General features: G+C 46.2%; 55 protein-coding genes (1 of these 55 running past the window's edge). 24 read left to right on the top strand and 31 right to left on the bottom strand.

What is annotated here, in order from left to right; genetic code table 11:
- Positions 1-119, bottom strand: the start of a protein-coding gene (locus SD53_RS16350; protein WP_052749432.1) for a type 2 periplasmic-binding domain-containing protein. 784 nt of this gene lie to the left of the window's left edge; the window shows 119 of its 903 coding nt (coding positions 1-119); its start codon is at positions 117-119; its stop codon lies beyond the left edge, outside the window.
- A gap of 172 nt (positions 120-291) precedes the next feature.
- On the opposite strand from SD53_RS16350, the gene SD53_RS16345 reads away from it, so the two are divergent.
- The 3 genes from SD53_RS16345 to SD53_RS16335 all read left to right on the top strand — a co-directional run bounded on the left by SD53_RS16345 (position 292) and on the right by SD53_RS16335 (position 2,737).
- Positions 292-1,227 (top strand): alpha/beta hydrolase, encoded by a 936-nt coding sequence (locus tag SD53_RS16345; protein ID WP_046521268.1) that lies wholly within the window; start codon positions 292-294, stop codon positions 1,225-1,227.
- An 88-nt stretch (positions 1,228-1,315) separates the two neighbouring features.
- Entirely contained in the window at positions 1,316-2,254 is a 939-nt protein-coding gene (locus SD53_RS16340) for an SPFH domain-containing protein (RefSeq protein WP_046521267.1), read from the top strand.
- Between the two features lie 9 nt (positions 2,255-2,263).
- Entirely contained in the window at positions 2,264-2,737 is a 474-nt protein-coding gene (locus SD53_RS16335; protein ID WP_046521266.1) for an NfeD family protein, read from the top strand.
- Between the two features lie 12 nt (positions 2,738-2,749).
- Here the strand turns inward: SD53_RS16335 and SD53_RS16330 are convergent, their stop codons facing one another.
- Both SD53_RS16330 and SD53_RS18725 read right to left on the bottom strand, forming a co-directional pair.
- Positions 2,750-5,179: an EAL domain-containing protein gene (locus tag SD53_RS16330; protein ID WP_162198675.1), complete on the bottom strand. Its 2,430-nt coding sequence runs from the start codon at positions 5,177-5,179 to the stop codon at positions 2,750-2,752.
- Positions 5,172-5,375, bottom strand: coding sequence for a hypothetical protein (locus tag SD53_RS18725; protein WP_162198674.1), 204 nt, complete (start codon positions 5,373-5,375; stop codon positions 5,172-5,174). The genes SD53_RS16330 and SD53_RS18725 overlap by 8 nt, the downstream gene beginning before the upstream one ends.
- Before the next feature lie 322 nt (positions 5,376-5,697).
- Between SD53_RS18725 and SD53_RS16325 the strand changes: the two genes are divergently transcribed.
- Complete coding sequence (locus tag SD53_RS16325) at positions 5,698-6,759, top strand: alpha/beta hydrolase family protein (RefSeq protein WP_046521264.1); 1,062 nt, start codon at positions 5,698-5,700, stop codon at positions 6,757-6,759.
- Positions 6,760-6,765: 6 nt separating this feature from the next.
- On the opposite strand, the gene SD53_RS16320 is transcribed toward SD53_RS16325, so the two are convergent.
- The 3 genes from SD53_RS16320 to SD53_RS16310 form a co-directional block, all read right to left on the bottom strand.
- A complete protein-coding gene (locus SD53_RS16320) occupies positions 6,766-7,482 on the bottom strand; it encodes a cupin domain-containing protein (protein WP_173425707.1) in 717 nt (238 codons plus the stop codon).
- Between the two features lie 25 nt (positions 7,483-7,507).
- Positions 7,508-7,759, bottom strand: coding sequence for a TIGR03643 family protein (locus SD53_RS16315; RefSeq protein WP_229670275.1), 252 nt, complete (start codon positions 7,757-7,759; stop codon positions 7,508-7,510).
- 76 nt (positions 7,760-7,835) lie between these two features.
- Positions 7,836-8,864: a DUF2804 domain-containing protein gene (locus tag SD53_RS16310; protein WP_046521263.1), complete on the bottom strand. Its 1,029-nt coding sequence runs from the start codon at positions 8,862-8,864 to the stop codon at positions 7,836-7,838.
- 187 nt (positions 8,865-9,051) lie between these two features.
- Between SD53_RS16310 and SD53_RS16305 the strand changes: the two genes are divergently transcribed.
- Entirely contained in the window at positions 9,052-9,537 is a 486-nt protein-coding gene (locus SD53_RS16305) for a Panacea domain-containing protein (protein ID WP_046521262.1), read from the top strand.
- Positions 9,528-9,890, top strand: coding sequence for a hypothetical protein (locus SD53_RS16300; protein WP_046521261.1), 363 nt, complete (start codon positions 9,528-9,530; stop codon positions 9,888-9,890). Before SD53_RS16305 ends, SD53_RS16300 begins: the two co-directional genes overlap by 10 nt.
- A 155-nt stretch (positions 9,891-10,045) precedes the next feature.
- Here the strand turns inward: SD53_RS16300 and SD53_RS16295 are convergent, their stop codons facing one another.
- The 5 genes from SD53_RS16295 to yfcC all read right to left on the bottom strand — a co-directional run bounded on the left by SD53_RS16295 (position 10,046) and on the right by yfcC (position 20,208).
- Entirely contained in the window at positions 10,046-11,458 is a 1,413-nt protein-coding gene (locus SD53_RS16295) for an FAD-dependent oxidoreductase (protein WP_046521260.1), read from the bottom strand.
- Positions 11,459-11,469: 11 nt separating this feature from the next.
- On the bottom strand, positions 11,470-15,936 hold the full coding sequence (gene gltB / locus SD53_RS16290) for a glutamate synthase large subunit (RefSeq protein ID WP_046521259.1): 4,467 nt from the start codon (positions 15,934-15,936) through the stop codon (positions 11,470-11,472).
- A gap of 432 nt (positions 15,937-16,368) precedes the next feature.
- On the bottom strand, positions 16,369-17,295 hold the full coding sequence (gene folE2, locus SD53_RS16285; RefSeq protein WP_046521258.1) for a GTP cyclohydrolase FolE2: 927 nt from the start codon (positions 17,293-17,295) through the stop codon (positions 16,369-16,371).
- A 228-nt stretch (positions 17,296-17,523) separates the two neighbouring features.
- Entirely contained in the window at positions 17,524-18,705 is a 1,182-nt protein-coding gene (iadA, locus tag SD53_RS16280; RefSeq protein WP_046521257.1) for a beta-aspartyl-peptidase, read from the bottom strand.
- Between the two features lie 21 nt (positions 18,706-18,726).
- Positions 18,727-20,208: a putative basic amino acid antiporter YfcC gene (gene yfcC / locus SD53_RS16275; protein ID WP_082101900.1), complete on the bottom strand. Its 1,482-nt coding sequence runs from the start codon at positions 20,206-20,208 to the stop codon at positions 18,727-18,729.
- Between the two features lie 434 nt (positions 20,209-20,642).
- Here yfcC and SD53_RS16270 point away from each other — a divergent pair, with 434 nt between their 5' ends.
- A complete protein-coding gene (locus SD53_RS16270; protein ID WP_046521256.1) occupies positions 20,643-22,928 on the top strand; it encodes an ATP-binding protein in 2,286 nt (761 codons plus the stop codon).
- A 61-nt stretch (positions 22,929-22,989) separates the two neighbouring features.
- On the opposite strand, the gene arcA is transcribed toward SD53_RS16270, so the two are convergent.
- The gene (gene arcA / locus SD53_RS16265) at positions 22,990-23,697 is read right to left on the bottom strand and encodes a two-component system response regulator ArcA (RefSeq protein WP_046521255.1); all 708 of its coding nucleotides are present in this window, start codon (positions 23,695-23,697) and stop codon (positions 22,990-22,992) included.
- A 185-nt stretch (positions 23,698-23,882) separates the two neighbouring features.
- Complete coding sequence (locus tag SD53_RS16260; protein WP_241481846.1) at positions 23,883-25,511, bottom strand: ATP-binding protein; 1,629 nt, start codon at positions 25,509-25,511, stop codon at positions 23,883-23,885.
- 252 nt (positions 25,512-25,763) lie between these two features.
- Here SD53_RS16260 and SD53_RS18970 point away from each other — a divergent pair, with 252 nt between their 5' ends.
- On the top strand, positions 25,764-26,162 hold the full coding sequence (locus SD53_RS18970; protein WP_046521254.1) for a DUF3293 domain-containing protein: 399 nt from the start codon (positions 25,764-25,766) through the stop codon (positions 26,160-26,162).
- Between the two features lie 6 nt (positions 26,163-26,168).
- On the opposite strand, the gene SD53_RS16250 is transcribed toward SD53_RS18970, so the two are convergent.
- Genes SD53_RS16250 through trmB form a run of 3 tightly spaced genes read right to left on the bottom strand, consistent with a single transcriptional unit; the run spans position 26,169 to position 28,239 of the window.
- Complete coding sequence (locus SD53_RS16250) at positions 26,169-26,462, bottom strand: hypothetical protein (RefSeq protein WP_046521253.1); 294 nt, start codon at positions 26,460-26,462, stop codon at positions 26,169-26,171.
- A 12-nt stretch (positions 26,463-26,474) separates the two neighbouring features.
- Positions 26,475-27,503 (bottom strand): class I SAM-dependent methyltransferase, encoded by a 1,029-nt coding sequence (locus tag SD53_RS16245; RefSeq protein ID WP_046521252.1) that lies wholly within the window; start codon positions 27,501-27,503, stop codon positions 26,475-26,477.
- Between the two features lies 1 nt (position 27,504).
- On the bottom strand, positions 27,505-28,239 hold the full coding sequence (gene trmB, locus SD53_RS16240) for a tRNA (guanosine(46)-N7)-methyltransferase TrmB (protein ID WP_046521251.1): 735 nt from the start codon (positions 28,237-28,239) through the stop codon (positions 27,505-27,507).
- A 170-nt stretch (positions 28,240-28,409) separates the two neighbouring features.
- Between trmB and mutY the strand changes: the two genes are divergently transcribed.
- The 6 genes from mutY (at position 28,410) to rlmM (ending at position 32,883) form a co-directional block, all read left to right on the top strand.
- The gene (mutY, locus tag SD53_RS16235; protein ID WP_046521250.1) at positions 28,410-29,435 is read left to right on the top strand and encodes an A/G-specific adenine glycosylase; all 1,026 of its coding nucleotides are present in this window, start codon (positions 28,410-28,412) and stop codon (positions 29,433-29,435) included.
- Between the two features lie 62 nt (positions 29,436-29,497).
- The gene (locus SD53_RS16230) at positions 29,498-29,770 is read left to right on the top strand and encodes an oxidative damage protection protein (protein WP_046521249.1); all 273 of its coding nucleotides are present in this window, start codon (positions 29,498-29,500) and stop codon (positions 29,768-29,770) included.
- A gap of 105 nt (positions 29,771-29,875) precedes the next feature.
- Positions 29,876-30,808, top strand: a complete 933-nt coding sequence (locus tag SD53_RS16225; RefSeq protein ID WP_046521248.1) for a transcriptional regulator GcvA — start codon at positions 29,876-29,878, stop codon at positions 30,806-30,808.
- A gap of 3 nt (positions 30,809-30,811) precedes the next feature.
- Complete coding sequence (locus SD53_RS16220; protein WP_046521247.1) at positions 30,812-31,441, top strand: alpha/beta fold hydrolase; 630 nt, start codon at positions 30,812-30,814, stop codon at positions 31,439-31,441.
- Positions 31,419-31,805, top strand: a complete 387-nt coding sequence (locus SD53_RS16215) for a DUF423 domain-containing protein (RefSeq protein WP_046521246.1) — start codon at positions 31,419-31,421, stop codon at positions 31,803-31,805. Before SD53_RS16220 ends, SD53_RS16215 begins: the two co-directional genes overlap by 23 nt.
- A 1-nt stretch (position 31,806) precedes the next feature.
- Positions 31,807-32,883 (top strand): 23S rRNA (cytidine(2498)-2'-O)-methyltransferase RlmM, encoded by a 1,077-nt coding sequence (gene rlmM, locus SD53_RS16210; protein ID WP_241481844.1) that lies wholly within the window; start codon positions 31,807-31,809, stop codon positions 32,881-32,883.
- 56 nt (positions 32,884-32,939) lie between these two features.
- Here the strand turns inward: rlmM and SD53_RS16205 are convergent, their stop codons facing one another.
- The 7 genes from SD53_RS16205 to SD53_RS16175 form a co-directional block, all read right to left on the bottom strand.
- The gene (locus SD53_RS16205; RefSeq protein ID WP_046521245.1) at positions 32,940-33,584 is read right to left on the bottom strand and encodes a glutathione S-transferase family protein; all 645 of its coding nucleotides are present in this window, start codon (positions 33,582-33,584) and stop codon (positions 32,940-32,942) included.
- 212 nt (positions 33,585-33,796) lie between these two features.
- Positions 33,797-34,804, bottom strand: a complete 1,008-nt coding sequence (locus SD53_RS16200; RefSeq protein ID WP_046521244.1) for an isocitrate dehydrogenase — start codon at positions 34,802-34,804, stop codon at positions 33,797-33,799.
- A 146-nt stretch (positions 34,805-34,950) separates the two neighbouring features.
- Complete coding sequence (locus tag SD53_RS16195; protein WP_125060829.1) at positions 34,951-36,663, bottom strand: hypothetical protein; 1,713 nt, start codon at positions 36,661-36,663, stop codon at positions 34,951-34,953.
- Between the two features lie 46 nt (positions 36,664-36,709).
- On the bottom strand, positions 36,710-37,093 hold the full coding sequence (locus tag SD53_RS16190; protein ID WP_046521242.1) for a DUF3192 domain-containing protein: 384 nt from the start codon (positions 37,091-37,093) through the stop codon (positions 36,710-36,712).
- Between the two features lie 8 nt (positions 37,094-37,101).
- On the bottom strand, positions 37,102-37,905 hold the full coding sequence (xni, locus tag SD53_RS16185) for a flap endonuclease Xni (RefSeq protein ID WP_046521241.1): 804 nt from the start codon (positions 37,903-37,905) through the stop codon (positions 37,102-37,104).
- 1 nt (position 37,906) lies between these two features.
- On the bottom strand, positions 37,907-39,262 hold the full coding sequence (gene ppnN / locus SD53_RS16180; RefSeq protein ID WP_046521240.1) for a nucleotide 5'-monophosphate nucleosidase PpnN: 1,356 nt from the start codon (positions 39,260-39,262) through the stop codon (positions 37,907-37,909).
- A gap of 139 nt (positions 39,263-39,401) precedes the next feature.
- Positions 39,402-40,964 (bottom strand): GGDEF domain-containing protein, encoded by a 1,563-nt coding sequence (locus tag SD53_RS16175; RefSeq protein ID WP_046521239.1) that lies wholly within the window; start codon positions 40,962-40,964, stop codon positions 39,402-39,404.
- A gap of 462 nt (positions 40,965-41,426) precedes the next feature.
- Here SD53_RS16175 and SD53_RS16170 point away from each other — a divergent pair, with 462 nt between their 5' ends.
- Positions 41,427-43,157: a M61 family metallopeptidase gene (locus tag SD53_RS16170; protein WP_052749434.1), complete on the top strand. Its 1,731-nt coding sequence runs from the start codon at positions 41,427-41,429 to the stop codon at positions 43,155-43,157.
- Between the two features lie 545 nt (positions 43,158-43,702).
- Entirely contained in the window at positions 43,703-45,796 is a 2,094-nt protein-coding gene (locus tag SD53_RS16165; RefSeq protein WP_082101899.1) for a TonB-dependent receptor, read from the top strand.
- 116 nt (positions 45,797-45,912) lie between these two features.
- Here the strand turns inward: SD53_RS16165 and queF are convergent, their stop codons facing one another.
- Positions 45,913-46,752: an NADPH-dependent 7-cyano-7-deazaguanine reductase QueF gene (gene queF, locus SD53_RS16160; protein WP_046521236.1), complete on the bottom strand. Its 840-nt coding sequence runs from the start codon at positions 46,750-46,752 to the stop codon at positions 45,913-45,915.
- Positions 46,753-46,870: 118 nt separating this feature from the next.
- On the opposite strand from queF, the gene syd reads away from it, so the two are divergent.
- Positions 46,871-47,398, top strand: coding sequence for a SecY-interacting protein (syd, locus tag SD53_RS16155; RefSeq protein ID WP_046521235.1), 528 nt, complete (start codon positions 46,871-46,873; stop codon positions 47,396-47,398).
- Positions 47,399-47,404: 6 nt separating this feature from the next.
- On the opposite strand, the gene SD53_RS16150 is transcribed toward syd, so the two are convergent.
- Entirely contained in the window at positions 47,405-48,181 is a 777-nt protein-coding gene (locus SD53_RS16150; protein ID WP_046521234.1) for a Zn-ribbon-containing protein, read from the bottom strand.
- Positions 48,181-48,462: a hypothetical protein gene (locus SD53_RS16145; RefSeq protein WP_046521233.1), complete on the bottom strand. Its 282-nt coding sequence runs from the start codon at positions 48,460-48,462 to the stop codon at positions 48,181-48,183. The genes SD53_RS16150 and SD53_RS16145 overlap by 1 nt, the downstream gene beginning before the upstream one ends.
- A 170-nt stretch (positions 48,463-48,632) precedes the next feature.
- On the opposite strand from SD53_RS16145, the gene SD53_RS16140 reads away from it, so the two are divergent.
- Entirely contained in the window at positions 48,633-49,001 is a 369-nt protein-coding gene (locus tag SD53_RS16140; protein WP_046521232.1) for a DUF3192 domain-containing protein, read from the top strand.
- A gap of 57 nt (positions 49,002-49,058) precedes the next feature.
- Here SD53_RS16140 and SD53_RS16135 read toward each other — a convergent pair whose 3' ends face one another.
- Complete coding sequence (locus SD53_RS16135; RefSeq protein ID WP_046521231.1) at positions 49,059-49,286, bottom strand: DUF2789 domain-containing protein; 228 nt, start codon at positions 49,284-49,286, stop codon at positions 49,059-49,061.
- 126 nt (positions 49,287-49,412) lie between these two features.
- Between SD53_RS16135 and SD53_RS16130 the strand changes: the two genes are divergently transcribed.
- Both SD53_RS16130 and SD53_RS16125 read left to right on the top strand, forming a co-directional pair.
- A complete protein-coding gene (locus tag SD53_RS16130) occupies positions 49,413-50,072 on the top strand; it encodes a GNAT family N-acetyltransferase (RefSeq protein ID WP_046521230.1) in 660 nt (219 codons plus the stop codon).
- 6 nt (positions 50,073-50,078) lie between these two features.
- Positions 50,079-50,399, top strand: coding sequence for an Mpo1-like protein (locus tag SD53_RS16125; RefSeq protein ID WP_046521229.1), 321 nt, complete (start codon positions 50,079-50,081; stop codon positions 50,397-50,399).
- Here SD53_RS16125 and SD53_RS16120 read toward each other — a convergent pair.
- Positions 50,396-50,746 carry a DUF3301 domain-containing protein gene (locus SD53_RS16120; RefSeq protein ID WP_241481843.1) on the bottom strand — a complete coding sequence of 117 codons (351 nt, stop codon included), beginning with the start codon at positions 50,744-50,746 and terminating at the stop codon, positions 50,396-50,398. The genes SD53_RS16125 and SD53_RS16120 overlap by 4 nt on opposite strands.
- A gap of 60 nt (positions 50,747-50,806) precedes the next feature.
- On the opposite strand from SD53_RS16120, the gene SD53_RS16115 reads away from it, so the two are divergent.
- From SD53_RS16115 to SD53_RS16105, 3 genes are read left to right on the top strand one after another with little or no spacing between them, the layout of a single operon-like run.
- The gene (locus SD53_RS16115; RefSeq protein WP_046521228.1) at positions 50,807-51,148 is read left to right on the top strand and encodes a YqcC family protein; all 342 of its coding nucleotides are present in this window, start codon (positions 50,807-50,809) and stop codon (positions 51,146-51,148) included.
- A complete protein-coding gene (truC, locus tag SD53_RS16110; protein ID WP_046521227.1) occupies positions 51,123-51,938 on the top strand; it encodes a tRNA pseudouridine(65) synthase TruC in 816 nt (271 codons plus the stop codon). The genes SD53_RS16115 and truC overlap by 26 nt, the downstream gene beginning before the upstream one ends.
- Before the next feature lie 26 nt (positions 51,939-51,964).
- Entirely contained in the window at positions 51,965-52,405 is a 441-nt protein-coding gene (locus SD53_RS16105) for a flavodoxin (protein WP_046521226.1), read from the top strand.
- 149 nt (positions 52,406-52,554) lie between these two features.
- Here the strand turns inward: SD53_RS16105 and dapD are convergent, their stop codons facing one another.
- Genes dapD through map form a run of 3 tightly spaced genes read right to left on the bottom strand, consistent with a single transcriptional unit; the run spans position 52,555 to position 56,847 of the window.
- Positions 52,555-53,379: a 2,3,4,5-tetrahydropyridine-2,6-dicarboxylate N-succinyltransferase gene (gene dapD, locus SD53_RS16100; protein ID WP_046521225.1), complete on the bottom strand. Its 825-nt coding sequence runs from the start codon at positions 53,377-53,379 to the stop codon at positions 52,555-52,557.
- Positions 53,380-53,383: 4 nt separating this feature from the next.
- The gene (gene glnD, locus SD53_RS16095; protein WP_046521224.1) at positions 53,384-56,008 is read right to left on the bottom strand and encodes a [protein-PII] uridylyltransferase; all 2,625 of its coding nucleotides are present in this window, start codon (positions 56,006-56,008) and stop codon (positions 53,384-53,386) included.
- A gap of 47 nt (positions 56,009-56,055) precedes the next feature.
- Positions 56,056-56,847, bottom strand: coding sequence for a type I methionyl aminopeptidase (gene map, locus SD53_RS16090; protein ID WP_046521223.1), 792 nt, complete (start codon positions 56,845-56,847; stop codon positions 56,056-56,058).
- A 252-nt stretch (positions 56,848-57,099) separates the two neighbouring features.
- On the opposite strand from map, the gene rpsB reads away from it, so the two are divergent.
- On the top strand, positions 57,100-57,671 hold a 572-nt coding region (gene rpsB, locus SD53_RS16085; RefSeq protein WP_046521222.1), incomplete at its 3' end, for a 30S ribosomal protein S2.

Below are 57,671 nucleotides of genomic sequence, written 5' to 3'. Positions count from 1 at the left end.
ATATCATATTCAGAACGGGGTTTGGGGATCAGCAGTGATTCAGGGCTAGCCGGCTGAGCCGTCGCTGCCATCAGCTTTGCACAGAACAAACCTGCCAGGAGTACAACAGACCACTTCATGTAAGCCCCTCATTCACAGCTTAGACTGCACAATGTACCGCATCAGCAACGAACTGCAAGCCTGTTATGTTTCAATGCCAGTATCCAGCGGCCGCAATCGTATTCAGCCTTGTGTTGCTTTACAGCGCGATAGACTATAAGGCAAAACACAACATGAGATAGTGGTGCAGATATGAAGGGGGCAATCTGGTTGTTTATTCTGGCTGTGCTGGGACAGGCGTTACCTCTGGCCGCAACACCACAAGTCAGCTCCGGCTCTGTGGTGCGGCTAAAAGATTTTAAGTCTGATTATATTGGTCAGCGCACTGTAGATATCTGGCTACCTCAAGGCTACAGCGAGCAAGGCAAACAAAAGTATGCCGTGTTGTATATGCAGGACGGGCAAATGTTGTTTGATGCGAAAAATAGCTGGAACGGTCAGGAATGGCGCGTGGATGAGGTAGCTTCAGCGTTATTAAAGCAAAACCAGTTGATGCCTTTTATTGTGGTAGCTATTCATAATGCCGGAGATAAAAGACACAGTGAGTATTTTCCGCAGCAGCCTTTTGCCAGCCTCACTGCTGAGCAGCAAAAGGCCTTGTATCAGTTGGAGCGCAGTCCGGGGCAAAAACTGTTTGTCACTGCAGTGTATTCCGATCTGTACCTGAGTTTTCTGGTGAAAGAGCTAAAACCTTATATTCAAAGTCATTTTGCCGTGCACCAGAGTAAAGAATACAACCTGTTGATGGGCTCCAGTATGGGCGGCCTGATTTCACTTTATGCTTTGTTGCAGTATCCGGATCAATTTGGTGCTGCTGCCTGTTTGTCGACCCATTGGCCTGGTATTTTTCAGCAGCAGGATAATCCTGTGCCTGAACAGTTTTACGCTTATCTGCGCCAAAAGCTCAGCCCTGACAGCCAAAGCCGTTTGTACTTTGATTATGGCGATCAAACCCTGGATGCCTGGTATCCACCGTTGCAGCACAAGGTGGATCAGCTACTGCAACAGCAAGACTGGCCTGAGGGACAGTGGCAGACCAGGTTTTTCCCCGGCGCAGATCATTCCGAACAGGCCTGGGCAAACAGGTTAGAGCATCCACTGCGGTTTCTGTTGGGAACAGCACAATAGTTGTTAGAAAATGATGTTTAATATTTAATTTTTTTGTAATTAAGTTAAGCTGTCAGGGAAGACAAGTGTTTCGGCTTAAGGATAAGTTATGGTAGATACAAATTTAATTGTCACTGCAGCGCTGGTTCTGGCTGTGCTGATCCTGATTGGCAAAACCGTGGTGATAGTGCCACAAAATATGACCTACATCATCGAGCGCTTGGGTAAATATTACAACACCCAAACCGCCGGTCTGCAATTTATTATTCCTTTTATCGACCGCATCGCTTACCGAGTTTCACTGAAAGAGAGCGCTATCGATATTCCCAGTCAGTCGGCTATTACCAAAGACAATATCAGCCTGACGATAGATGGCGTGTTGTATATTAAGGTGATGGAGCCGTACAAAGCCTCCTATGGCATTGATAACTATGTTTATGCCGTGATCCAACTGGCGCAAACCTCGATGCGTTCTGAAATTGGTAAGCTGGATTTGGACAAAACCTTTGAAGAGCGTGACAGCCTGAACGTCAAAATTATTCACGCCATTAACCAGGCTTCTGCTGCCTGGGGTGTGCAGGTGATGCGTTATGAAATTAAAGACATTAATCCGCCTGCTTCGGTATTAGATGCGATGGAAAAACAGATGCGCGCCGAGCGGGAGAAACGCGCTTCTATTCTGGACTCAGAGGGTAAACGTCAGGCCGCCATCAATATAGCCGAAGGGGATAAACAGGCCACAGTATTAGCGGCTGAAGCAGAGCGTGAACAGCAGGTGCTCAAAGCTGAAGGTGAAGCCCGCTCTATTGAGCTGGTGGCCGAAGCCAAAGCCAAAGCGCTGACCATGATAGGTCAGGCTGCAGCCACTACTGAAGGGCAGGCCGCTGTGTTACTGGATCTGGCAACAGAAGCTATAGCGGCGAAAAAAGCCATAGCCCGTGAGTCGACAGTGGTATTAATGGATAACGATAAGTCCTCGGCTGGTAATACTGTGGCCGAAGCTTTGGGGGTAGTGGCAGCTATTCAAAAGTCAGGAACTTTATCCTAAGGAGATTTGATGGAACTGAATCTGCTCTCTGGTTTATTGTTATTGGCCTTGTTATGCCTGGCCCTGTTGCCTTTCGCTATTCCCGGTGTACTGGAGGTTTTGCTGGCTTTAGCGATAGGAGCTTTTATCAACGCCGCTTTGCTGTGGTTTGGTTGGCTGCCACAACAGGTCAGTTTGGTTCTGCTTAGTTTGGCGATATTCACCGCGTTGTCAGCCGTATTGTTATGGAAACCTTTGCGTAAATTGCAAAAAACCGGTGTGCGTTTGCAGGAAGACAGTGCTATTTCTGACTTTGTCGGGACAGAGTTAATCCTGACCGAAAAAGCCAGTAAAGACAGTGACAGTCATATCCAGTTTTGTGGTCTGGAATGGCGGGTCCGCTTAGATCCTGCAGAGATAGCTAGTAGCATAGAGGCAGGCCAGGCTGTGTTGATAAGCTCGGCCAGTGTCGGATTTTTACTGGTTAAAAGTAAAAGCCTCTAAATGCTTGCAGCGTTAATTTAATCTGAAACCCTGCTGGTCAAAATCAATCAGCCACTGGCTAAACCGGGCAAATGGCATAGGTTTGGCCAGCAAATAGCCCTGAATGGCGTCTGCGCCAAGACGCCTGATGAAGTCCAGCTCTTTTAAGGTTTCAACCCCTTCCACTACGGTATAAAGCTGCAAGGATTTACCGAGCATTACGGCATAACGCAGCACAGTATCGTCATTCAGCCGAACGGCCTGACATAGCAAATCCCGGTCAATTTTCAGCTCTCCCAACGGCAAACCCTGCAAGCGGGCCAAAGAAGATTGCCCTATGCCAAAATCGTCCAGCGAAATACGGATATTGGAACGTTCCAGCAATTTCAGCGCTTGTTCTGAATCTTTGACCAGATCAACAAAAGCGGTTTCAGTCAGCTCCAGTTGCAGTGGCACAGTCGAATAGCTGGTGCTTTTGACCGCTTCGATCACCCGGGAGATTAACGCAGTGTTGCGTAAGTCCAGTGGCGATATATTCATCGACAATCGTAGCGTTGCGCCTGCATCTGTCAGTTGTTTTTGCAACAGCAAGGTTTTATTCAGTACCCACTCGGTCACCTGACTGATCATGCCGGTTTGCTCGGCCAAAGGAATAAAATCTGTTGGGGAGATTTGACCCATTTTGGGGTGATACCAGCGGATCAACAGCTCTGCGGCGTGAATTTTTTGCTGCTTCATATCCAATATCGGCTGCACGTACAGCTCCAGCAGGTCGTCCTGCAGCGCTATATTCAGTTCAGACAATAAATGAATATGTTCAAGGTTTTGCTCCAGATACAAAGGCTCGTAGGGCAGATAAGCTCCGGCTTGATCGGCATGTTCTATAGCTGCTAAGGCTAAATCGAGCGTATCTGATGCTTTGGCACAGTCCGCCGGATAATGTACTGAGCTATACACCGTGCCTAAATCTAGCTGCAAATTATCAACCTTCAGTAAAGCGTCGAGTTGATAACGCAGTTGTTCAAACTGGGAGCGAAAATCTGTTGGTGTGATCAGTACGGCATAGCTGTCCCGCTCTAAGGCAAATAAAGCCGGGTATTGTGCTGCTGTTTGACGCTGTTGTTCACCCCAGCGTTTGAGTAACTTACTGAAACCTGTGATGGTGTGATTGGCTTCTTCGACGCCCAGAGCGCGTTCTATCTGACGAAAGCGCTGATGCACAATCATCACCAGATAAAAATTACTGTCCCGCTGTTGGTCCAATTGCCCGAGGCGGTTGATCAAGGCTGTTTTGTTGGGTAAACCGGAAATATGCTCGGTCAGCGCCTGCTGCAACGCTTTTTGTTGCATCTGCTGAATATGCTGTTGTTGCTGCAGAATTTGCTGCTGAAACGCGATTTTTTTATTTTTTTCCAGATGCAGGTTTTGCAGCATGGCAAAGACAAAAAACAGCGCTGACAAGGCATTGCCTATTTCCATCGCTGAGTTGGTCAACACGACCGCAGGCAGATAACCTTTGCTGCGCAGTATCATCACCGCTATACCTGTCAGCATGGTCAGTAACGCCAAAGCAAAAAAAACTGCATGAGCATGGCGTTTATGCAGCAGCCAGAAACTGGCAAGCAGCATCAGGCTGCCAGTCAGAGCTACGAGTTCTACTCCGGACTTTTTTAGCCAGTACGCACCAAGCCAGGGGCTTGCCAGCATTAACAGCACTGCAAAAGCCGCTATCAGTTGAAACGGCCACCTCAGCCAGACAGGCGTTTCGCTGCCTCTAAAAAATGACAACATAAAACCACAGGCAAACAAGGAACCAAATACAGTGCCGTATTCAATCACCAGATTGTAATCCGGTGATTGTGGCCACACGTAAGCAAACAACAAGCCGTTGATCTCAAGCTGGATCAATACCACGGTGAAAAACATGCCGGAGAAGGCTAAAAAATAACTATGGCGGTAGATCAGATAAAAGCCGGCAGAAAGGGCAATCAGGCATAAAAAAATACCACTGAACAGACTATGGATAAACACAGCCAAATGCTCTTGGTGCTCCATTTCCAGTGTGCTGCTGCGCTGCAGCGGCAGCATATTGGCACCCTGATTACTGACTTTGGCATACAGCCATAAATCTTCTGCACTGGCAGGCAACAGAATGACAAAATTCAGGGTAGGTAAAGGACGCAGATTGTAAAGCTGTTGGTCGCCCAACTGATGACTTTGTAAAACCTGTAGTTGGTTGTCCAGCACATAAAGCTCAAGCTGGTCGAGAAAAGGCGCCAAGACCGATAAAGCAGTTTCTGTGCTGCTTGCACTTAGCCGGGTTTTGTACCAGAAGTCGCTTTGTTGATAGCCCAGGCTGGAGGTTGTGCCAGGTAACAGTTGCCATTGATCGGCGGGCTGAAATAGCAGTTGCTGCAAGGTTGATGTCTGGTCAGTTGCAGGAAAATAGTACAGCTCATTCATGGGTTTTAGCGCCTGCTGTGGGATCAGATGAAACAGCACTAATGCGCCAAGTAATGCAGCACATAGAGTTGAAAAAAATAAAGTTTTGAACAAAGGGTTTTGCCGGAAGGTCATAACAGCTCAGATTAAAGGCATCTGATTTAACCTTAGCTGGCACCTTCTCAGATGCAATGCGGCCACGGATAAAATCTGTCATTTTTTCACCGGGATCAGGTTTTATCCGGAACAGCCAAAGCGGCAGATAGAGCAACAGCAGTGTTCGAATTTATTGAACAGCCTAATCAGTTTTTATTGCTTTTTATTTCACCGGAACCCGGGATAATAGGTATCGAAGTCTTAATTTATTTGTGATTAAAATCAATTAGATAAATGAATTTAATAAAACCGCCAGGTTTTGTCGAACTGAAGGCGCAGAGACTTGCATCACTGCCCGACAAATAGCACCAGAAGCTTGTTCACTTTTGTTGTATGCAAAGTGATGCCAGATCCTGTTGATTTTTAATGAAAGGAATAGCGTTATGCGAACTCGTCTCTTCATCAAAACTGTAGCTGTGGGCAGCCTGATCGGCGTTTTGTTGTTTTCTTTAGGTGGGTGTTCGCAAAAGCAAGGGTTAAATTCTGTAGTCTGGCAGCAGCAACTGAATTTACCTTCAGTACAATATTCGGCAGAAGTGGCTCAGCGCCTGACGTCGAATATTGACGAGATCAGTTTTGATTGGTTTGATGATGCCAGGCAGCGTGTGGTACCGGCTTTGTTGTTTAAACCTGCGCAGCAGCAAAAAGCCAAAGCACTAATAGTGTTTTCTCACGGATTAGGTGGCTCAAAAGAGCGTTACGCTTATCTGGGACAATACTGGGCCAGCCAGGGCTATGCCAGTTTGCATGTGCAGCATGACGGCAGCGACCGTAAAGTGTGGCGCGGCAGCAGATTGTTATTACCCTTTCGTTTGATGGACGCGGCTGATGAAACCGAAGCGTTAGCCAGAGTACAGGATGTGAAGTTTGCCCTGGATACCATCCTGGCTTCAGAGTACGCCGCTGACTTTGATAATCAGAATATCATGGTGGCAGGTCATTCCTATGGCGCCAATACCTCTATGTTGTTAAGTGGTGCTCAGGTCGAGCAAGACGGTAAGTTGGTCAGCCTGAAAGATCCGCGGATAAAAGCAGCTATTTTAATTTCTGCGCCACCTTTTTATAACGATCAGCCATTGGAGCAGGTGTTAGCTGGTGTCACTATTCCGACCTTGCATATCACCACCACAGAGGATGAAATTAAGGTGCCGGGTTATTACTCTGCTCCGGCCGACAGATTCGAGCTGTATTACGCTATGGCCAGCAGCTACAAAGTGCTGGCGGTATTTAGCTCCGGCAGTCATAACATTTTTTCTGGCTGGCGCCGTGATTCGGATCCTGCACCACAACAGCAGGTGATTAAAGCCGCTACTCAGGCATTGTCCAGCGCTTTTATTGAGCAAGTCACCACAGGCGATGGCCGCGCTATGAGCCAGTGGGCACAACAACATCAACCTGTGTTATCGGATTTTATCCGCTCAGATTTAGTGGCGGTACTGAACTGAAAAGCTTTAACCCTTGAGTTGGTCACCTAACAATGCAGCGCCCAGATGCCCAACTTTGACATAAATCAGCGCGCCCTCGCTGCCGGTAAAAGGCTGGTGTTTGCTCCAGCGTGGGCTGCGTAACCAACTGCCTTTAGGGTAACTGCCAAACTCATCCTGAAACACACCTTCGAGTACATAAATTTCTTCACCTCCGGCATGGACATGAGGCTGGAATCTGGTGTTGGGAGCCCAGCGCACCAGGGCTGTGTTGATGCCATCAAACTGATGCAAAGGCAACACCTGTAATCCCGGTACCAAACCGGGTTGCCAGTGCTGCTGTTCTGGCCGGATACAAAGCTGCTCTGTGTCACCTGCACTGAATTGCCAGAGTTTTACCAGCAATAAGCAACCTTCTTTGGAAAAAGGCGCATGCGAAGTACCGGGTGGATTACGTAAGTAACTCCCTGCCGGGTAGTCGCCGTGTTCGTCAGAAAAGGTGCCTTCGAGCACCAGAATTTCTTCACCGCCGCCATGCTGATGACTGGCAAACTGACTGCCGGGTAAATAGCGCACCAGGCTGGTGGCTTTGGCGACTTCAGCACCGATTCGCTCCAGTGGTCTTCTGTGAATATCTTTGGCAGGCGATTCATACCAAAGCGCTTGATCTGGAGTTTGCACTATGCGCTGGTTTAGGTCGGTATTGATTTCGGCGCTCATTTGCGCCCAGGCTAATAAGGTCATGCTGGTGCTGTATCTCTTGTGCTGACTATCTCTTGTATTGAGTCGGGCAATAGCCACGGCTAATGTCGGGCGATCTTAACTTTAAATGCTTGGTTGTGCGGCCCGTGGTGCGTTTGCGCCATAACTCAAAGCTGCTACGTTTTAGCTCTTTACGCATCAACTCAATCAGTTGGTGTTGGTTTAAGCCATATAAATGTTCTATCGCTTCAAAAGGAGTTCTGTCTTCCCAGGCCATTTCAATAATGCGGGATAAGTCTTCAGGAGTATAACGGCTCACATGCTGTCACTTTGTCTGTCGGCTGATGCTGGTTTTACGTCTGTGGCGGCAACACAGACCAATACAAAGGCAGAAATTACCATTTGGCATAATGATCCTCTGCCAGCCCTTTGATCGCTTTCAGGTGTAATCTTGAGCCGTTTTGTAGCACTACAAAGCCGCTATACAGCCCAACATACTGGCGAAAGTTGCTGGCCAAAAGACCAATATTGACCTTTTCCTGACGGCAATATAGAGGCTGAAATTCAAGCTGAACTTCACCGCAAAGGCTACTGACTTGCCAAGGTTTTTTATCATCTTTACGGTCGAAAACAAAACTGGCAGGGCTTAAATGCTGAATGTGGCCGTCGAGCCAGAGCGCATTTTCACAAAGCCCGGTTTCATTCACACCTGCCGCCATATTCAGGCCAAACGCTTTGCCTTCAACCTGTGCATTGATACTAGCCCAGCGCCAACTGGTGTGGCGGCGCATAAAGCCAGCAGAGAAATCATAGCCCGCTAAAGCCTGAGTTAGATCTACGGCTTCAGTCCGAAGTTGAAGTGAACCAGACACCTTTAACGCATTGGACTTTTCAGTATAAGTCCAACCGTTATAGCCTGTGGGGGCACACAAGGCTAAAGGCATCTGCTGGCCTTTTTCTATAGTTAAATTTGCTTTGAGCTGTTTGGTATCAATTTCTAGTTGCCAGTTTGTTGGGTTAGTTTTTATTGCGACTTGATAACCCCCAAAGCTTTGTTTTGCTTCACCTTTGGATGGCGAATCACTCATACGGCAGCCCAAAGCGCCAGGTAATAACGCCCCTTCGCTGACGACTTGCTTTGTATCAAAACGATACAGATAGGCAAAACCTGAATTGGCATATCGAATATCAGCAATAGCCACAGCCAGTAACCAATCAGCGCCTGTGATGCAAATAAACTGAAATTGCTTGTAGTGAAAATAACGGGAAAGCGCACTGGCTTTTTTATCCATCAGGTTGTGATAGACAAAATCCTGCAAATTAAAATCCGGGATTGAGCCATCAAACAAGCCAAAGGCAGGGTTGCCATTGCTTTGTATCAGTTGTGTTGGTGCTTTGGTCAGTAGGGGCTGGTAGCTGTTCATAGCAGTTTGTTGTTGTTTAGGTTAACTCAGCTTACATAATCTGAAGCGAAAATAGGTAGTTACCTTTATTAAAATGTCATCTATCTGGTTGTATTAGCATTTTGCGAGTTAAAGCGACCATACTTTACTGTACATTCAGACAGTGTTGTGTTAGAAATACTAATGTTTATCTAAGGAGGTGTGGGCAATGTACAGTGCAGTTGATGTTGCTGTTGCAATACTCAAAACAGCTCAAGAAAAAGGTTTTACTCTGACACAAATGCAAGTACAAAAACTTGTTTATGTCGCTCATGGTTTGTCTTTGGCGCAACGTGATTTGCCTTTGATTAAAGAGCACATTAACGCGTGGCAGTATGGACCTGTGATCCCAGAGATCTATGCTCGCTTTAAAGCATATGGCAGCTCACAAATCAGAGTTGAAGAGCTACCAGAGTTTAAATCAGGTCAGGATTTAGATTTAGAGACTCAGCGTATTTTAAATGACGTGGTAGATAATTTTGCCAAGTTAAGCGGTGGTCAACTCTCTGAGTTATCACATCGTTCTGGCAGCCCTTGGCACAATGTGTGGTTTGATCGCAAAGGTCAGGTAGTTCGTGGTGCTGTGATCCCTAATGAATTGATCAAGCCACACTATCAGCACATTTTACAAACTGGGGTTGTTGAATGTCTTTAGACCTGAAGCTCCCCGAGCTTGCTGATAATGTTCAAGAGCCTGAGCCAACGGAACAGGATATTGAAGATGTAAAAATGCGGGAAGCTCAGGCTATAGTTGACGCTCAGGTTGCGAAAAATGAAGATGCTTTGGCACTCACTGATTTGAAGAAAAAGCTTTCTGTGCAAGTTATCCGATTGATGTGGCTTTGGTTTATCCTGCTTTGTATAGCCATGACTATTTATTTTCGTGAGCAATTCCGATATAGCAGGGAGATCCCTGCCGAGGTTATTATCGCAATGCTAACCTCAACAACTGTAGTAGTTGGACTGGTTGGGCTTATTCTGAAAGGCTTATTTAAAGTTCAGGAATAGAGCCAAAATCATTGTTTGATAGCTCTCGTCTATAAGACTGCACTTTTTAATTTTTTTCACCGCTTTATGAGTGTCTACAGATACAAAAAGCTTCGGATTTGAATTTAAGAGTGGCGGGGACAAACCCCGCACCCTAAGTTACATTAGATGTAAAATCAAACCTGAAGGTAATCCAATATCCCCTCAGCCGCCTTACGGCCCTGGGCTATAGCTGTAACTACTAAGTCTGAGCCTAATACCATATCGCCACCTGCGAAGATTTTTTGCTGGTTGGTCTGAAGTGGGTAAGTGCTTTTTTCGCTGGCCACGACGCGGCCTTTGTCATCAAGCGCTACACCCATATCTTTTAACCACTGCGGTGGGCTTGGCTGGAAACCAAAAGCGACAATCACAGCGTCTGCTTCTAATACCTGTTCAGAACCTGGCACTGCTTCGGCATTACGACGGCCTTTGGCATCGGCAGCACCCATAGCAGTAGTGACCACTTCAACACCACAGGCATGACCTTCGTTATTTAACTTGATGCCAAGCGGCTGCAGGTTAAACATAAATTCTACACCTTCTTCGCGGGCATTTTGTACTTCTTTGCGGGAACCCGGCATGCTGGCTTCGTCGCGGCGATAGGCTAAGGTGACTTTGCTGGCGCCTTGACGAATCGCGGTACGCACACAGTCCATTGAGGTGTCACCACCGCCTAACACCACTACTTTTTTACCGGCAAGGTTCACGTAAGGGTGTTCGGTTTGCCAGCCCATCAGATGGTTGATATTACCAATCAGATAAGGCAGGGCTTCATACACGCCAGGGGCTTTTTCATTCACCAAACCACCTTGCATTGGGGTATAAGTGCCTAAAGCTAAAAACACCGCGTCATAGCCTTCAAGCAGGCTGTCAAAGCTGACATCCACGCCCACAGTGGTATTTAAGCGGAACTCAATGCCCATAGCAGTGAAGATTTCACGGCGTAATTTCAGTACATCTTTTTCCAGTTTAAAAGGCGGAATACCAAAGGTTAATAAGCCACCAATTTCCGGATAACGGTCAAATACCACAGGGGTAACGCCATTACGGATAAGCACGTCAGCGCAGGCTAAACCAGCCGGGCCTGCGCCTATTACCGCGACTTTTAAGCCGGTTTTAACCACGGCCGATAAGTCCGGCCGCCAGCCCATTTCAAAGGCTTTATCGTTAATGTACTTTTCAATAGAACCAATAGTGACTGCACCAAAACCTTCGTTTAAGGTACAGGCGCCTTCGCATAACCTGTCCTGTGGGCAAACCCGGCCACATACTTCAGGTAAGCTATTAGTTTTATGCGACAATTCAGCCGCTTCAATAATCTTGCCTTCGTTCGCCAGCTTCAGCCACTGCGGAATATAGTTATGCACAGGGCATTTCCATTCGCAGTATGGGTTGCCACAGTCGAGACAACGGTCGGCCTGACCTGAAGCCTGAGTGTCTGTCATCGGCTGATAAATTTCTACGAACTCAATGGTCCGCTCACGGTGTGACTTCTTTGGTGGGTCAACCCGCTTTACGTCGATAAATTGATAAACATTCTGTGCCATTGTTGCCTCCCTTACATCGCCTGAACCCGCAGCTCATCAGAAGAGCGTGCGCGGTGACCAAGCAAGGTATTGACGTCACTTGTTTTGGGTTTAACCAGTTTGAACTTGCTTAAGTAGTTGTTGAAATCCGTCAGGATCCGGTGCGCTTTTTCGCTGCCGGTGGCCTCAACGTGTTGATGCAACAAGCTACGTAAGTGTTCCTGCAGAATTGGTGTGCTGACCTCCAGCGCTTCCACCAGTTCAGGGTTCACCCGCAGGCATAAGTCATCCTGTTCATCTAATAAATAAGCAAAACCACCTGTCATACCAGCACCAAAATTCACGCCGGTCTGACCTAATACCAGTACCACACCACCTGTCATATATTCACAGCAGTTATCGCCTGTGCCTTCTACAACGACAATGGCGCCTGAGTTACGCACGGCAAAACGCTCACCGGCGCGACCTGCTGCGTAAAAACGGCCACCCGTTGCACCATATAAACAAGTGTTGCCAGCAATAGTGGCGTCGTCTTTGGCATAGCTGACACCTTTAGGCGGGAATATAGCGATTTGACCACCTGTCATACCTTTGCCGACATAGTCGTTGGCATCACCTTGCAGGGATAAATGCAAACCACCAGCGTTCCAGACGCCAAAGCTCTGGCCTGCAGTACCTATGCAGTTGACTACTATAGGGTCGGTCGCCATGCCCTGATTGCCATGATGACGGGCAATAAAACCAGATAAAGCCGCACCTACGGAACGGTCGGTATTGCGGATAGGCACAGTTAAGCGGCCACCGGTTTTATGTACCACCATGTCTTTGCAGCGTTTCACCAGTTCCTGATTTAAAGCGCCATCGTCAAACGGGTCGTTATTCTGTACACAGAACAGAGGCTTATCTGATTTCACACCTGAGGCCAATAAAATTGGGCTTAAGTCTAACTTCAGTTGTTTTTGCGTCTCAGCTTCGCGTACAGAGAGTAAATCAGTACGGCCTATTAACTGCTCTAATGATGTAACACCCAGTTCAGCCATTAATTCCCGTACTTCATGCGATAAGAACTTAAAGTAGTTCATCACCATTTCTGGTAAGCCGTTAAAGTGGTCTCGGCGTAAGGTCGCATCCTGAGTCGCCACACCTGTCGCGCAGTTGTTCAGGTGGCAAATCCGTAAGAATTTGCAGCCTAAAGCCACCATAGGGCCGGTACCAAAACCAAAGCTTTCTGCACCTAAAATAGCGGCTTTGACCACGTCTAAACCGGTTTTTAAACCGCCATCGACCTGTAAGCGAACTCTGTCACGTAAACCGTTTTCTACTAAGGCCTGATGTACTTCAGCTAAACCCAACTCCCATGGTGAACCTGCGTATTTCACTGAGGTCAGCGGGCTTGCTCCTGTGCCACCGTCATACCCTGAGACGGTAATTAAATCGGCATACGCTTTAGCCACACCTGTTGCAATAGTACCCACGCCGGGTTCTGACACTAATTTCACGGAGATCAGCGCTTCAGGGTTGACTTGTTTTAAGTCAAAAATTAGCTGCGCCAAATCTTCAATGGAGTAAATATCGTGATGTGGTGGTGGTGATATCAAGGTCACCCCTGGCACCGAATAACGCAGCCGTGCGATTTCAGCCGTGACTTTTTCACCAGGCAACTGACCACCTTCACCCGGCTTAGCACCCTGAGCTACTTTGATCTGAATCACTTCAGCGTTCACCAGATAATGGGGGGTCACACCAAAACGACCTGAAGCCACCTGTTTAATTTTACTGTTTTTCTCAGTACCAAAACGGCGTGGATCTTCACCACCTTCCCCTGAGTTAGAACGGCCACCTAACCTGTTCATCGCTATCGCCAAAGCTTCATGCGCTTCAGGGCTTAACGCACCAATAGACATAGCAGCGCTGTCAAAACGTGGATACAAGGCTTCTACTGGCTGAACCTGGTCAATAGCAACAGGTGTAGCATTGGCCTTGTTTAAGCTGAATAAGTCGCGTAAATGCGCCACAGGGCGCTGATTGACAAAGTCGGAATAGACTTTGTAATCGGCGTATTTGCCGCTGCGCACGGCTTTTTGCAGGCTTTGCACTACATCCGGGTTATAGGCATGGTATTCGCCGTCATGCACATATTTGAGCTGACCACCGTGATTTAGTGGTTTGCGTTTTAACCAGGCGCTGTTGGCGCGGATTTGCACGTCCTGCTGGAAGTCAGCAAAGTCGGCACCCTGAATACGGGAAGGTAAATCAGGGAAACACAGCTTCATCACGTTTTTGTTAATGCCTACTGCCTCAAACAGGTTCGAGCAGCGATAACTGGCGACTGTCGAAATGCCCATTTTTGACATGATTTTGTACAGGCCTTTGTTAATACCTTTACGGTAATTCAGTACGGCCTGACGGGCAGTCAGATTGATGCTGCCTTTTTCCACTAGCTGCTCGATAGTTTCATAGGCGAGGAATGGATAAATACCTGTAGCGCCTAAACCAACCAATACCGCAAAGTGATGTGGGTCACGTGTTGTTGCGGTTTCAATAATAATGTTAGAGTCGCAGCGTAGCTGGTTATCCACTAACGCATGGTGCACTGCACCCACAGCCATAGCGGCCGGGATAGGGATCAGGCCTTGTTCGATACGACGGTCAGTTAAAATCACCAAAACGACTTTTTCTTCACGCACCACACGCACAGCTTCAGCACAAACACGGCGCACTGCAGTTTCCAGATCTTCGTCGCTTGGGTCGAAGTTCAGCGAAATAATATGGTGTTTGTAGTATTTCTCGTCAGCCGCTTTGAGCTGTTTTAAATCGCTGTACATCATCACCGGCGATTCAAACTGAATACGGCGGGCATAACCTGCTGTTTCACTGAACACGTTGTGCTCACGACCTATGCTGGTCGCCAGCGACATCACATGAGCTTCACGTAACGGGTCTATTGGCGGGTTGGTGACCTGCGCAAATAACTGCCGGAAGTAATCGTAGAAAGTCCGGGTTTTTTGCGACAATACCGCCATTGGCGTATCGTCACCCATAGAACCCACTGCTTCCTGACCGTCTTTAGCCAGCACTGAAATCACCTGATCAATTTCTTCATAGCTGTAGTTAAACAGCTTGTGGAACACCATCATCTGATCGTCAGTAAAAACCCTTTTGCCTATTAAGTCAGTTTCAAACTGCTCGTAAGGTACCAAACGTTGTACGTTGCTGGACAACCATTTGCGATAAGGGTGGCGAACCATTAAATCCTGGTCAATTTCTTCTGAGCGCCAGATTTTTCCTGTCTGCGTATCCACAGCCAGCATTTCGCCCGGGCCAACGCGGCCTTTTTCCTGCACTTCATCAGGTGTGTAATCCCAGATGCCAACTTCAGAAGCCAGCGTAATTAATTTGTCTTTAGTAATCACAAAGCGGGCAGGGCGCAAACCGTTGCGGTCTAAGTTACAGGCCACATGCTGACCGTTGGTCATCACTATACCGGCAGGGCCATCCCAGGGCTCCATATGCATGGAGTTAAACTCGTAGAAGGCCTTTAAGTTATCATCCATCACTTTATTGCCTTGCCATGCGGGCGGTACCAGTAACCGCATGGCACGGAATAAGTCCATACCACCGGCCAGCAAAAGCTCCAGCATATTGTCTAACGAGCTGGAATCTGAACCCGACTGACTGACAAAAGGTGCTGCAGTGGCTAAATCTGGCAATAAGGGGGACGAAAACTTGTACTGACGGGCTCTAGCCCATTGTCTGTTGCCGGTAATGGTATTAATTTCGCCGTTATGCGCTAAAAAGCGGAAAGGTTGAGCCAAAGCCCAACGTGGCATGGTATTGGTCGAGAAACGTTGGTGGAACACACAAATGGCGGTTTCCATCCGAACGTCTGCTAAGTCCAGATAAAAACGCGGCAAATCTGCCGGCATCATCAGGCCTTTAAATACGGTCACCAGACAAGAAAAGCTGGGGATATAAAAATCAGCATCATCAGTCAGTTGTTTCTCAATGCGGCGTCGGACCATATAAAGCCTGCGCTCTAAATCATGATCACTCCAGCCTGGCTGAGCGCTGACAAAGGCTTGCTTGATTTGCGGCATAGAAGCGAGCGCAAGATCACCCAGCACGCTGCTGTCGGTGGGCATATCACGCCAGCCGACTAAAGTCAGTGTCTCACGGATAATTTCCTGTTCAATAATAGCGCGTGCCAGTTCGGCTTTGACCGGATCCTGGCTGAAGAAGAAGATGCCCACCCCATACTTTTTGCCCAAAACCCAGCCTTTTTCCTCTGCAATAGCACGGAAAAAACTATCGGGTTTTTGCATTAACAGGCCACAACCATCACCTGTTTTCCCATCCGCAGAAATTCCACCTCTGTGCTGCATACGGTCTAAGCCGCTAATCGCAGTGCGCACAATACGGTGGCTGGCGACGCCTTCTAAATGAGCGATCAGACCAAAGCCACAGTTCTCTCTTGCCTGACTGTGGTGATACAACGCCATGACTCTTCCTCCAACTTGTCCTGAAAATATTCCTGCTCAATTGAGGCCACAGCTTTGTTTATTCTGCTGCACTCTCAATTTGAGTGGGTAAAAATGTTAATTTGTTGAATTATTATTCTTTTATTTGGCGTTTTCATCACTGAAAGAAAACAACAGCTCTTGTTTCAGTCAGTTAGGTGGTCCGCATAGTTGTTTTTATGGCGTTTAGACGTCTATCCATAAATAGACAATTAGATATACCCAGATCAGACGGAAATTGCAAGACCAGTCTGGCGCATTTAGCTGACTATTTTGCCGAGAGTGGTTTTGCAGTGGTTTTGTAATTAAATTACATAAAAGGCGCTTTTTTCTGACTTTGAGCCGGCGGAAATGAAAAAAAAGGCCGCAGATGCGACCTTTTTTCGTAATTTAAACGATATTTTTATGCGGAACTTATGCGTGATAACCGTTCGCAATACCTTTGACTGTGACGGCTACTGCATCGTGGGCATGCAAGGATTCGTAGTGATTGACCCGTAGCCAGAAATCGTCAAATTCAGACAACTGGTTCAGCGCGTGTTTTAAACGACGGGCTGCATCTTCACAAAACATCAGGTTCTGACCGTTTAAGCGGGCAAACTCCTGCTCGTCGGCGCGTTTAACTGCGGCTTGAACCGGAGTTTGCAGCGCATCTTCAATAGCATCAATCAGAGCTATCACAGGGAAGTCTGTCACTTTATGATTGAGCTGTACTTTTATTTCAGCCACAGAGCGCTGGCTGTGTGGTGTAGCCACTATGCCCTGAGTGGTACCTAACCAGTCTTTCACTTGCTCAGCATTGACCTGAGCGTGACCGGCAAATTTAGCGACAAAAGCATCCTGAATTAGCTGGCGGGCTAAAGCTGCGGAGCAAGGGCATGTAGAAGAGTAGGGAACATCGACCTTCATTTCTACACCTAACTTACCTTCTTTGAGCTGACCAGTGATAGTCACAGGGTAAGCTTTCCAGCCCTGTTTTTCAGTGATCAGTGCTTTACGGCGTAAATGCAGTTCGAAATCAAACTTCACAAAGGCATGAGTACTTAATTCTTCATGACTGCTGATAAAGCCATGCAGCAGTTCGCTTAAACTGGCGAAACTTAAGCTGGATTCAATCGATAGCTGATCCAGTAACAGGTAAAGCCGCGACATATGAATGCCTTTCGCTTTTGGATCCTTTAAGTTTACAAAAGCTTCAACTTTGGCGCTGACCTGGCGTGGTGCTTCTCCTGCTACACTCAACATCAGTGGCAGTTCGATATTGCTCATGCCAACCCATTCCAACACACCTTCGGTGGTGGCGGATGAATGGTTAGCTACATCTGGCATAGTGGTCGGCATGAATACTCCAATGTCCGTCAAATGCATAGATCATGTGCAACATGATCCCGCTGAAAATTTGGCGCACTTTATACCATATTTTGCCGCTGGGACCGGTATAAATTCTGTGCACTATAAGCTGATTTTTTTCGAATAGCTTAAACGAAAAAAGCGAATACCCGACTAAATCTGTCGGATATTCGTTTAATTGGGTTAAATCTACTGAAATTCAACTGCCCAAGGCTGTAATTACTTTTCGAATGTCCCTTTTACGATCGCCTGACCAGCTTTGACTAACTGACGGCCTTTGGCGTACACATCACGAATAGTTAAATCGCGTTTATTTATCAGGACTAAGTCGGCATCCAGACCTGCGGCAATACGACCTTTTTGTTTCAACCCCAGCACTGCTGCAGGTGCAGCGGTAATCGCAGTAATGGCAGCCGTGACAGGCACCTGATACTCAAGCACGGCCTGACGGGCAACCTGATACAAGCTTTGTACTTGGCCAACCTCTAGACCAACTAACTCAGAGTTTGAATTGTAAATAGGTAAACTGGCGTTACCATCTGAGCTTAAGGTTAAGTTCATAGCGGGTACTCCTGCAGCTAAAGCCCTGGCTAAAGCCTCAGCGGCTGCTACCTCACCATGCTGGATATCATAAGCTGTGGTACTGGTGGTAAAGTCTATTACCCCACCGGCTTTGGCAAACTCAATACCCGCCTGAAACAGCATTTCATTGCGGTTTATATGGGTAGGGTAGAACTGCGATAATTTAAGTTCTGTGCCTGCGACGGCTTGCCACAGAGGCTGTAACAAGGTTTCACCGCTGCCGACATGAACACTCACCACACCTGCTTTGCCGGATAAAATGCCGCCCACTTTAGCTGCAGCGGCCACTTTACGTATTTCTTCAATGGTCGGCTGAGAGGAGCGGAAGTCACTGATCGCAATCTCGCCCACTCCAATAAATTTATCGATAAGGATCAGATCATCAGTGACAGATCCCATTAAAGTCCGACAGGGGATTTCGTAGGATCCTGTATGGCAGTAGGTCGTTATACCTTCACTGTCCAGCGCATGGGCTTTAGCTAACAGGTTGGTTAAAGTCCGGGTTGTAGCGTCTGTGCCTAATACACCAATAGCTGTTGTAACCCCACCTAAAGTTGCGTCTGTTAATTGCATTTCAGGAGTGCGGCTGGCAAAACCACCTTCACCACCACCGCCAATAAAATGCACCAGTGAGTCAACAAACCCAGGGACTAAATAACAGTCGCTGGCATCTACGACCTCAACAGGTAAGTTTGAATTGCCAATGTTTAAATCTGCACCCAAAGCGGCGATCTGTTGGCCAGCCACCAGCAGATCCATCACCCCTGTGTCTTGTGGGCTTAGAATATGGGCATTTTTAAAAAGTTTGATGCTGCTCATTGATAGTCCTTTTTGTAATTCTTATTGGTAGCCAATGGCAACTGCCACTAAAACTGCGAGACTTGCCAAAGCAAAAAGCCAAAGCTGCAGACGCCAGGCAAATTTTGCCCACAACATCCAGTCAACCCGTACTACACCTAAACAGCCAATTAAAGAAGCCGACGTGGGGACTATGCAGTTGGTTAAACCATCTCCCAGTTGAAAAGCTAAAACTGCAATTTGGCGGGACACGCCAACTAAATCAGCTAAAGGCGCGACTAAAGGCATGGTTAAAGCCGCCTGGCCAGAACCTGAAGTGACAAAGAAGTTAAATACCGATTGGAATATCAACATAAACCAGGCTGAAACGTATGCAGAGAAACCCTCAAAACTGCTGCCTGCATAATGCAGTACAGTATTGAGAACTGAAGGTTCAGTGGCTTTATCACCGCCCAGCAGCAGTACTATGCCTTTGGCCATCCCTACGATCATCGCAGCCGGTAATAACTCGGCTGCACCTTGTTTAAAGGCATCCGCCGATTCATTGATAGTCAGACGCTTACCTGCGACTGCTAAGATGGCTGTAGCTACACCCAAAGCAAAAAACTGCGTGGCAATTTCCGGAATATAGTAACCTCGGGCCACCACCCCCCAAATCACCCAGAGAATACCTGCAACAAAAAGCAGTAAGATAGCTGCATCTAATTTACCAAACTGACTGTTTTGTTGTTCCTGCTGCTGCGCGCGCAGTTTTTGATCAGACTCAAAACTGACGGAAAGCTCTGGATTCTTTTTAATTTTTGCAGCGTAACGCATGGTGAAGATAATGCCGAATAAGGTGAACAACAGCCAAAGTACGATACGGTAATCGGCTCCGGACATCAGAGGTAAACCGGCAATACCCTGGGCTATAGCCACACTAAAAGGGTTCATCCAGGAGGTAGCAAAACCAATTTGGGTGGCGATGTAAGTCACCAATACTGTGGTAATAGCGTCGTAGCCTAAAGCTAACATCAAGGGTAATAAAACGATGCAAAAAGCAATAGCTTCTTCGCCCATGCCAAACACAGCACCACCTAGAGAAAACAGCAGAAACATCAGTGGGATAAATAAAAAGTCTATGTCTTTGGTTTTGGCAATTAACGCCAGAATGCCGTTATTAACAGCGCCGGTTTTCATAATGATGCCAAAAGCACCACCAGTCAGCAGAATAAAGGCGATAACACCAATAGCGGCGCCCATTTTGTCGCCGGACACCATGCCTTCAAAGGCATAGTTTAAAAAGCCCACCTGACCGCCTTCACCAAACAAAGGCACAGCTTTGTTTTGTTCTGCAGCTAACTGGAAGCTGTTTGGATCAATACGTGCTTTCACTGTTTCGCCTGCCGCATTGACCGTTTCCGGCAGCATCTGAAAAGAACCGGCTGGAATAAGGTGTGATGCAATAGCTGCCGCAACCATCACAAAAAACAGTATGACAAAAGCATCCGGCATGCTGACCGGTTTTTTAGTTGTAACTTGCATGAAAATGTACCTGTTGAGTTGAGCTAACAGCGCCGACCGCTAAAAACAGCTGAGTGGTAACATCAGTTTATAAGCAAAAGACGGCATGAATAACCAGAACCAGTCATAAACTGGCGGTTTGGCTACTCGTTAAACCACTCCGAAAGGTAGTAAGGCGAGTAGTAATATGTAGTCAGCGACAAGGCATTCTTCAGCATATTACAGGCTAAGTTTGAAAAGCTAAGGGTGTTTAGAATTAACCCGTTCGCATACTGCTGTCAATCAAAGTTGCACAAGATAACGTTTCTCTGGTTGAAAAATGAGCGTTGCGATGACTTTTCTGGTGATTTCAGTCACCTGCTTACGAAAATTTACAGGACAAGCGCTGAGTTGATCTGGCAGACTTGCTGTTCTGAATTTACTGTTTTGCGCTCAGTTCCATTAGCAGGCATTTAATGCAACAAAACGTTCATCCTATAGTCAGACGTCTGGCCGGATTTTTAAAGCAGTGGGGCTGGTTACAGTGTTTTTGTCTGTGTTTTATCTTATTGCAGGCTTTAACAGGGGTTATTACCGGCTTATACAGCCTGCTGCTGCACGATATGGTGTTGTGGTCTATGGTTTTAGGCGCTTTGTTGTTTTCGGCCTCTGCCACACCAGCTTTTTTATTAACCGGTTTTTATTTAGTCCGCCATCTGGATGAAGCCCTGTTTTACTTGCAGGATTCGATACGGCAGGAAAAGCTGCTGAATCAGAATATGCAGGAAACCATTCGCCAACTGAACTTTGAAATTGAAGAGCGGAAAAAAGCCTTTCAGGCCAAACGCCGTGCTGTGGATGAATTAAGGCGTGAAATTACCGAACGGCGTAAAACTCAGCAGGAACTGGAAGAGCAAAGTTTATTAATTCGCTCTATAGTCGACAGTTCACCCGATTTGTTCTATTACCGCGACGAGACCGGCCGTTTTGTAAGCTGCAACAAAATGTTTGAAGTTATTATGGGGAAGTCTGCAAAAGAGCTGATAGGCCATTATCCGGCTGAGCTTTATGATGCGGAATCCACGCCTATCGCTATTCTGACCGATCAGGAAATCTCAGCCAGCCGGGCTGAATTGACTCTGGATGTCGATTACCAGACGCCCGATGGCCGCATGTTATGGTTTGAAATGCGCAAAGTGCCGTTTTTTGATAAACAAGGCCGTTATATTGGCTTGTTGGGGTTCGGCCGGGATATTACCTCAAGGAAACTGGCTGAGCAGGCGTTGGAAAAAGCCTATCAGGATAAAGGCAAATTTATTGCCACTTTAAGCCATGAACTACGCACTCCATTAAATGGCATAGTAGGTTTAACCCGCCGTTTGCTGGAGAGCCCGTTATCTGCCGAGCAGCGTAGTTGGAGTAATACCATTTTTAGCAGCGCCGAGACCTTGGGTAATATTTTTAACGATATTATCGACCTGGATAAAATAGACCGACAGGATTTAGATATTGTTTATCAGTCCGTGCAACTCTGCGAATTTGTCCACGATATCTGTAATTTTGCCCACTTAATTTGTCAGCAAAAAGGCTTAAGTTTTATTGAGCCTGAGGCTGTGCCAAATCAGTTGTATGTCCGGTTAGATCCAACCCGGGTCAGGCAGGTGTTATGGAACCTGATCAATAATGCGGTGAAATTCACCGCCCGTGGCTCAGTGCAGCTTGCGGTCTGTCTGAATACCGATGATCCGGCCGAACTTTGTTTTAGTGTAACGGACACTGGCATAGGTATTGTCGAGTCTGAACAGCGGCGTATCTTTGATATGTACTACAAATCCAGTGATGGCAGGCGTTTAAGCATAGTGGGCTCTGGTATTGGGTTGTCGGTATCACGGGCTTTAGTGGAGGCTATGTCTGGCCAAATCCGACTGGAGAGCACAGTAGGCAAAGGCAGTACTTTTATCGTTTCTTTGCCCGCAGAACTTACATCGGCACCTGTTGCTGTGCCACAGGCGCAATATCCGGCTTTGACCATCTTGTTAGTGGAGGATGTGCCGCTAAACGCTGAAATAGCCACGAATTTGCTGGAGCAAAGAGGGCATCAGGTGATTTTGGCCGAGACAGGTGAAGACGCTCTGGCTTTGCTGGAAACTGAAGATGACATCGATCTGGTGCTGTTGGATATGCAGCTACCCGATATGTCGGGTGATCAGGTGGCTCGTTTTATTCGGGCCGAACCTTCGTTAGCCAGGTTACCCGTCGTGGTGTTAAGTGCCAATGTGCGTAAAGCCGAACAACAATTAAGTGATGTCAGGGTAGACGGTGCTCTCGCCAAACCTATTAATACCACTAAGTTGGATCAGATTTTACATCAGTTATTTGGCGCTCCTGCGCCAAGAGAAATCACAGCAGAAAAAGCTCAGGATCAGCAAATCCTGGATCAGCAAACTCTGGATGACTATCTGCAGTCTTTGGGTAAAACCACCATGTTACGCAGTGTGCAGTTGTTTGTGCAGTTGCTGCCGGGTTATATCAATAGGATGATGGAAACCGCGGTGCAGCAGGACGTGAATGAATTTCAGGAGGCCGCACACAAACTCAAAGGCGCAGCAGCTTCGGTTGGGTTGTTATGGGTGCAACATCAGGCAAAGTTAATGGAACAGGCAACTGAACTACAGGGCATGGAAAAGCAACTGATCAACTTCCATATAACCATAGAGCGGCATTTAGCCGCTCTGGAAGAATACATCGAAGCCTGGGTTTGACCTGTCAGACATTCTCTTGGAATTAGCCAGGGGCGGAGATAAACTCCACCCCTCTGGGGGGTTATTTTTCTAACTTACCTACGAAGCGGTAACCTTCACCGTGGATGGTGCTGATCAGCTCCGGGCTTTCCACGTCAGATTCAAAATGCTTACGGATGCGGCGGATAGTTACATCCACAGTTCTGTCATTTGCTCTGAGTTCGCGGCCTGTCATATGACGGATCAGTTGTTCCCGGGTGAAAATTTTACCAGGGCTGTCCAGCATTAAGCGTAAGGCACGGTACTCACCTTTTGGTAAACGGCGTGATACACCTTCTGGCGAGGTCAGGTTGCGGCTATTTTCATCCAATACCCAACCATTAAATTTCACCACACTTTTGTGCTCTTCCACTACAGGTTGAGATACAGTGCGATTTAACAGGTTGCGGGCACGAATAGTCAGTTCACGCGGGTTAAAAGGTTTGGTTAGGTAATCGTCTGCGCCAATTTCCAGACCTAAAATGCGATCGACTTCACTGTCACGTCCGGTCAGAAAAATCAGACCCACGTTTTCTTTCTGGCGTAATTCACGGGCCAGGATCAGGCCGTTTTTACCAGGCAGATTGATATCCATAACAATCAAATTGACTTTGTGTTCAGCCAGTTTCTGGTTCATTTCTTCGCCATTCACTGCTTCAACTACATCATAGCCTTCGCCTTCGAACAGGCTGACCAGATTCAGTCGTGTTACTTCTTCATCTTCAACAATCAGAATAACAGGGGTCTGCATTATGCTTGAACCTTATGTGAACGTAATTAAGTGTTTGATTTGTATATTTTTAGAATGAGAGTGACCCATGGTCATTGTCTGCACAATTATATAGACGGCGGATTTTGTTAACAAGTGCATTTGTTAACAATTAGATTGCTCTAATTCAAGCTGTTGAAAAGTATACTTTTGTTAAAGCTTTTATCTCACTTAGGGATCACTGGAAAATCTATTTGAATATCGATCCCCTGATCCAGCGCACTTTCCAACTGTATTTTACCGTTTAATGCTTGTGTCACTAAGTTGTAGACCAAATGCATACCCAGACCACTGCCGCCTTCTCCCCTTTTGGTAGTGACAAAGGGGTCAAAAATGCGTTTTTTAATATTCTCAGGTACACCAGAGCCGTTATCCTGATAGTGCAAATAACAACGGCTGTTGGCCAGAGTAACGCTAATGGTGACAGTGCCTTGTTCTTTATGCTCAAAAGCATGTATCAGACTATTCATAATCAGGTTGATCAGTATTTGGCTGATAGGGCCTGGTTTACTCTCCAGCTCAAGCGCTTCGTCACAATTGATGATCACCTGATGTTGGGTTTTTTTCAGGTTAGGACGCAGTGATAACAGCACTTCGTTCAGCAGTTGGTACATATTAAAGTACCTTCTGTTGTCGTTAGACTGATCCACCGCTACCTGTTTAAAACTGCGGATAAGGTTCGCTGCTCTTTCCAGATTTCGGTAAATAATGCCGAGATTTTCCGCACTGTCACTGAGGAATTTGGCCAGTTGACTTGAAGTTAACTTCTTATCATCAAAGGCTTTTTGTATTTCTGCCAGCTTATCCTGCATTAAGGTTGATGCAGTCACGCCAAGGCCTATAGGTGTATTTACCTCATGAGCCACGCCAGCCACCATCTGGCCTAAACTGGCCATTTTTTCAGTTTCGACAATTTGATTCTGATACTGATGCAAGGTGGATAAAGTGTTTAATAAATCCTGATTTGAGGTTTTCAGCGCTTGTGTTCTGTCGTTGATTTTTTGTTCCAAATCCTGGTTTAACTGCCGAATTTCACTTTCGGCACTGCGCAGTTTGGTGATTTGCTGCTCGGTTCTGTCGAGCATAGTGTTCACAGCTCTGCCTAAGTTATGGAACTCAGTGATTTCCATCGCAGGCACCCGAATTTGATAGTCTTTTTCTTTTGATACTTTTTGAACCAAAGTCAGCAGGCTATAAAGTGGCTGAGTAAAGCGTCGCTGTAGCTTGTTGGCGATAAAAAAGGCACCTAATAACGAACACAGCGCAATCAGAATATCGTACAACACTCTGTTTTGTACATAACGGCTCAGCTCTTCAAGGCTGGCACGCAGATAGACATAACCTATTAATTTCCCATTCGATTCTATTTTTTGTGTCAGCTCCATTACGCCATCTCCTATGGTGGCATTCTGGTATTGTTCTACTTTATTAAACTGAGTAGGGTAGGGACCAACGTCTCGTCTGTTGTAGCTGGCAAAAAAGCTGAGCTCGTTATTTTCCTGCAGCTTGTAAATATGAATATTGTGTAAGCGTGATTCTGCGGCAAAAGAAGCAAGACGTCTGTCCTCAACTTCCGAATCATCTGCTTCAATCGAACCTACAGCGTTAAAGGCAATAATAGCGGCATAAGAGTGTAATTGTTCTGACAGGTTTTTCTTTTCAGCTTTGATATCCTGCAAAGTGGCAATGGTCAGCGATATACAGAGGGTAATACTGCATATCAGCATGACAACCCAGATCAGTGCGCTTTTGATTGAACTCGCTTTTAACGCTGGACCCATCAATACTTCCGCCATCGGTCAATCTGTTATCGAAGCTATAATATTGAAGTTACACGCATTTGCAAACTTTCACCAGTAAGGCCACTGACAAAAAAATAAAACAGGCCCTCAGCCAAAGTCATTGATGTTACAACAAGGCCACAACTGCATGACACCCCAGGCAGATATTGTGCTATCAGACGGAGGTGAGCCAGCGCAGCCAACAAGGTTGCAGCTTCAAGTACGAAGGGTTTATAGTGAGCACACTTGTGGCGATGAGGACAAACCATGGACTTATGGGATAACTACAAAACGAGTGTTTTTTTGTGCCATCAACCTTTAGGTGACCAAATAAACTTTGCAATCATCAGTGCCCAAAACCCTTGTGGCCACGTTCAGACTCCCTCCAGAAACTTACTCCTTGATACCCATTTCGCCAGAACCCTCGATAGTCTTCATGTGCCTTACCGCGAGATAGTCGGTTGCTCCCCTGATCTGAGATTTCAGGAAAAAAGCTGGGCTGTGCTTTGTGATAAGCCCCGGGCGATAAAGCTGGCTATTATGTTTGAACAAAACGCGATTTATTGGGTGGAACAAGGCAAGTTGTATTTGGTGCCTGCGCTGTTGCAACAAGATGAGGAGTATTTAGGGGAGTTTCATCCGCGTCAGATTGTGCTGGGCCAATAAGCAGAGTTAGTCTCTTAATACCTGCAATATAGGCTCGATTTTTTGGCCTAAAGCATATTCCAGCTTCAGGCGTTTCAGCTTTTGTTTGTGGGCTTCATCTTCATCAGTGGGTACTGTTAAAAACTCTTTAAAATCAGCCACGCAGATACATAACATAGCGGGTTTTGCCATATTTTCCAACTGACCTAAACGGTAGATCTGATGAGGACAGGCCTGAGTTCTTTCCGGCGACTGAATACAGTCAGCCAACACCGCAGTGCTGAAGCTTAATCCAGCCAGAGCAAGCATAACCAGTCTCATCAACAGATCCTTTTATTTAGCGCTTTTTTTACAATAATAAACCACAAAACCATCACGACGGCCAAGCTCTTTTACCTGACCAAAAATTTCAGTCAGTTGAGCCACATAAGGTAAATGTACGTTCGCTACTAAAGTTAATGTGCCGCCTGGTTTTAACTCAGTAAAAGCATCACGGAAAAACTGCTCGCTGATTTGATAATCGGTTTTTAAGCCTGTATGAAAAGGTGGATTACTGACGATATGATCATAAGCTGCGCTGCGCGAAGGAATACCGTCTGCGACTATTACTTCCCCCGGTAGCTTGTTAGCCTTCAAGGTAGCAGCGGTAGAGCTGACCGCTAAAGTACTGATATCAGAGGCAGTTAATTTAATTTCCGGATGTTTTTTTACTAAAAAAGCCCCGATAAAACCTGCACCACAAGCAAAATCCAGTACTTTACCTTGCTGAATATGGCCTAAATGCTCCAGCAATAAGTGAGTGCCCAAATCCAGTTTGCCGTGGTTAAACACACCGGGTAAGGAGCAGATATTTAGCTGAATCCCAGCTTTTTCGATACTAAACTGATGAAAGTCTGCGGTTTTGAGCTCACTTTGTAGCAGGCCATCCAGTTCAAACCACAAACAATGTTTGGCGTTGTCGTGCTTAAAGGCTTTTAAACCGAGTTTTTCAGCCTGATTACCTAAGCTTTTAATGCCACCTTTATTGTCACCGACCAGATAAACTTCAGTTTTATCATGCAGTACAGTTTTAATCTGGGCTAAAGAGCTTTGTAGCTGGTCTTTGCTTTTAGGGTAAAACAGCACCACTTTATCGACCTTTAAATCAGCCGGTAGCGCATCACCTAAATAACATGGGCTTTTGCATTGCTGTTGCCAGTTCGTAGCAACAGCAATGTTTGAGGTTAAACAAAACAGCTCCAGCTCTGGCGCTTGTTGTTTTAACTCAGCAGCCAGACGGTCGGCCATAGGTTCTACCAGCAGCACTTTGCCTGATAAAAAATCAATATTACGCAGCAGTAGCTGACTGGTATTGTCGAGCATCTTAGTTCACCTTCTTAAACATCAGATCCCAAACGCCATGGCCTAAATTAACACCACGGTTTTCAAATTTAGTCAGAGGTCTATGGTCAGGGCGTGGCACATAGTCGTTGGTTTCTGACAGGTTGCTATAGCCCTCAGCCACTTTCATCACGTCCAGCATATGCTCTGCGTAGTTTTCCCAGTCGGTGGCCATATGAAATACACCACCAATTTTTAACTTGCGACGCAATAACTGAGCAAACTCAGGCTGTACTATACGTCTTTTATGGTGACGTTTTTTATGCCATGGGTCGGGGAAAAATAACTGCACTGTGCTTAAACTATTGTCGGCGATAGAGTCGTTTAAAATTTCGATGGCATCGTGCTCAAACACCCGCAGGTTTTTTACACCTTCAGTTTCGGCTTCACCTAAACAAGCGCCAACACCAGGTTTATGTACTTCGATGCCAATAAAGTCTTTTTCCGGCGCAGCTTTGGCCATTTGCACCAAAGACTTGCCCATACCAAAACCAATTTCCAGCACTAAGTCAGCTTCGCGGCCAAATACGGCTTTCATATCATAAGGTGTAGTCTGGTATTCAAGGCCCATAGTAGGCCAGAATAAATCTAAACTGCGCTGCTGGCCTTTGGTCAGACGACCTTCCCTTAAAACAAAGCTACGAATACGGCGCAGGTATTTGTTTTCCTGAAGCTCTTCGTTTTGAGGCTCTGTGTTTGGTTGTTCCGGGTGGGTCATCTTGGTCTCCAAAAAATGTGATGCAGCCTGTTGTTATACTGCTGCGAATGCGGCGCGTATTATCCTTGTTCTGCTGCTAATGCTCAACCGCTAATCTTGATTCAACAACAATGAGAAAAAATGCTAGGCTAAGCGCCGTTTTGAACACTTAACCCTGAGTATTTAACGCTGTGCTAACTTCTGAGTATTTAACCTGTCCTGAATTATTTGCCGATACCGTAGTCGACTGGCAACAAACCGCTGGTCGTAATACCTTGCCATGGCAACAAGATCCAAGCCCTTACCGGGTGATGGTCAGCGAATTGATGCTGCAGCAAACTCAGGTCACCACAGTGATCCCCTATTTTCAGCGCTGGATGCAAAAGCTGCCTGATATTCATGCTTTAGCAGCGGCCGATACCGATACTGTGATGGCGTTGTGGCAGGGCTTAGGGTATTACGCCAGAGCGCGCAATTTGCACAAGGCCGCCAAATACATAGTGCATGAGTTGGGCGAGTTTCCATTTGAATTAAATGACTTATTAACCATTCCCGGCATTGGTCGTTACACGGCTGGGGCTATCCGCTCTTTTGCTTATGATGCGTATGGCCCTATAGTGGACGGTAACGTCCGGCGTTTATTCTGTCGTTTATTTGGTATTGAAGGTGTACCAACCAGTTCTGCTGTAGATAAAAAACTCTGGGCTTTGGCCGATTTATTAACACCAAAACAAAACAACAGACGTTTTGCCCAGGCCTTGCTGGATTTAGGCGCTACGGTGTGCAAACCCAAACAAGCGGATTGTTTAAGTTGCCCGCTTAAAACTCAGTGTCTGGCTTTTAATACTGGCCGTGTCGCTGAGTTACCTACTGCTAAACCTAAAAAAACTACACCAACCAAAGCAGGACATTTTTTGTGGATAGAGCAAGGTGACAAGCTATTGCTACAAAAAAGACCGGATTCTGGTATCTGGGCTGATTTATGGTCCTTGCCACAAGTGGATGAAAACGAACAAATACTGCAGCAAGCCGAGCTGCAAGGCCAGTTCCAGCATGTATTTTCACATTACAAATTAGAGGCTTCAATCTGGCATCCGCTCTCTGGGGTGGCAGAGCCTGCAGGCAGCAGTTGGTATAACAAACAGCAACTGATGGAAATTGGTTTACCTGCACCTATTCGTAGCTGGATTGAAAAAAACTGGCTGAATAAAAACTAACAGGCGGTGTTGAAGTCGTTTACAATATCGGCCTTTTTCAAAGCTAAGTGTTGAGGTGAAGCATGTCCCGTCAGGTATTTTGTGTGTATTTGCAAAAAGAAGCAGCAGGTTTAGATTTTCAGCTGTACCCGGGTGAGCTTGGCAAAAAAATCTTCGACAATATCAGCAAAGAAGCCTGGGCCTTATGGCAGGCCAAACAAATTATGCTGATCAACGAAAAAAAGCTGAACATGATGAATCTGGAACACCGCAAATTGCTGGAAGAACAGATGCAGCAATTTTTATTCGAGGGTAAAGAGGTTCAAATCGAAGGTTACGTTCCTAAAACTAATTAAATCTCCGTGCCCAAGTGAACTGTAGCTGGTACAGTTCACCGTCTTTCTTTATAATTCGCATTAGAAAAATTAATTCAATAACTGTCCTTCCTGAGGTTGCAGACTATGGCTCGGCGCTTACCCCCCCTTAATGCGTTAAAGGCTTTTGAAACTGCAGCCCGCCATCTTAGTTTTACTAAAGCGGCTGAAGAGATGTTTGTCACTCAGGCGGCTATCAGTCATCAGATCAAAGCCCTGGAAGATCATTTAGGCTTAAAGCTGTTTATGCGGAAAAACCGCTCTTTGCTGTTAACTGAAGAAGGCCAGAGTTTCTTTTTAGATATTAAAGAGATTTTTCTGCAACTACATGAAGCGACTGAAAAGTTATTAGCCCGGGGTGCCAAAGGCTCGTTGACTGTCAGTTTGCAGCCAAGTTTTGCGATTCAGTGGCTGGTGCCACGTTTAAGTTTATTCAGTGAAGAGCACTCCGATATAGACGTGCGGATCAAAGCGGTTGACTCAGATGAAGGCTCGTTAACAGATGATGTGGACGTGGCAATTTATTATGGCCGCGGCAACTGGCGTAACTTGCATGCTGACAAACTGCATACCGAATATCTGTTACCTGTGTGTTCGCCTTTGTTGTTAAACGGCAGCAAGCCATTAAAAGATGTAACAGATTTACGCCATCACACTTTATTGCATGATGGTTCACGCCAGGCCTGGAAAGATTGGTTTGTCAGTCAGGGGTTTAAAAACTTTAACGTCAATCAGGGACCGATTTTTTCGCATACAGCTATGGTGCTACAGGCCGCTATTCATGGCCAGGGCGTGGCTTTGGCCCATAACGTGATGGCAAGACCCGATATTAACTCGGGCCGCTTAATAGTACCGTTTCACCATGTATTGCTGAGTAAGGACTCGCATTATCTGGTGTGCCGGGAAAACCAGACTGAGCTTGGCAAGATTGTCGCCTTCCGGCAGTGGATGGCCAAACAGGTCGAGCTGGATCAGCAGGATTTTGCTGAGCAACATTTTAATAATGCGACACCGGATTAACTGATGCCAGAGCAACTAGTTTTGTGCGAAAAGCCTGTTGCCAGACTGCTGCTCTGTCATGGAGCAGGAGCCTCCGTGCGGTCAGATTTTTGTCTGCAGTTGGCCGCAGAGCTCGCAACTCAGGGGATTGAAGTCTGGGGTTTTAACTTTGCCTATATGCAAAGGACTTTAGCTGGCAGCAGGCAGTTACCGCCGAAGATGCCGCTGTTAGTGGCTGAACTTGTTGAACAAATAAGGCAAATGGCCACAGATCTGCCTTTGTTTATTGCAGGTAAGTCTATGGGCGGCCGGGTAGCTACTCTGCTTGCAGCATCAGAGCTGCTGCTTGCGCAAGTAAAAGGCGTGATAGCTTTTGGTTATCCTTTTCATCCGCCAAAAAAGGATAGTTGGCGAACAGAGCATTTTGCCGATTTAAAAAGGCCTGTTTTAGTGTTGCAAGGAGAGCGTGATCCTTTTGGTAACAGAGATGAACTCTTTGATAAAAGCTGGCCTTTTATCGATTTAAACTGGCTAGAAAATGGCGATCATGATTTTGTGCCGCTGAAAAAATCAGGCTTAACCCAACAACAGCTTATCAAACAAGCCGCTTTGATAAGCCGGAGTTTTATTGATGCACGTATTCTGGAAAATTAACGCAAGCCTGGCTGCCTTTTATGGCGCTGTGACTGTAGGTTCGGCTGCTGCTTTAATGCATTTATGGCGTGACACTATAGCGACAGAGCAACTGGCAGTGCTTTTGAGCGCCGGTTTTATTTTAGCTTTTCACGCTGTGGCTTTATTAGCCTTATCGGCTTTTGACAAGCTGCAACAACAAAGCCCATGGTTAAGCCGTATTGTCGCCCTTGCCATGCAACTTGGACTTTGGTTGTTTGTTTATACTCTGGTTGCTAGTGTTTTTAAGCTGCCTTTACATTTTTCAGCGCTGGCACCTTTGGGTGGGCAGTTGCTAATTTTAAGCTGGTTGGCCTTGGCTATCAGCCCTTGGATCAGGAAATAACATGAAGATGCCCCAACTTTTGCTGTATTGCCGTTCAGGTTTTGAAAAAGAATGTGCCGGCGAAATTCAGGACAAAGCAGCTCAGCAAGAGGTATTTGGTTTTTGTAAACTGACCAAAGACGCCGCTTTTGTCATTTTTGAAGCGTATGACTCTGATGCCTTAGCCGCTTTTTATCGTGACTATGACTTTAGTAACTTAATTTTTGCCCGCCAGTGGTTTTTGCTGGTCGATGACTTGCTGCAATTAAACCCGGCCGATCGAATCAGTACTGTGGTTGAATCTGCTTTGGCTGCTGAGCTCTCCGCTTTTGGTGAAGTGCGGGTGGAATACCCTGAAACCAACGACGGCAAAACATTATCGACTTTGGCGCGCAAACTGACAGTACCTTTGCGCCAGTCGTTACGCAAAGCCGGTGTTTTGCTGCAAAAAGAAAACTCCCGCGCTGCAGTACTGCATTTATTTATGCTCTCTGGCAGCAGTGCGTATTTAGGCATTTCGTACCCTGAGAATAACAGCCCGCTGGAAAACGGCATTATGCGGCTGAAGTTTCCGGCCGATGCGCCAAGTCGCAGCACCTTAAAACTGGAAGAGGCTTTTATTCAGTTTATTCCAAAAGACGAATGGGATACTCGGTTGGCTTCGGGCATGAGAGCAGTGGATTTAGGCGCTTGTCCGGGCGGCTGGACCTATCAGTTGGTAAAACGCAGCATGATGGTCACTGCCATCGACAACGGTATGATGGCGCAGTCTTTAATGGATACAGGCCAGGTAAAACATTTTCAGGTGGATGGTTTTAAATTTAAACCTGAGAAAAAGAACGTGCACTGGCTGGTTTGCGACATGATTGAAAAACCACAGCGTGTTGGCCAGTTGGTTTGCGACTGGCTGATCAACGAATGGTGTCAGGAAAGTATTTTTAACCTGAAATTACCTATGAAAAAACGCTACGAAACAGTGGTTGAAGTGCTGGAGATGATGCAGCAAAAACTGGACGAAGCGGGACTGGATGTCGAGTTCCAGGCCAAACACTTGTACCACGACCGCGAGGAAGTGACAGTGCATGTGCGAAAGTTTTAATACAGCTTTTTTGCAACAGCAATAAAGAAAGAAGGCAGGGATTATCCCTGCCTTTGTCATACATAAGGCTTCACTAAGCCATCATAATCCATCACTTTTTGCACTGCAGGGCGGGCTAATACCTTTTGTACCCAGAGGGCTATAGAAGGGTAATCGCGGGCTTTTTTATCGTCAAAATGCCGGGTCCAGCGGCATAACATCATGGCGTAAATATCGATGAGCGAAAATTCTTCGCCTAAAAACCATGGACTGCAGTGGCTGGCTAAATGTTTGTCCATTTGTTCCAGCAGGCCCTGAGCTTTTTGCTGGGCGTGGCGTTTTAAATCTGCGGCGTTTTGCTCGCCAGTCACCCAACGCTCCGGATAAAAATACACCACTAAAGTGCTTTGTAAGGTAGCGGAGAACCAAATCAGCCATTTGTAGGCTTCGGCTCTTTTTAACGTGCCGGGAGCTGGGAATAAATTCTTTTCCGGATGGCTGTCGACCAAATGCAGACAAATAGCTGCAGTTTCAAAAACAACCTGACCGCGGTCGATTAAGGTTGGAATAGTGCCGTTAGGATTCAGCGCCAGATATTCAGCTTTTTTATGTGAGCCTGTGGCTGTGTCTGTAAGTACCAGCTCATAGGGCACGGCAAGTTCTTCCAGCAAAATATGCGGCGCCATACTGGCAGTGCTGGGTGAATAGTACAACTGATACATTGATATAACTCCTTAGGAAAAATCCTCTCGGAGCATAGTAGTGTGAAGCGCAGATGATGGCAAAAAAGCTTAGAGCTTGATTCAGACTATACCCAAAGTAATTGGAGTTGTAGCGAGGCGACAAGCCAGCTAGACCCCGGGAGCATAGTTACCTATGTGACTGGGGCTAGCTGGTACAGTCAACGAAGCTACGGCTTCAAGAACGAAGGGTATTACAGACGTTCCAGCATGGCAGCAGTAAAGTCTGTGGTGCCATGGCTGCCACCTAAGTCGCGGGTGGTGCGGTCGCCTGATGCAATTACATCAGTTAAAGCAGCCAGAATTTTTTCTGCTTTATCTTTCATGCCCAAATATTCCAGCATTTGGACTGACGCTAAAATCACTGAACTTGGGTTGGCCAGGTTTTTGCCTGCAATGTCTGGCGCGCTGCCGTGCACTGCTTCAAAAATAGCGCAGTCTTTGCCGATATTGGCGCCTGGCGCCATGCCTAAACCACCGACTAAACCGGCACACAGGTCAGATAAAATATCGCCGAACAGGTTGGTGGTCACAATCACATCAAACTGTTGTGGATTCATCACCAGTTGCATACAGGCGTTATCAACGATCATCTCGCTGGCCTGAATATCCGGGTAACGTAATGCTACTTCACGGGCTGTTTTTAAGAACAGGCCAGAGGTGGATTTCAGAATATTGGCTTTGTGCACAATAGTGACTTTTTTGCGCTTCTCGCGACGGGCCAATTCAAAGGCGAACTCAACAATACGTTCAGAACCTTCACGGGTTACTACGCTCATGGCTTCTGCCAACTCGCCTTCGTTTTTCACGATCTGGCCAGCACCTGAATACATACCTTCAGTATTTTCACGTACTGTAATGATGTCGATATTTTCGTAGCGGGCTTTAGTGCCTTTAAACGAAATCACCGGACGCACGTTTGAGTACAGGTTGAATTTTTTCCGTAAGGTCACGTTAATTGAAGTAAAACCTTCGCCTACAGGTGTAGTTAACGGGCCTTTTAAGGTGATTTTGTTGCGGGCAATGGCGTCCAGTGTGGTTTGTGGCAGCAACTCACCGGTAGTTTCTAACGCTGTTAAACCTGCTTCAACGTATTCATAGTTGAAGTTACAGCCTACTTTATCCAGAACCTGAATAGCGGCTTCTACTATGCTTGGACCTATGCCATCACCTTTGATGACTGTAATAGTTTGTGAACTCATAACGTTCCTTAAGTAACTGATTCTTATCGTGACTGGTTGTAATAAACACAAAGCTGCTGCTGGTTTATTTTTCTTATTGCTGCTGTTGTGTCAGAGCTTGCTGAAATTCGGCGAAAATATACCAGTTTTGGTGCTTATTTTCCAGTTTACGCCGACATCTGCGACAAATCTGTTGGTTCTTGCGGCATAATTGCAGGAAATGGAGAAATAAAACTACAACTGGCCATAAGTTGGCTGACGGGCTGAGTTTGTTCAACCAGCAACGCCTGCCAATCTGTGACTGAATAATCTGGTGCTGCCAGTGCAGTTTCGGTGAATTTATAACTGTGAGTCAGTCTGTCCCTCTCATCACTGTCTGAGAATATCGAAACTGTCAGATCAAAAGCAAAAGCCAGCACAAAAGCCATGGCATGGGAATGGCCTGAAGTGGGTAAAGCTCTGTAATGCAGGCAGGCATCCTGCCAGCTTTGGTTACACTGTAAATGTTTCAGCGTTTTTACCGCCAGTTGTTGATAATGCTCACTTTGCCATAACTGCTGCTTTAGCCACTGGCTGAGTTGGCAGTTATTTTGGTTTGGATGCACCAGGGCTAAAAAACGTAAATCTGTCTGCTGCCACAAAGGCCAGCACAAACACCAGGCCAGCAGCTCTGCCTGTTGTTGCGCTAACGCATAAAATTTTATGGGTTGGGTCAACAGATACAAGGCTTTGGCCAGGACGCGCCTGAACTCCAGCAGCCAGCCATGTAAAGGTTGATGTTGTCTGTGACAATGTTGTTCCAGCCAGGCTTGTTTTAACAAAGGCAATAGCTGTTCCTGGCCCAGCATCGCGATAGCATGGTGGGTAGAGTGAATTTTTTGTTGTTGCCTGCTTTGAGCGGATGCCTTTTCCCTGAGCTGTTGTATCAGCCATGGATGTTGTTCTATCAATTCTGTTTGTTGACTGACTTTGGCTGCAAGACTTAGCTGATGCAACCAGCTTAACGCTGGTAGTTCTGTGGTTTGTGGCCATTGCGGTAAAAGTCTGTTGTCCTGTTGCCAGCCATCAAGCCAGTTGTCCTGATGGTACTGTCGTGGATTTAATAACTGCCAGTCTGTTGCAGCCAGGAGTTGTGGCGGCAACAATTGCTTCGTGCTCTTGTTGTAATGCTGTACTAATAATTGACTCTGCTGTGAACTATGAATTTCGCAAAGCAGCAGTGCCAGATTAGCCTCAGAGTCACGGATAAAGCGTCCTGTACTATAGCTGCTACTGTTTAGGCAGGATAAAGCCCGCCAAAACTCCAGCTCTGTGGCAGTGGCCTGAGGGAGTAGTTGCACAGATATTTTTTCCAGCGCAATCAATTTGCCGGCGCCGGGTAACATCAGCCTGGTGACTTGCCAACAAAAACTGATTAACTGACTGAAGTAGGGGCTTTGCCAGGTGGCTAACCCTCTATTTTTGCCATAACACTGTCGTAACAGATGCAATACTCCGGCTTTTTCCGCTAGCTCTTTGTGGTGCTTTATCGCAATCAAAGCCGGGAATTTGAGCTGTTGTTGCTCTAAAGCGCTGAGCTGTTCTGCCTTCGCCGACTTCTCCAACAAGGCTGTTACAGCCAATGTCTGCAACAAACAGCATTTGAGCAGTTGCAACACTAAATCTTCAGGCCAACGACCCGCCATCGCAATTGCTGTTAACAGGGCGGCCTGTTTGATAAAGACTTTGCTGGCAACCAGGCCAGTGCTTGGGCTAAGAGAGAGTTGGGATATCAGCAAAAAAGGAGTAGTAAGTGCCAGTTGTGCTGTGTGCTGGCAGATCCTTTGCAGCGATTCCAGTTGCTGTAGTGCTGATAACTGCTGTGTCTTTGTGTAAAACACATCACAGTCCTGATAAAGCGCTGTCAAAGATCCCAAAGTTACCATCTCAGTCCAGTTGGTTGTATTGCTCTACCGCAGTTTCACCTATAGCTATCAGTTGCTGATTTTTAAATAAAATAGCTGTGCATTCGTCGCGAGTGGTAATGCCGTCGGTTTTGGTTCTGTGGGTGCGGTAGTACAGCACCTGATAAATCTGCTGCTGTTGGTTTTTGGCTTCCGTAATATCTGGTCCACCCAGATAGTCGATCACCTGATCTCTGGTGATGGTTTTAGTCAAATCCAGTTTATAAATATATTTGGTGTTAAAAGCTTCTCTGTCCTGCCAGTTCATCTGATCAGGATCATCCTTATAAAACAGCAATGTAATGCAGGTTAAGCCGACATACAGTAGCAGTCCTGCCAGTAAGAAGGCTATGGTTTTTACTTTCATCGTCTGCCTCAACATGCTGTAAAACGTACCTGCTGTAAATTAAGCCCCAACTGTAAATCAGTTTTCAGACTTAAGATCTGCATAAACAACTGCAGTTGTGCACGGGACGCCATAATTTTCTGTTTCAGTTTGGCCGGACAATCCGGATGGGCCAGAGCTGTTTTAATATCTGGCCCCAGTTTTAACAGTTCTGCAGCCGTTTTCGGCCCTACACCTGTCAGACCACTAATGTTATTCGTTTTATCACCGACCAGGCTCCAATATCGGACTAACTGCTGTGGTAATACGCCAAACTTCTGCAGTACCGTCTCCGCGCTGTGCTGTTGGCGGTTGAAATGATCATACACAGCAACTCCGTCGGCTAACAAAGGTAAATAGCCTTTGTCTGTCGACACTATGGTCACTTGCTGCTGATGTTGACGCATGGTCATCGCCAGACTTGCAATCACATCATCGGCCTCCTGATCGGCAATTTGAAAGCTTTGGATGCCGATATCAGATAGTTTTTGTTTTAGCACTGGCAGGGCTATTTGCAGATGTTCCGGCATCGGCAGTCGATCCGCTTTGTAGGCCGGGTAGAGTTTGGTGCGCCAGTTCAGGTGCGTTGCTTCAAACACTGCCAGTGCATGGCTGGGTTTAAATTGCCGGGTGAGTTTCAAAGCAATTTGTTGGAGCTGCTCCGCTGTATTGTGCAGCAGTTGCTGGCCTGTTGCCTCACTGTAGGGCGCAGGGGAGTTGTGAAAAGGTCTTTCCTGGGCAGCGTATAAACGACGGACTAAGTTTAGTCCGTCGATTAATAACAAATGAGCCATATCAGTTTAGTATTTGGTAACAAGGCTCATAGGTCGAACCCGGTAACTTCATCCTGCCCTGAGCAACAAAAGCCTGCAATAACTTGTCCATCAGACTCATCAAGGCTGGTTCGCCTGACAGCTTGAAGGGGCCATGTTGTTTGATAGCCCGGATGCCTTCGTCTTTTACATTACCAGCCACAATACCGGAAAAAGCACGACGTAAGTGCGCTGCCAATTTGGCTTTATCCTGTTCCAGATGCAGATCCAAAGACGCCATATTCTGGTGCGTTGGCGCAAAAGGATGTTGGAAGTCCGGGTCTATATGCAAGGTCCAGTTAAAGTGATAAGCGTCACCACAGCTCTTGCGGTATTGCCGTACTTCTGCACAACCTTGTTTCAGACGACGAGCGACTCCGGCTGGGTCATCGATAATAATCTCAATCAAATCCAGCGCTTCCCGCCCCAGCGTTTGCTCAATAAAACTGGCCAGTTCAGCAAAATAAGCCGCACTTTGTTGTGGCCCCGTCAGGATCACCGGTAGTTTCTGATCTTTGTTTTTCTCATGCAGCATAATGCCGAGTAAATACAGCAGCTCTTCCGCTGTGCCTGCTCCACCAGGGAAAATAATAATGCCATGAGCGACACGGATAAAAGCTTCCAGCCGTTTTTCAATATCAGGCAGAATTACCAGCTCATTGACTATAGGGTTTGGTGGTTCTGCCGCAATAATACTTGGTTCTGTTAAACCTAAATAACGGCCTTTGGTATTACGTTGTTTGGCATGACCTATAGTGGCACCTTTCATTGGGCCTTTCATCGCGCCCGGGCCACAACCTGTGCAGATATCCAGCCCACGTAAACCTAACTGATAACCTACTTCTTTGGTGTATTTATATTCAGTTTCGTTGATCGAGTGACCACCCCAACAGACGATCATATTGGGCTCTACGGCTGAATCTATCACCCTGGCGTTACGCAAAATATCGTAGACAGTATGAGTAATATGATCGCTGTTTTGTAAGTCTAATCTGTTGGCATGGGTTAACTGGGTGTGGAAAAACAGGATATCGCGCAATACAGCAAATAAATGCTCATGAATACCACGGATAATCTGCCCATCAACAAAAGCACTTTCCGGTGGATTAAACAGCTCAATTTTAATACCACGTTCACGCGCCAACAAATTCACATCAAAATCTTTAAACTGATCATAAATTTCACTGGAGCTGTCGGTGTGGCTGCCTACGTTTAAGACAGCAAGGCAACAATTGCGAAATAAAGTAAAAGCGTCAGAGCTGGTATTATTTTTCAGGCGGTCAACTTCAAGTTGAGATAGAAGCGCCATAGCGCCGACTGGATTCAGTTGTACATGCATAGATTACTTCCTTATGACCCGGCCTGGGCCGATGCTTAACCTGAATTAGGCTCAATGAGTGATGAGTACTCTACATTTAACTCATTCAATCAGACAGATAAAGCAATTTATTCGAGCAGCGCTCGAGAGCTTAGGCTATTCAGCTTTTCAGAACGACCAAATCTCTGCCGGCGCGTTTAGCTTCATATAAAGCTTCGTCGGCACGGTCAAAAGCTGCTCTGTTTGTGTCCGAGCTCTTGAATTCTGTTGCACCAAAAGAAATTGAAATGGGAACGTTTTTATCTTTGAATTTAAACGGGATTTTTTTGATCCTCTCTCTTAAGTTATTCAAAGGTTGCTTAAGTTCAGATAACTGTGTTTCCGGGAACAAAATAACAAACTCTTCACCGCCGTAACGGGCGATAAAGTCGGTCTCGCGCAGGCTTTGTTTTAATGCCTGAGCTATTACTTTTAAGGTTTTATCCCCAGCGCTGTGGCCGTAGTTGTCATTAATCTGTTTAAAGTGGTCGACATCAGCCAGCGCTATTGCCAAAGGTTTACCATAACGTTGAGAGCGGCGAATTTCCAGCTCAAAGCGCTCGTCAAAGGCCGCTCTGTTCGGCAGCTCTGTTAAAGCATCCTGCAAGCTTCTGAATTTCTGCTCTGCCAGACGTTTTTTAAATTGCGCAGCTTCTTGCTCCAGATCGGCCAGACGGGATTCCATATGGCGTAGGGTCGTCAGCATCAGTTCACGTTCATCTTTTTCTAACTGTTCTTTATCGCGCAAAGAACAGGTGATGGCGCTGAGTTTGGTTGAGACTAACGATTGCAACTGTTCCAGCGAGGTTGCCGCCTTGGTATCCGCTGTTAAGTTTGTGATCTGTTGCTCAATCTGCTGATTTAACAGCAGCATTTTTTCTTTGATGTTGTTTGAGGTATTTAATGAGGAAACAACAGCTTGCTGCACCCCGGTCAGGGCTTCATTCAGCTTCAGCAGAAAATGCTGTGCTGACTGACGTTCATCTGTCACCGAGGCGATAATAATTTCAATGGTGCGTAAACAGGACTCCAGTAAAGCTTCAATACTGACATCAGACAATAAAGTTAAACGGATTTTTTCTATATCCTGGCCATATTTACCTTCAAAAGCCAGTTCGCTCAGAAGGTTAGTCAGTTCAACAGAGATCTGCTTACAAATCGCCTGATATTTGTTTTCCTCTGTGGTATTGCCCTGTTCTGCTTGCTCACTTTGCTGTTTAGTGGCTAATGCAGCCTGGTATAACTCGGTCAGGTGAGTCAGATGAGGTAAAAATGCCTGTACTGTGGCAGAGGGTTCTTCTACTTTACTGAGCAAGTCGCGCAGATCACGTCTTAACTGGTCTGGTAAACCCCGTTGTTTTTGCAGTAATTTACCTGCATCAGTCAAGGTGCTTTGAGCTTTCTTCAGATCAGAGAGCTGACGGGATTCCAGTGTTTTTAGGGTTTCAACGGCACTTTCGACCAAAGGCAGGATTTTCTCCAAATCAGTGCCTTTGGCAAATTCCTGACGCAAACGGGCCAGCTTGTTGTCCAAATCAATGTCTATACCTTTACAGGCCAGAGAGAGCCTGGAGACAAATTGAGACAGGATTTTAAACTGACTTTCGTAGGTATCTTCCAACTGTTTCCGCGCTTTGACCGCGTTTGCCAGCTGCTGTTTTACATCACTTTGCTGTTCAGCCACCAGAATTGTTCCCCAGCTAAAACCCGTTCGGTTTGGCCTAAGTATATCTGTAATAATGATAAAAGCGACAGCATAATCTGGTACGAAATGAAAAAAGCGGACTAAACAGTCCGCTTTAGATCAGCAATTATGTAGGGTATTTTTTTGTGGTTACTTTTTGGTTAAGTAGTAAGGTAACCAGCTTTGTTCTTCAGCAGAGGTCAGATAGTTCATCTTTGTTCACTTAAGGTCTGAAGTTAATAAGATTGTCCCTGTCAGGACGATGGACATTAGAACAGAATTTAGCCTGAAAGTAAAAGTTAAAATGTAATAGTACAGGTGTGGTTACATTGTTTTGATCGCTTTTATTTAGCTTTTTGCAGAGGTTTATTAGCTATTTTATTGAATTTATGATTATTTTTGCTTTTTGAGTTTGGAGGTTATGGCGTGAGATTTCTGAAAGTTTTTTTTACTTTGATCATAATGAGCTGGTCTGCATTCAGTAGTGCAGAAGTAAATTACCATATTCGTATTACTGAGCCACAGCATCACCTGGCGCAGGTTCGGGCTGAATTTGATGCCACAGAGGCTGCACCTCTGACGTTAATGTTACCCGCCTGGCGCAGTGGTAAATATCAAATTCTGGATTTAGCCAAAGCGGTAACAGGCTTTAGTGCTGTGGATCAACAAGGCAACGCGGTGCCCTGGCAGAAGACTGAAAAAAGTAGCTGGACTTTGGAGCCAACAACTAAAGGCAAAGTTGTGGTGCACTATACTGTCTACGCCAACGAGCTGGCTGATCGCACCCGCCATATTGATGAAACCCATGCCTATATCAACGCCAGTGCGTTTTTGCTGTTTAGCCATCAGCAGAAGTCGCAGGCGGTAACAGTGCAATTAGAAGTGCCGCAGGGCTGGCGCTCGTTTTCTGGTATGGCAAAAGGCGATAACGAACATCAATTTGTTGCGGCAAATTATGATGTGTTGGCGGATTCTCCCATCGAGACTGGTATTAATCAGCATTTAACCTTTAGCGCCGATGGCCGTGATTATGATCTGGTGATTTGGGGCGAAGGCAATTACAACGCCAGCCAGATGCAAAAAGACTTGGAAAAGCTGGTGCAGCACACGGACGCTATCTGGCAAGGTTATCCGTATCAGCGTTATCTGTTTATCGTGCATGCCACTGACGGTGCCCGTGGTGCCACTGAGCATTTAAATTCAACCGTGATCCAAAGAGACAGATTTACCTTTGGCAAGCGTGAGGATTATCTAGCCTTTTTAAGCACGGCCTCTCACGAGCTGGTGCACACCTGGAACGTGAAAGCTTATCGTCCTGCTGAATTAGTGCCTTATGACTACCTGAACCCGAATTACAGCAAGTTGTTATGGATATCGGAAGGGTCCACCAGTTATTTCCAGAATCAGCTATTGCTGCGTGCTGGTTTGATGACCAAAGCAGAGTTTTATGCAGACCTTGCAAAGCGGCTGGATAAGTTTGTGCATACACCGGGCCGTTTAGTGCAATCAGTGTCAGAAAGTAGTTTTGATAGCTGGATCAGTTTAGGTGGCGATCATGGCACTAATTTTGGGGTGAATATTTACTCTGAGGGCTACATTGCCAGTTGGCTGCTGGACGAGCTGATTTTAAGGCAGTCAGGCCGCAAAGCCAGCTATCGTGAACTGCATAATCAGCTCTACCAACGCTTTGGTAAAACTACAGCTTTTACCGCCAAAGATGTGATAGCCATAGCGTCAGAACTGACTGGCGAAGACCAAAACCTGTGGTGGCAACAACTGATAGAAAAACCACTGAATTTTGATATCGACAGGCTTTTGGCCAGTTTCGGTTTGCAGTGGCAACAAGCAAAAGAACGTGAAATTTTTTCTGGCATAACAGCCGAAAACAAATCAGGTTTTGCTCTGGTTAACAAGGTAGAACGTGACAGCCCGGCCTGGAAGGCTGGTTTTACTTCTGAAGATTTGATTGTCGCGGTCAATGGCTTACAACTTAAAGCTGATGTAGCTGAGCGCTTGAAAGATTTTAAAGCAGGCGACAAGGTACAGATCAGTTACTTCCGTCAGGGCCGTTTACAACATCAGCCATTGGTATTGGCGGATCAAGCCAAAGGTGTTGGTCAAGTGGTGCCTGTGATCAAACCAAGCCGACAGCAAAAAGCCATGCATCAGGCCTGGTTGGGGATTGAACTCTAGCTATTGTTAGGGAGCAGTTAGTACCTTTGAGAGCAGGCTTTCGCTCTGATGCCCTGAGAAAACTTTATCGGGGCACTCACACTCTATTGGATCTCTATCTCCATCAGAAAACGTCTTATCATCAGTTTATTTAACTTCAGTTATCCCTCGAGCTTACTAACGAAGAGGAAAACAAGGGATCTTCACTGATACTTCCGTCTTGCATTTCAAATCTAAACTAAAAAGTTTAATTTGATAAATTGTTGATTATAAAAGAGTCAGTAGAGAGCCAAAAAGTTCTAGCCAGTGGCAAATTCATGCTGCCTTGCCCGTTATAAAAAGTGATTTAGAACTAACCTGATAAATATCTGAGTTCAGGCTGACTTTACAGCCCTGACATCCCCTCGGTTGACTACAAAAGGTGTAGTTTCTGACCAATAATGCAACATCAATAGATCACTCATCACTTCACTATGATCGTTTCTCAGACACTGCCGTATAATTTTGCGTTTTAAATGCGAACTATTGGTGTTAATATCTCGAAAGTATTATTTGGAGTTGTGTCGATGAGAATAAATGTTCGTTTAACAAAGATCGCGGCGTCCATCGCATTAATGACGACTGCCTCAACTGTTTTGGCTGATGATGTCCGAATTGAACATATTGAAGTAAAAGGTGAAAAGCTTAATTACAAAGTTCAGGCAACAACAACCGCGACTAAAACAAACACGCTGTTGCGTGATATTCCTCAGTCCATTACTGTCCTGACAGAACAACAGATTGCAGATCAAAGTATGCAAAGCATGGCTGATGTCGTTCGGTACGTTCCCGGAGTACAAATGTCGCAGGGGGAAGGACATCGCGATGCGCCTATCTTCCGTGGAAATATCTCGACTGCAGATTTTTTTGTGAACGGTGTCCGTGACGATGTTCAGTATCTGCGAGATTTATACAATGCAGAACGAATCGAGGTTCTCAAAGGACCTTCTGGGATGATTTTCGGTCGTGGCGGTGCTGGTGGTTTAATCAACAGAGTGAGTAAGCAGGCAAATTGGTTGGCTACCGGTGGGCTTGATTTGTCGTATTCTGCTCAGCAACAAGGCCGTGTAGCCGCTGACTACAATCATGCAGTAAATGAAGAGCTGGCTGTACGTTTGACGGGCGTGTATGAAGATTCAGATAGTTTCCGTGATTATTTTTATGCGAAGCGAAGTGGTCTTAATCCTACATTAACTTACAAGCTGACCGAGCAAACAAGTCTTGCACTGAGTTATGAATATTTTGATGATGAGCGACTGACCGATCGTGGTTTGCCATCTGATCCACGCACTAATAAACCACTTGATACCAGACGTAGTTTATATATAGGTAGTCCACAAAATAGTATTTCTACAGTAACAGTAGATGCGTTTTCAGCGACCTTAAGCCATGAGTTTGATAATGGTGCCACGCTGATCAACCAGACGCGTTACGCTGACTATGATAAGTACTACGATAATGTGTTCGCTGGGGTCTACAATCCCGAGACAGAGCTTGTATCTATCTCGTCTTATAGCAGTGCTACAGCGCGTGAAAACTTAATTAATCAGACGGATTTAACATTTGAAATTAACACTGCTGGTATTAATCACAAGCTGTTGACTGGCATTGAATATAGCAAGCAGGATACTGATAACAAACGTTTAACGGGTTATTTCTCAGATCTGGGTGTGGATATCAGCAGCACTTTGGTTCCACTCAGTAATCCGGTTTATAACGGCGCTATAACGTATCGTGCTGCAGGGAGTGATGCAGACAACTATGGCGAAGCGGTAGCAAAAGCAGTTTATCTGCAAGACCAAATGGAATTGTCTGAGCAGTGGATTGCTGTAATGGGCGTTCGTTATGATCAGTTTTCAGTTGATCTCTACAATAACAGAACGAACGTTGAGTTATCCAGCGATGATGATCTGTTATCTCCACGTGCAGGACTGATTTATAAACCTGTTACTGACATCTCAGTTTACGTTAACTACAGCAAATCCTACGTACCACGCGCAGGAGAACAATTAGCCGGGTTGTCAGTAACTACGGCAGCTCTGGAGCCTGAAGCCTTTGTTAATCGTGAGCTAGGTTTGAAATGGGACCTCAGTGATCATTTAGCTTTAACTACTGCAGTTTACAAGCTTGAGCGGACCAATGTTGCAGTCACAGATCCATCCGATCCTACAGCTCTCTTATTGGTGGACGGCCAGAATGTGAAAGGAGCTGAGTTTGAGCTCAACGGCCAGTTCATGACAGGTTGGGACTACATATTCGGCTATGCGCATCAGGATAGCGAAATAGAAGCTCCGGCTACGAGTCGCGGTAAGGTCTTGGCGCAGGTCCCACGCAACAAAGTATCCATATGGAATAAATATCAGTTTAATGAAATGTGGGGAGTAGGTCTTGGTTTCGTCGCACAATCTGATAGTTATATCGCAACTGACAATCTAGTAACCTTGCCAGGCTTTGGTCGTGTTGATGCAGCTATCTTTATTAATCCTGCTGACAAACTTCGGCTACAACTGAATGTCGAGAACCTAACGGACAAGCGTTACGCCGCATCGGCACATAATAACAACAATATTATGCCAGGTAGTCCAGTAAATGCTCGTCTGAGTATGAGTTATAAGTTCTGATCTATTTGATCTGACTTGCCAGATATAGCTGTTTTGTAAAGATAAAAAGGGTTAAACCGATATGAGGTGTTTAACCCTTTTACTTTTTGGCTTCATTTCATCTGGCTGAGTTTAGTTTACTGCCTGGTTAATCGTACATTAGGCTGATCACAAGGTTCGCTGCTGCGCAGTGGATTGATATCCAGGCCACCTCTTCGGGTGTAGCGGGCGTAAACCATTAAAAACTCAGGTTGGCACAGCTTCCACACATCCAGATAAATTCGCTCTACACACTGTTCATGAAATTCATTATGGCTTCTGAAGCTAATCAGGTATTTCAGTAAAGAGGCATGATCAATCGCCTTGCCTTTGTAATGAATGTACAGACTGGCCCAGTCGGGTTGGGAGGTGATTAAGCAGTTGGACTTGAGTAAATGTGAGTGCAGCTTTTCCTCTACCAAAGCCCCTGATGGGTTTAACTGCAGCAGCTCTGGTTTGTAGTCGTAGTGCTCCACTTCAATATCCAGATCATCAATACAACGGCCCGGCAACCAGGTGGGCTGAAAAGCCGTCAGCTCATTGACGTTGTGCAAAGTGACTTGCACAGGACCACCGGCACACGCTGATAAATCGGCTTTCATAGTACGGTACAACTGGCTGATATCAGCAAATTTACTTTGGTTTAAGCTGTTTAAGTACAGCTTAAATGACTTGGATTCAATCAGGTTGGGCGTATCAAAAGGCACTACAAATGTGGCCAACGCTACCATAGGTTTACCCTTAGGCGTCAGCCATGACAGCTCATAGCCATGCCAGGTGTCCTGACCAACAAAAGGTAATTCAGCGCCCAAACCTATAGCCTGACGGCCTAAGGTGCGCGGCACGGCTTGTAATAATTCAGGACTGTAGTGATCAATATAAGCGGTTACCTGGCCAAGTGTCAGGCCAGACAATTGCTCTGTCTGTATTTTTGTCATAGAGCCTTCTTACGGGAAGCTGGAGCTATAATGATTGCCGCTTGTTACACCAACAGCTTTGGATTACAAGGGCAATCAAGTTAGAATGGCGGCAATTTTAGCACAGAAGCGAACTACCATGCCGGGTCAATTTCATCAGCAATTTACACACTTTGTCGCGTCCTATTACGAAAAAAATCCAAAACTGATCAGTTGGGCAGATCCTGAACAGGATTCTCCTTGCCAGTATGGTGTAGTGGTCGATGGCGAAGTGCATTGGCGTCCGGTCCAAGCTGAGCCAGCGCTGGATTTATCCGCTACTCAGCAAGCGCTGGAGCTGAAGTTCCCGGCTGAGCTTGTTAGCTTTTACACCAGCTATTTTGGTGGCGGTTTAAAGGTCAGGCACCAAAGAGGAGAGCTGGAACTACTGATGAGCTGGCATCAGGCGGACTTTGAGCGGCTGCAGCAAAACATTATTGCGCATATATTGATGAAAAGACGGTTAAAACAGCGCGAAACTGTGTTTATTGCCGCCACGGATCATGATGATTATTTAATTTCAGTGTTAGTGGCGACAGGTGAGGTTTACTTAGAAAAAGTCGGAATGGAGGTAAAGGATTTACTGGCACCAGATTTAGCCACTTTTTTAACTCAGCTAAGTTTTTAACGTCACTCAACTTTGACAGTCAAAGGCGATATTCGACAGGAGTTGACAGGGCTGACAGCAAAAATCAAACAAGCCGTGCCAGCTTGTTGTTAATTTCCAGTCAGAGCCACAGCCAGGACATTTTTTCTTCGCGTCCGAAGCGCAATCTTTGCTGCTGCCACTGTACAGATAATAATAAACTGGTTTATTTAACTCTTTAGCCAAAGCTCTGGCTTGTTGATAACCTTGTTGATTTAACGCGCTGTAAAAACCCTGCACACTTTGTTCAGCACTTTTCAACAGTACTCTGCTTTCCTGCATCTGTATTTCATCCAATGCCTGATACTGCAACTGCCAGCGCACCAAAGATTCAAAATCTTCGCCGTTGGTTCTGCCTACTTTATACAAAGGCACCGGAGCAAAGTGCTCAGCACAGTACAACACGGAGTTCGTGGCAGAAAAACTACAAAATAAAATCAAAGCAGTATGAGCAGGGCAGGGATCGGTATGGTTTGACATTAAATCATCACCCAAAATACTGAGTTTTGGGTAACTTAACCCTACGTGTTGCAATTGCTCTAAGGCTTGAAGGCCTGCACTGCTATGGGATTTTTTTTCCAGTGCGTCAGGCTGTGCTAACACCACCCGGCTGAAAAAGCTGTCTTTGGCCTGATAAGTAGGGAACTCGCGACCTAAAATTTGCCCCTGAAAAATCAGCTTCTCCAAATAATAGCGAATGCCTTTTTCCGCCGCGCTAAAGCTGGTATCGGCAATAATTTTAAACTCCAGCTCTGCAACTAACATCAGATCCCCAGTTTTTTGATGATCAGATCAAGTTTGGCTTCAATCCGAGCCAAATCAGCTTTGATATCCGCAGGCAACTCGTTTTCTGCCGGCATTTGTGCGTCTGCGGCTGAGTCTGACTTTACCGCTGCGCCATTGCGCCAGGCCTGATAAGCCTGCAATAACGCCGGACTCATAGTCGCAGTGCCTAACCGGGCTTTGACCAAAGCCAGGCTAGGCTCCTTGCCCTCTTGTTGCAGCTGCGCAGCGACTTTTGCGATTTGTTGACTGAGTGATTCCATGGGATTCTCAAGTTTCACTAAAATTTAGCGAAATTTACCATTTATGTGATTGGTGTCACTAGTGTGATTTTATAAGTTATTGTTATTTATAGGTTTTAAAAGTTGGCTTGCGTTTTGCTTTTGATAGTCAACCAGTTAAAACGAATAAGTTAAAAATGAAAGGAACAACAATGAATTATGTAAAGGTATTAACAGTAGCGGCTGCGATGATGGCGTTATCTGGTTGTGTGGTGGCGATAGGTGACAATGACGAGCATGACAGCAGCAACAATTCGTCATGGAAAAAAACGCAAAAACTAAACAATCAGGTGATCAGTCAGTTAAATCTTGGCGACGAATTAGCCTCGGTGCGTGGTCAACTGGGTACTCCGGATTTCAGTGAATCGTTCCGAGACGAAGGCAATGAAACTGTAGTGCTGTTCTACCGTACTCATCATGAACACAGTGACGGCGAAACCAGCAAAGATGAATGCACCCCACTGGTTTTTAAAAATGGCGTCTTAACAGGCTGGGGCGACAAAGCCTATCGCCAACTGTAACAATCCCCGGACCAGGGAAGCACCGCCTCTGGTGGTGCTTCCCTTTATGGTTGCCGTTTATCTCAACATCAGATTTAACTGATCAATCACTTCGCTCCAGTCGGCATCCTGTTTTAAATTTTCGGTCAAAAAGCTGGCCTGAGCATCGGTCCAGAATGAGGCCTGAGCTAATGACAAATCTGCCGGAATTTTGTGGCTGGCAACGAAGGCCTTAATAGCCGAAGGGCTATTATCCAAGCCCAACTGGGCAAATAGAGTGGCCATATCATGTGTGGTCCTATCCATTTTAAGCTCCTCTGATCATTGCAAGTTTGATTAAAGTGTAGTCGCCCTACCGCCCTGCTGCATTGGCAATCTGCTGCCCTGCTGCTATGTTGATACTCAAACTACAAGACAGAACAGGAACTTACCATGCCGAATCAGCCCGCTCTTGATTTGAATCAGCTTAAAGCACAGTTATTAACTCCTGATGAACTGAGATTGGCTGCATCCTTGTTATACCAGTCTTATCATGATGATCCGGTATTTATGGATATTTTTCAGGCCGATAAAGCAGATTATGAACAACGGTTAAGAGCGGCAATACGAGAAGAACTGAATGTGTTCTGGCAGGAAGAGCAGCCTGTAATAGGTATTTTTATTGAGCAGCAACTGCTGGGAGTGGCTTGTGTTACAGAACCTGGGTCTAAGCTGAGTGGGGACAGATTCTGGCATTGGCGCCTGAAAATGCTGCTGACTGCAGGTTATGTCTCTACCAAACAATTATTGGAAAAAGAGCAACGTATTCATGCCGCCATGCCGGTACAGCATTATCATATGCTAGCTTTTATCGCTGTTGCGCCACAGTACCAACATCTGGGCTTAGGACATTATTTAATGCATGCTGTCGATTCGATTGTAGAGCAAAATCCGTCTTCTTTGGGCATAGGGGTTTTTGTCACGCTGGAAAAAAACAAAGCTTTTTTTAGTGCCGATCATTATCAGCAGGTCACAGAGTTGAATTTTAGCAAGGTCAAAGGTACGTTAATGTTCCGAGCAAGACAAAGCAGTCCGTTAACCCTGGTGGAGTAAACATAGATGTCCGGTTTTCGTAGTTTTTCCGAGTTTTATCCTTATTATTTATCAGAACATAAAGACCCCGTTTGCCGCCGCCTGCATTACATAGGATCGACTTTAGTGCTGGCGATTCTGGCCACGCTGGCGGTAACAGGTTTATGGGGCTATTGGTGGCTGATGCTAGTGGCAGGTTATGGTTTTGCCTGGGTAGGGCACTTTAAATTTGAACATAACAAACCTGCCACCTTTAAATATCCGTTTTATAGTCTGGCGGCAGATTGGGTGATGTATAAAGATTTTCTGACCGGGCAGTTGGAGCGGAAACTACAAAAACTACCTTAAATCCGATAAGGCGGTAACTGAAAGCTTAAATAACGCAAGCCGGATAAACGCAGTTCGGCCTGATAACGGCTTTCACCATCACCACTAAAATCGACCTGATAGCTGGTAAACCAGCGCCATCTGTTGTCCAGTTTCGAAAACTGATGCTTGCCTCTGGCGCATTCCAGAAACTGCAATTGCTGCTGTTTACATAAATGTTTGGCCAGCTTAATCGCGGTTTCATCCTGCTTACGCTGCAATAAAAACGCATAAACAAATGCCATACCTAACAGTAATAACCAGACAAAATCCATGACTTCTCCTTTGTTTTGAATACGCATAATGGCGATGCAGTGCTGTTTTTGCAAGGCAGCCCTGGCTCCTGCTGTGATAAAATCTAGCCAAGGCAGAGCAGGAACCGAATAAGCATGTATCTACAGGTCGCAGATTTACTGGATCAGATTGAGCGCGAATTAAAAATGGCAAACCTCTGGGCTGTGATTGCACCAAGTGAAGCGGCGATGCAAAGCACAGCGCCTTTTTTTTATGACACTATGCCACTGGAGCACTGGCTACAGTTTGTATTTTTGCCAAGAATGCGGGCTTTAGTGGAAGGGCGCTTGCCATTGCCTCAGCAAATCGCCGTGTGCCCGATAGCGGAAGAGGCTTTTAAGCATTTAGGAAGTCAGACGTTGTTGCTGATTAATCGTATTGCGGATTTGGATGAGTTATTAAGTGGTCGACGTGAGCAAAGTGTTGAACGCGCCTGAATTAACTGAGGTGCCGGTGCTGCAGATTTTGTATCAGGACGAGTTTCTGGTGGCTATAGATAAACCTGCTGGTATGTTGGTGCATCGCTCTTTTTTAGACCGGCACGAAACTGTGTTTGTGATGCAAACCCTGCGTAATCAGATTGGCCAGCATGTGTTTCCGGTGCATCGGCTCGACAGGCCAACCTCTGGTGTGTTGTTATTTGCTTTATCCGCTGATGTTGCCCGTCTGCTGACTGAACAGTTAACAGAGCAACACTGGCGTAAATTTTATCTGGCGGTGTGTCGTGGTTTTGTTAAACACTCCGGTATTTTGGATTATCCGCTGAAAGAGCAACTGGATAAAATTGCTGACAAACAGGCAAGTCAGGACAAAGACAAGCAGGAAGCGATAACAGCCCTATGGCCTTTAGCCCAGGTTGAATTGCCTATAGCTATAGGCAAATATCCGGTGGCCCGTTATTCGTTGGTGGCTTTGCAACCTTTAACAGGGCGCAAGCACCAGTTGCGCCGGCATTTATCGCATTTACGCCACCCTATAGTGGGCGATACGACGCATGGCGAGGGGAAGCATAACCGCTTGTTTGCTGAGCATTTTAACAGCCACAGGTTATTGTTAATCGCCAAACGACTGGAGTTTACGCACCCGGTCACTGGTGCCAGTGTAGTGATCGAAGCACCGATGGGTGAAGTAAAAGAATTATTTAAAGCATTCAATTGGCCTACAGAAGAGCGCTGGTACAGTAATTTTTTCCAGCGCTCAGACTTAGCAGGCCTGCCTTCTTTATAAAGCGATAGTTTTAACGCAGGAGTTGTATGAAAAAAGTATCTATTCTGGTTGGCACTGTCTATGGCGGCGCGCAGTTTGTTGCCGAAGAAGCAGAGAAAATTTTACAGCGCAAAGGTTATCTGACTCAGCTTAATCTGGAGCCTAAATTGAACGACGTATTAGCTTTTGCGCCGGACATCTGGCTGGTAATCACCTCCACGACAGGTCAGGGCGATATTCCGGATAATTTGTTGCCATTTTTTATTGATGTCAAAGACAGATTCCCGCTGTTAACAGGCAAAAAATACGCCGTGATTTCGCTTGGCGACAGCGGTTATGGCGATACCTTTTGTGGTGCCGGTAAACAGTTCGCAGAATTATTGGCGGAATTACAAGGCACAGCCATGGCACCGACTTTAGAGATAGATGCAGGCGAAACCCTGCAGCCGGAAGATTTAGCCTTGCCGTGGATAGAACAGCAGTTTTAATCAGTTCATTTGGTGTCGGGCTATGTAAATCCTAAGTAATTGGAGTTGCAACGAGGCGACAAGCGATCGAGACCCCAGGAGCATAGCGTACTATGCGACTGGGGCGAGAACGTGAAGTCAACAAAGCTGCAGCTTCAAGTACGACGGATTTAGTCGATGCTACGCAGCAGAGCGTTAATCCCTACTTTCGCGCGGGTCTGAGCATCCACCTTTTTGACGATAATAGCGGCGTACAGGCTATGAGTCCCATCTTTCGATGGGATTGAACCTGGCACTACGACAGCTCCTGCCGGTACACGGCCATAAGTAATTTCACCGGTTTCACGATCGTAAATACGGGTCGACTGGCTGATATACACACCCATAGAAAGCACTGCGCCTTCTTCGATGATTACACCTTCCACGACTTCAGAGCGGGCACCGATAAAGCAGTTGTCTTCAATAATGGTTGGGTTGGCCTGCAGTGGCTCTAATACACCACCAATGCCTACACCACCAGATAAATGCACGTTTTTACCAATCTGAGCACAGGAGCCCACAGTGGCCCAGGTATCCACCATAGTGCCTTCACCAACATGGGCGCCGATATTGACGTAGGAGGGCATCAGCACCACGTTTTTATCGATAAAACTGCCTTTACGCACTGCGGCAGGAGGCACCACACGCACGCCTTCGGCAACAAAACGTTCATGCGTGTAGTCGGCAAATTTCATTGGTACTTTATCGAAAAAGCGGTTTTCAGCGCCATCCATCACCTGATTGTCATTGATCCGAAACGACAATAACACCGCTTTTTTCAGCCATTGGTGAGTGACCCATTCGCCTGCGATTTTTTCCGCAACCCGGGCTTTGCCGCTGTCCAAAAGTTCAATAGCTGCAGTCACTGCAGCTTTAACTTCAGCAGTTACCGTAGATGGAGTAATGGATGCACGTTGTTCAAACGCGGCTTCGATAACGGTTTTTAAATCTGACAAAACTTTATCCCTCTGTCACATGAGTTAATTGTTCGACAAGAACACGGCGCAGTTGTGCTTGTTGATCGGCATCCAGCGCCTGATCCTGTCTCGTTGAAATCATAAAAAAGTCTTCGGCTTTTTCGCCTATGGTGGTAATTTTGGCGGCGTGAATACTAATCTCACATTGCTGGAATACAGAGCCTATATCAGCCAATAAACCCGGCATATCCAAAGCGGTGATTTCCACCATAGTGCGGTGTTTATTAGCCCCCGGAATAAACACTACTTTGGGCGCTATATTAAAGGGCCGCATCTGGCGGGATAAACGTTGCTTAGCCCTCGATAAATCCGGTTTGCCGCTAATGTAAGTTTCCAGCGCCCGTTTCAGGCTTTGTAAACGCGAAGGCGAGGTAACGGGTTCACCGTTTTGTTCCAGCACCACAAAGGTGTCCATCGCATAACCGTCTTTATTAGTCATGATCTGGGCATCAAAAATATTGACTTTTTTGCTGTCCAGTGCGGCCACTAAATGGGCAAATAAGTTGTCCTGATCCGGTGTATAAACAAATACTTGAGTACTGCCACGAAATGGTGTTTTATCCACCAGCACCAAAGGCTCCAGCGGATCTTTGTGGCGCAAAATATGCTCACAGTGCCAGACAATTTGTTTCGGGTTGTAGCGGGCGAAATAGTCTGCTTTGATCCGGCTCCAGAGCTGCAGTACTTCTTGTTCGGTAAATCCTTGTTTTTGCAACAGCTTCATGGCTTCAGCCTGGTTTTCACGAATGAGATCGCGTAAATCCATTGGTTTTTCCAGGCCACGGCGGAAGGCTTTTTGGGTGCCTAAATACAGTTCACGTAATAACGAGCCTTTCCAGTCATTCCACAAGTTGTCATTGGTAGCACGAATATCGGCCAGCGTCAGACAATACAAATAGTTAAGCCGGGTCTCGTCCCGCACTTTTTCAGCAAATTCAGCAATCACCGCCGGGTCGTGAATATCACGGCGCTGCGCTGTCACCGACATTAACAAATGGCTTTCCACTAACCAGGCCAGCAATTTGCTGTCAAAGTCGCTGAGCTTATGCAGCTTGCCAAATTCACGTGCATCCAAAGAGCCCAGCTCTGAGTGATCACCACCCCGACCTTTGGCGATGTCATGAAAAATACCGGCCAGATAGAGAATCTCTGGTTTTTCCATACGTTTGACTATGTCAGTGCAAAGCGGAAACTCGTTTTCAAAGCCTGCCTGTGAGTAGCGGTATAAATTTTTCAGCACGCGGTGGGTGTGTTCATCCACTGTGTAAGCATGAAATAAGTCAAACTGCATCTGACCGACAATATTGCGCCAGGCTGGCAGATAAGCGGCCAGAATACCGTGGCGGTGCATCAGCGTAATGGCTCTGTCCATACCACGCGGATGCCGCATAATGCTCATAAATAGCTGGCGGCAGGCTTCATAATCCTGCAAATCCCCCATCAGACGCCGCCGCACTAAGCGCAGTAAACGTATGGTATCTGAATGAATGCCTGTGATATTGGAGTTATTGGCGATATGCCAGAACAAGCGCAGGATATTTTCACGCCGGGCAAACACTGCATTGTCGGTCGCGCGGATTAAATGGCCGGTCAGCTCAAAAAAGTCATCCAGCTTTTGCTGTTTCAGTTTGCTTTGGCTATTAAGAATACTGCCGTCAAAATGCTGCAGCAGCATATCATTGAGCTCAGCGACCCGTTGCACCGTCTGGAAAAACCGTTTCATCATCCGTTCAACAGAGGCTTTACCATCATCACCAAAACCTAAACGTTTGGCGACAGCCGGCTGGTAGTCAAACAAGATACGGTTTTCGTTGCGGCCTGATTCAATATGCAGGGCAAAACGCATTTGCCATAAATAAGCTTCACACTCCATCAGTTCCTGGTATTCATCTTCCGTCAGGTACTGATAAGCCACCAGCTCACGCATGGTTCTGGTATTAAAGTGCTTTTTCGCCACCCAGCCTATGGTCTGGATATCCCGCAGACCACCGGGATTGGCTTTTAAATTCGGTTCCAGGTTGTAGGCTGTACCGTGGTACTGGGCATGACGCTGCTGCTGTTCGTCACGTTTGGCCTGAAAAAACGCCTGAGAAGTCCAAAAGTTATCTCTACAGACCTGGGCCTGTAACTCGTCAAACAGCTCTTTACTGCCGGTCAGCAGGCGCATTTCCATTAGGTTGGTGGCAATGGTGATGTCTTCTTTGCCTAAAGTGACAGATTCTTTCACACTACGCACACTGTGGCCGACTTCTAATCGTAAGTCCCACAGCAGGGTAATAAACTGGCTGATTTGTTCTTTTTGCTGGGCGTCGAGTTTGCTGTCGGTTAATAACAATAAATCGATATCTGAGCAGGGGTGTAATTCACCCCGGCCATAACCCCCTACGGCTATCAGACTGATCTTTTTGTGTTTATGCAGATCAAAATGCTGCCATAAAGACACCAGCACCTCGTCGATAAAACGGGCACGGGCTTTGACCAGGCTGGCGATGGTTTGATGCTCAAACGCCTGTTTTAGCCAGTCGTTAAACTCGGCAAAATGTTTTTTGTAACTGTCCAGAGTACATAAACCGGGTAAAGACTTATTAAACGCCAGCGCCATGTTCATTTGCTTTACCTCAGTGTTTAAGCGGCCACCTTCCGTCTGGTTTCGACTCAGTCGGCCGTGACTATCCGTTCTATCGTGTCGTCAGAGCGTAGCGTTAAAATTTCGCAGCCTGTATCGGTGACGACAATAGTATGTTCAAACTGCGCTGATAAACTACGATCTTTAGTCACAACCGTCCAGCCGTCTTTTAACAATTTACTATGACGTTCACCGGCGTTGATCATCGGCTCTATCGTTAAACACATACCGGTTTTTAAGGTATCACCTGTACCAGGGCGGCCATAATGCAACACCTGTGGGTCTTCATGAAAAACTTCGCCTATGCCATGACCGCAGTATTCACGTACGACGGAGTAGCTGTGTTGCTCAGCATGTTGCTGGATCACAAAACCAATATCGCCTAGACGGGCGCCGTTTTTCACTTTACGGATGCCTTTATACAGACATTCCTGAGTCACCCGAATTAAGCGTTCAGCCATGATGCTCGGTTTGCCAATCACAAACATTTTTGAGGTGTCGCCGTGGTAACCATCTTTAATCACTGTGATGTCGATATTAATAATGTCGCCGTCTTTGAGTTTTTTCTCCGGTGAAGGAATACCGTGACAAATCACCTGATTGACGGAAGTACAAATCGATTTTGGAAAACCGTGGTAATTCAGCGGGGCAGGGATAGCCTGCTGGACATTGACAATATAGTTATGGCATATGGTGTTCAGCTCTTCGGTGGTGACACCGGCTTTGACGTATGGCTCAATCATCTCTAATACTTCGGCGGCCAGTTTGCCTGCCACACGCATTTTTTCGATCTGATCTGCTGTTTTAATAATCGCGGCCATGCCATCTCTCTCTTGCTGTGAATAGCTGTAAAAATACACATTTCATTGTGTTTCAAGGGTGCTTATGGTATAAAGCGCGCCGCGATTTGGCAAATCAGATTCTGTCAAAAACGCAAAACGCAGATTAAAACTGCAATTAACTAAACAACACACATACATCGACACATAAGCCGGGGTGCTGCAACTCATTGAGTTTCAGTCGGTTTTATGGGGTGTATGGAGGCCCAACCCCATTACTAAGGAATATTTATAATGGCAAAAGTTTCTATGCGCGATATGCTCCAGGCGGGCGTACATTTCGGTCACCAAACACGTTACTGGAACCCAAAAATGAAGCCATTCATTTTCGGCGCTCGTAACCGTGTTCACATCATCAACCTGGAACAAACTGTTCCAATGATGAACGATGCTCTGGCTTTCATTCAGTCTGTTGCTGCTAAAAAAGGCAAAATCCTGTTTGTTGGTACTAAGCGCGCTGCCTCTGAAGCGATCAAAGAAGCTGCTTTGCAAGTTGACCAGTACTATGTAAACCACCGCTGGTTGGGTGGCATGCTGACGAACTGGAAAACTGTTCGCCAGTCTATCAAGCGTTTAAAAGACCTGGAATCTCAGAGCCAGGACGGTACTTTCGACAAGCTGACCAAAAAAGAAGCTTTAGACCGTACCCGTGAAATGGACAAGCTGGAAAAAAGCTTAGGCGGTATCAAAGACATGGGCGGCTTGCCTGATGTTCTGTTTGTGATCGATGCCGACCACGAACACATTGCAATTAAAGAAGCCAACAACCTGGGTATCCCAGTAGTATCTATCGTTGATACGAACTC

It is taken from the genome of Rheinheimera mesophila, from assembly GCF_000986865.1.
Taxonomy (GTDB): Bacteria; Pseudomonadota; Gammaproteobacteria; order Enterobacterales; family Alteromonadaceae; genus Pararheinheimera; species Pararheinheimera mesophila.
Note: the sequence above shows the minus strand (reverse complement) of the source record. Positions and strands in the feature narration are given on the sequence as shown.

Excerpts from the sequence above, each read along its gene's own strand:
- SD53_RS16345 (WP_046521268.1), top strand. The coding sequence starts at position 292 with ATGAAGGGGGCAATCTGGTTGTTTATTCTGGCTGTGCTGGGACAGGCG.
- SD53_RS16340 (WP_046521267.1), top strand. The coding sequence starts at position 1,316 with ATGGTAGATACAAATTTAATTGTCACTGCAGCGCTGGTTCTGGCTGTG.
- SD53_RS16335 (WP_046521266.1), top strand. The coding sequence starts at position 2,264 with ATGGAACTGAATCTGCTCTCTGGTTTATTGTTATTGGCCTTGTTATGC.
- SD53_RS16330 (WP_162198675.1), bottom strand. The coding sequence starts at position 5,179 with ATGAATGAGCTGTACTATTTTCCTGCAACTGACCAGACATCAACCTTG.
- SD53_RS18725 (WP_162198674.1), bottom strand. The coding sequence starts at position 5,375 with ATGACAGATTTTATCCGTGGCCGCATTGCATCTGAGAAGGTGCCAGCT.
- SD53_RS16325 (WP_046521264.1), top strand. The coding sequence starts at position 5,698 with ATGCGAACTCGTCTCTTCATCAAAACTGTAGCTGTGGGCAGCCTGATC.
- SD53_RS16320 (WP_173425707.1), bottom strand. The coding sequence starts at position 7,482 with ATGACCTTATTAGCCTGGGCGCAAATGAGCGCCGAAATCAATACCGAC.
- SD53_RS16310 (WP_046521263.1), bottom strand. The coding sequence starts at position 8,864 with ATGAACAGCTACCAGCCCCTACTGACCAAAGCACCAACACAACTGATA.
- SD53_RS16305 (WP_046521262.1), top strand. The coding sequence starts at position 9,052 with ATGTACAGTGCAGTTGATGTTGCTGTTGCAATACTCAAAACAGCTCAA.
- SD53_RS16300 (WP_046521261.1), top strand. The coding sequence starts at position 9,528 with ATGTCTTTAGACCTGAAGCTCCCCGAGCTTGCTGATAATGTTCAAGAG.
- SD53_RS16295 (WP_046521260.1), bottom strand. The coding sequence starts at position 11,458 with ATGGCACAGAATGTTTATCAATTTATCGACGTAAAGCGGGTTGACCCA.
- gltB (WP_046521259.1), bottom strand. The coding sequence starts at position 15,936 with ATGGCGTTGTATCACCACAGTCAGGCAAGAGAGAACTGTGGCTTTGGT.
- folE2 (WP_046521258.1), bottom strand. The coding sequence starts at position 17,295 with ATGCCGACCACTATGCCAGATGTAGCTAACCATTCATCCGCCACCACC.
- iadA (WP_046521257.1), bottom strand. The coding sequence starts at position 18,705 with ATGAGCAGCATCAAACTTTTTAAAAATGCCCATATTCTAAGCCCACAA.
- yfcC (WP_082101900.1), bottom strand. The coding sequence starts at position 20,208 with ATGCAAGTTACAACTAAAAAACCGGTCAGCATGCCGGATGCTTTTGTC.
- SD53_RS16270 (WP_046521256.1), top strand. The coding sequence starts at position 20,643 with ATGCAACAAAACGTTCATCCTATAGTCAGACGTCTGGCCGGATTTTTA.
- arcA (WP_046521255.1), bottom strand. The coding sequence starts at position 23,697 with ATGCAGACCCCTGTTATTCTGATTGTTGAAGATGAAGAAGTAACACGA.
- SD53_RS16260 (WP_241481846.1), bottom strand. The coding sequence starts at position 25,511 with ATGGCGGAAGTATTGATGGGTCCAGCGTTAAAAGCGAGTTCAATCAAA.
- SD53_RS18970 (WP_046521254.1), top strand. The coding sequence starts at position 25,764 with ATGGACTTATGGGATAACTACAAAACGAGTGTTTTTTTGTGCCATCAA.
- SD53_RS16250 (WP_046521253.1), bottom strand. The coding sequence starts at position 26,462 with ATGAGACTGGTTATGCTTGCTCTGGCTGGATTAAGCTTCAGCACTGCG.
- SD53_RS16245 (WP_046521252.1), bottom strand. The coding sequence starts at position 27,503 with ATGCTCGACAATACCAGTCAGCTACTGCTGCGTAATATTGATTTTTTA.
- trmB (WP_046521251.1), bottom strand. The coding sequence starts at position 28,239 with ATGACCCACCCGGAACAACCAAACACAGAGCCTCAAAACGAAGAGCTT.
- SD53_RS16230 (WP_046521249.1), top strand. The coding sequence starts at position 29,498 with ATGTCCCGTCAGGTATTTTGTGTGTATTTGCAAAAAGAAGCAGCAGGT.
- SD53_RS16225 (WP_046521248.1), top strand. The coding sequence starts at position 29,876 with ATGGCTCGGCGCTTACCCCCCCTTAATGCGTTAAAGGCTTTTGAAACT.
- SD53_RS16220 (WP_046521247.1), top strand. The coding sequence starts at position 30,812 with ATGCCAGAGCAACTAGTTTTGTGCGAAAAGCCTGTTGCCAGACTGCTG.
- SD53_RS16215 (WP_046521246.1), top strand. The coding sequence starts at position 31,419 with ATGCACGTATTCTGGAAAATTAACGCAAGCCTGGCTGCCTTTTATGGC.
- rlmM (WP_241481844.1), top strand. The coding sequence starts at position 31,807 with ATGAAGATGCCCCAACTTTTGCTGTATTGCCGTTCAGGTTTTGAAAAA.
- SD53_RS16205 (WP_046521245.1), bottom strand. The coding sequence starts at position 33,584 with ATGTATCAGTTGTACTATTCACCCAGCACTGCCAGTATGGCGCCGCAT.
- SD53_RS16200 (WP_046521244.1), bottom strand. The coding sequence starts at position 34,804 with ATGAGTTCACAAACTATTACAGTCATCAAAGGTGATGGCATAGGTCCA.
- SD53_RS16190 (WP_046521242.1), bottom strand. The coding sequence starts at position 37,093 with ATGAAAGTAAAAACCATAGCCTTCTTACTGGCAGGACTGCTACTGTAT.
- xni (WP_046521241.1), bottom strand. The coding sequence starts at position 37,905 with ATGGCTCATTTGTTATTAATCGACGGACTAAACTTAGTCCGTCGTTTA.
- ppnN (WP_046521240.1), bottom strand. The coding sequence starts at position 39,262 with ATGCATGTACAACTGAATCCAGTCGGCGCTATGGCGCTTCTATCTCAA.
- SD53_RS16170 (WP_052749434.1), top strand. The coding sequence starts at position 41,427 with ATGAGCTGGTCTGCATTCAGTAGTGCAGAAGTAAATTACCATATTCGT.
- SD53_RS16165 (WP_082101899.1), top strand. The coding sequence starts at position 43,703 with ATGAGAATAAATGTTCGTTTAACAAAGATCGCGGCGTCCATCGCATTA.
- queF (WP_046521236.1), bottom strand. The coding sequence starts at position 46,752 with ATGACAAAAATACAGACAGAGCAATTGTCTGGCCTGACACTTGGCCAG.
- syd (WP_046521235.1), top strand. The coding sequence starts at position 46,871 with ATGCCGGGTCAATTTCATCAGCAATTTACACACTTTGTCGCGTCCTAT.
- SD53_RS16150 (WP_046521234.1), bottom strand. The coding sequence starts at position 48,181 with ATGTTAGTTGCAGAGCTGGAGTTTAAAATTATTGCCGATACCAGCTTT.
- SD53_RS16145 (WP_046521233.1), bottom strand. The coding sequence starts at position 48,462 with ATGGAATCACTCAGTCAACAAATCGCAAAAGTCGCTGCGCAGCTGCAA.
- SD53_RS16140 (WP_046521232.1), top strand. The coding sequence starts at position 48,633 with ATGAATTATGTAAAGGTATTAACAGTAGCGGCTGCGATGATGGCGTTA.
- SD53_RS16135 (WP_046521231.1), bottom strand. The coding sequence starts at position 49,286 with ATGGATAGGACCACACATGATATGGCCACTCTATTTGCCCAGTTGGGC.
- SD53_RS16130 (WP_046521230.1), top strand. The coding sequence starts at position 49,413 with ATGCCGAATCAGCCCGCTCTTGATTTGAATCAGCTTAAAGCACAGTTA.
- SD53_RS16125 (WP_046521229.1), top strand. The coding sequence starts at position 50,079 with ATGTCCGGTTTTCGTAGTTTTTCCGAGTTTTATCCTTATTATTTATCA.
- SD53_RS16115 (WP_046521228.1), top strand. The coding sequence starts at position 50,807 with ATGTATCTACAGGTCGCAGATTTACTGGATCAGATTGAGCGCGAATTA.
- SD53_RS16105 (WP_046521226.1), top strand. The coding sequence starts at position 51,965 with ATGAAAAAAGTATCTATTCTGGTTGGCACTGTCTATGGCGGCGCGCAG.
- glnD (WP_046521224.1), bottom strand. The coding sequence starts at position 56,008 with ATGAACATGGCGCTGGCGTTTAATAAGTCTTTACCCGGTTTATGTACT.
- map (WP_046521223.1), bottom strand. The coding sequence starts at position 56,847 with ATGGCCGCGATTATTAAAACAGCAGATCAGATCGAAAAAATGCGTGTG.